The organism is Desulfatibacillum aliphaticivorans DSM 15576, assembly GCF_000429905.1.
Lineage (GTDB): Bacteria > Desulfobacterota > Desulfobacteria > Desulfobacterales > Desulfatibacillaceae > Desulfatibacillum > Desulfatibacillum aliphaticivorans.
The window spans coordinates 57,514-114,951 of the sequence record NZ_AUCT01000013.1; the positions used below are offsets into that span (position 1 = coordinate 57,514).

A 57,438-nucleotide genomic window follows, 5' to 3' on the forward strand; every position below is an offset into this window, starting at 1 on the left:
ACCACCACCCGTTTGACGCAGGAAAAAAACTCCTTGCGATTGCCGGCGCCTGAAAATACAGCGCCATTGTTATTGGCTTGGCCTTTCATAATAAACCTGAATTCTATAGGAAATGATAAAAAAAGCTGGCTGCTGACCTAATTAAAATAAATCAGGATGGTCGGCGGCCCGGTTCGCGGAGTTGGGCGAATATGGCTTCAATAAGTTCGTCCAGTCCCTCCCCCAATATAGCAGAAATCTGCAATACCTGCAGATTCCCACAAGATTGCTTAAAAAGGCAAGCGCCTTCTTCAGCTTCGGGAAGGTCCATTTTATTTAAAACCACTATTTGGGGCTTTTCGCCCAGAGCCTGATCATAGGAACTGAGTTCCTTATTGATGGCCTGGTACGATGCCAAAGGGTCTTCGGCAGTCACCTGCGAGGCGTCGATGAGATGGATAAGAAGGCGGTTGCGCTCTATATGACGCAAAAACCGGTGGCCAAGGCCTGCGCCTTGGGCGGCGCCTTCAATAAGGCCGGGGATATCGGCGATGACAACAGGCTCTCCGTAGGGATCCTGAAGCACTCCAAGACTGGGAGCAAGGGTGGTAAACGGATAGGCGCCGATTTTGGGTCTTGCTGCGGTAAGGGCTGTGATGAGGCTGGATTTGCCTGCGTTGGGCAAGCCCACCAAGCCGACGTCCGCCAGAAGTTTGAGTTCCAGCCTGAGGGTTTTCTCCTCGCCTTCCTCGCCTTCCTGTGCGAACCTGGGAGCTCGGTAGGTAGAGGAGGTAAAGTGCTTGTTGCCTTTACCTCCCCTACCGCCGTGACAAACTATACACCGTTCCTCTTCAACAGAAAGATCCGCTATGATTTCGGATGTTTCCGCATCGCGGACAATCGTACCCACGGGCACTTCAATGAGGAGATCCTCCCCATTTTTTCCGTGTCGGTTGGCTCCACTGCCGTATCCTCCACGTTGCGCCTGGAAACGATGTTTATAACGAAAATGATAGAGGGTGTGTTTGGCTCGCGTAGCGACAAGCACCACGTCTCCGCCCTTGCCTCCGTTGCCTCCATCCGGTCCGCCCCTAGGGATAAACCTTTCGCGCCGGAAGCTGACACACCCTCTTCCGCCATCGCCTGATTGTACAATCAAGGTGGCTTCGTCTACGAATTTCACACCGGGTATACGCTCACTTTTTTCTTGTCGCGGCCCTTGCGTTCGTAGGCGACTTTGCCATCGATGGTGGCGAACAAAGTGTAATCGCGGCCCATGCCCACGTTTTCGCCGGGATGAATTCTGGTGCCCACCTGGCGAACCAGGATATTGCCGGCCCGAACGATTTCTCCGCCGTAGCGTTTTACGCCCCGGCGTTGGCCGTTACTATCCCTGCCGTTTCTTGAGCTACCGCCAGCTTTCTTATGTGCCATGACTCAATACTCCTGATATCGTTTAGGCTCCGGCCTCAATTTTATTGATCTTGAGAGCCGTGAAAGGCTGCCGGTGACCTTGTTTTTTCCTATAGCCTTTGCGCCTTTTAAACCTGAAGACCAAGACTTTTTTGGCTTTGCCCTGTTCTACTATCTGGGCGTCTACAGCCACATTTTCCACAGTGGGCTGACCCACCTTCACGTTTTCGCCGTCGGAAAAAAGCAGGACCTGGTCCAGGCGCACGGTGTCTCCGACCTCGCCGGGGAGTTTTTCCACCCGGACGATTTCGCCTTCACCTACTTTGTATTGTTTTCCGCCGGTAGCTATTACGGCATACATTGTTATTTAAACCTCCTTGACATCATTTCAAAAAACCGGTCAAGCAAAACCGATCTTATAAAGACAAAAATCCGACCTGTCAACGGAAAAAGAATCAACCACCGGATATTGGGGCGGAGTCCATGAACTCCATAATCTCAAACCGTTCAATATGCAGGGCGGGATCCGCCTGAATTAAAATAGGCGTTTCGATCCGCTGCTCCAAAGAAAGGACGGTGATGTTTTCCTCTTCCAATAAGAATCGGGCTATTTCCGGATGCGCCTTTACGGATATCCGGGATCCCTGGATATCGTAGGATTGGCGCAGAATTTCCCTGTAAATATTGTGGCAGATGCTCTTTTTGGAAAGGACGATGCCCTCTCCTTCGCAATAAGCGCAAGGCTCTGACAACTGGCGATTGATATTTTCCCGGGTCCGTTTCCGGGTCATTTGAATCAATCCCATTTCCGACATGGGCAGAACGTTGGTGGTGCTCCGGTCCTTTTTCAGGGTTTCCACCAGAACCTGATACACTTTATCCCGGTCTTCCAGCTTCTCCATATCTATAAAATCAATGACGATGATTCCGCCGATATCCCTCAACCGCAACTGATAGGCGATTTCCTTCAGCGCCTCCAGGTTGGTTTTGAGAATGGTTTCGGAAAGATCCCCCTTGCCCACATAACGGCCGGTGTTTACGTCGATGGAAACCAGGGCTTCGGTCTCCTCAATCACTATGTAGCCGCCGGACTTGAGCCAAACCTTTTTTCGGCCCAAACGGGAGATATCCCCTTCCAGTTGATAGGCGTCGAAAATAGGCTCGCGGCGATCGTAATACTGTACGGCGTCGCGCAATCCGGGCATGTTGGGCTCCAGAAAATCCTGAATTTCCCTGTACCCTCTTTCTGAGTCAATCACCAGCCTGTCCACTTCCTTGGTGAACAGATCCCTGACCGACCTCAGACTGGCTGAAAGCTCCTGATGCAGCAAAGACGGGGCGGAGCACTGCCAATAGCGATGGACCACGCGTTTCCAGACCCTGGTGAGAAATTCCACCTCGTGGGTGAGTTTTTCAGGCCCTATTCCTTCGCACACGGTGCGGACGATGTAGCCAAAAGGCTCCACCCGGGCTTCCATCAATTGCTCTTTTAAGCGGTTGCGCTCTCCGGAATCTGTGATGCGGCGGGACACCCCAATATGATTGGTGGTGGGCATGAGCACCAAAAAGCGACCGGGAATGGTAATTCGGGAAGTGACTCTGGCGCCTTTTTTTCCAATGGGCGACTTAGCCACCTGCACCATGATCTCCTGGCCTTCCCGGATCATATCTTCTATGCTGGGCCGAATGCGGGGAGGCCTGATTATTCTGGCGGCTTCCTCAATTTCATCGTCATCGTCCTCGGCGTCCAGCAGAATGACTTCCTGATCCTCCTCCTCATCTTCATGAATGAGGGGGGAGCCGGTTTCATCGGAAGGAAAATCCATGACCACGTCGTCAACATATATAAAGGCGGCCTGATCCAGACCTATATCCACAAAAGCGGCCTGCATGCCGGGCAAAACCCGCATGACCCTGCCCTTATATATATTGCTGACGATATCGGACTCTCCGGTGCGTTCGATATATAACTCAGCAAGAGCGCCGTCCTCCACCAGAGCCACCCTGGTTTCAAATCCGGCGTCATTAATTATCAGTTTTTTTTCCATTGCATTTTTACCCCTTATTACTAAGGGTCAACTCCCTGCGTTGGATGCAGGCTGCTTAACCACGCGGCATCCCGCCAACGATTCGGGAGAGAGTCCCAATATATGACCGAGAATCTCCATGGGCCGGATGCTCTTTCCCGGAATATTTTTTACAGACAAGAAAAAGGCTCCATCCCCCATTGATTGTATTTCAACCAATTGGGCCAGATCAAGCTCCCATTGCTTTCCCTTATGATTCGTATGCGTTACAATATACTCTTTCGCCTCGCTAAAGGCCATTATTTTTTCATCATGCTCCGGCTCGAGCCTAACCTTGTAATATATAACGTCCGGCTCTCCCGCCCTGGCTCCTTTGGTAAAGGGTTCGCACCGGAACGCTTCCAAACCCTCGGGCAGCCGCCCTTCAAGGCGCTCCAACATGTACTCGGGCTGAAAGCGGCTGTCTACAGTTATGATAAAATTTTCTTCCAGGCTTTCCATTCCCACCGGCAAGGCCTGAGAAAACGAGACCTTGGGCATGGGGTGGAATCCCTTGGAATACATCATGGGTATGCGCGCTCTTCGCAAGGCTCTGTGCACCTGGCTGATCATTTCCAAATGGCCCAGGTGGCGGGCGTCGTCTGTTTTGGAATAATAAACCATCAGCTTCCTATAGTTTATATTCTCCGAGCCCTCCTCGGATTCCTGGTTTTCGACTTTTTCAGGACTTTTTGAAAATATAGGCTGTATATTGGAAAAATCGCACACCCCGCAACCGGAGCAGGTTTCCTTGCTGCAGCCCGGGGTTTTTTCCACGTCCAGGGCCTTTTGCAACTCCTTTTGGAGGAATTTCTTCGTGGCGCCCATGTCTATATGATCCCAGGGCAAAGGCTCTTCCGTCGGTTTGCCGCCTATATAGTCGTCCGGATTTATGCTGTCGGCCTCCATGAGTTCCCGCCACAGATGAAAATCAAAATGATCGGACCAGCCGTCAAACCGGGCGCCTTTATTCCAGGCGTCGACCAGCAAAGGGGCCAGTTTTCTGTTCCCACGGGAAAATACCCCTTCAATAACGCTGACCTGGGGATTTTGCCATTTTGTTTTAACGCCGGGCCGTTTAAGCCTGTCTTTGATGTAATCCAGGCGCTCCCACGCCTCCTCAATGGAAATCTGGCGAGCCCATTGAAACGGAGTGTGCGGCTTAGGCACGAACACCCCGATGCTGGCGGTGATGTCGGCTTTCTTTCCGGCCAAATCCTTTAATTTGTGCACCAGGTCCACGATGCCCTGGACGTCTTCCTGGGTTTCCGTGGGAAGGCCGATCATGAAATACAGCTTAATCAGCTTCCACCCCATATAGAAAGCGTCGGAAACGGTTTGAATGATTTCCTCTTCGCTGATGTTTTTATTGATGACGTCCCGCAAGCGCTGGGTTCCGGCTTCCGGCGCTATGGTAAATCCCGTCTTACGGACCTTTTTGATCTCTTCCATCAAAGGGCGGGTAAGGGTTCCCGCACGCATGGATGGTAAAGAAACCGCCACCTGCTGCTTGCTGAATTCCTTCATGATTCCGCTCATGAGCCAATCCAGACAGGAATAATCCCCCACGCTTAAGGACAGGAGGGATATGTCCTCATACCCGGTTTGAGTCAGGGATTTGCGGGCATACTCCATGAGGTTCTCCGGCGTTCTCTCCCGCACTGGCCTATAAATCATCCCGGCCTGGCAAAAACGGCATCCCCTGCCGCACCCGCGGGAAATTTCCAGGCGCAGCCGATCATGCACCGGATTGGAATAAGGAACGATGGGATCTATAGGGAAATACGTTGCATTTAAATCCGGAATAATCGTTCTTTTGACGGAGCTTTGCTTGCCGGGCTTAGGAGTGAGTTTTTCTGATACTGCGTCAAACTCAAAATGGGAAGGTACGTAGACTCCGCGGATTTCGGCCAGTTTGTCCAGAAGATCGCTTTTTACAGGATTTTCCTTATTTTTCCATTCCAGCCAAGCATCAGCCATTTCGAGGATGGCTTCTTCTCCGTCTCCAATCAATATAGCGTCAAAAAAATCGGCAATCGGCTCCGGATTGCAGGCGCACGGACCGCCTCCTATGATTAAAGGTTGATCATCGCCGCGATCTTTAGAGTAAAATGGAATTCCGGACAGATTCAACATAGTGAGCATATTGGTGTAATTAAGCTCATAAAGCAGGCTGATTCCTATCCAGTCAAAATCCTTTAAAGGACGATGGCTTTCCAAAGTGAAGAGATCAATTTTTTCTTCGCCCAGCAGTTTTTCAAGGTCGTCGTCAGGCGCGTAAACCCTTTCGGCCAGGATGTCTTCCCTGCCGTTTAAAATGCTGTAGAGAATCTGAATTCCGAAATGGGAGGTTCCAATTTCATAAAGATCGGGAAAAGCCAGTGCGACCTGCAGTTTAACCTCTTCGGGCGACTTATGGACGGAATTGATCTCTGTTCCCAGGTATCTTCCGGGCCTGCGGACCCGGGTCAATATTTTGTCTTTTTCCAGTTTATTCATAGCAGCTGACGCTAATACTACGTCCGATTTTCCCCCTCAAACAGGGATCTAAAAAATTACATTGGGGGAGACTCAATAAAAATGAGTTCTCCCCCAAAAAAAAATAATCAAGCGGAATTTCACCTGAAATCAAATATCCAGCTGGGTGACCTCCAAGGCGTTGCTCTGGATGAAATCCCTGCGGGGCTCCACCTCGTCGCCCATCAACAGGCGGAACATTTCGTCCGTCTCAATGGCGTCTTCCACCTTGACTTTGACCAGCCGTCTTTTTTCAGGATCCATGGTGGTTTCCCACAGTTGGTCCGGGTTCATTTCGCCCAAACCTTTGTACCGCTGCAGGCTGATGCCTTTTTTGGACTCTTCCATCAAGTGATGAAGCAGTTCTTCCTTATTGGGCAGCTCCACTGTTTTTTCTTCGTCTTTGCCCCTGGACCAAACAACAAAGGCGTCGCCGTTTGCATCCAAGGCTCTTTTGCTGAGCACAGCGCATTTTTGAAAATCGGATGAATAAATAAAACCGCGGCCGATTTTAATGGGCTCCAGCTTGTCATAGATGGATACTTCGCTGGTGTCGCCCTGCCCTTGGGCTTTGGGAAGCGGGGTGACCATCAACTCGTACACCCGCCGTTCGTCTGAATAATCCAACTCGCTGACTTCGTATCCCTTGGCAATGAGATTATTCCGAAGCTCAATCATCCTGGCTTCATCCCTGAGTCCGGTCTTGGATATGATGCCGGCCTTGATGACTTCTTCCGCCATGTCGGCTGGGATGCCGCGCCTGTCCAACCTCTGCAAAGTAGTGACGTACTCGGTAAGATCGCACAGGAACAAATACATCTGATGCTCGGCCATGGGTTTGTCTTCGGTGGTTCTCCTGATGCTTCTGGATTCGCAAATGCGCCTCAGGAGGTATTCACTCATTTCCTGATCGTCTTTCAGGTATTTGGCCGCCTTTCCTTTTCCCACGCGATACAAAGGAGGCTGGGCGATATACAAAAAGCCTTCGTCCAGAATTTCGGGCAATTGACGATAGAAAAAAGTCAGCAGCAAAGTGCGGATGTGAGAGCCGTCGACATCGGCGTCTGTCATGATGATGACTTTATGATACCGGATTTTCTTAATGTCGTATTCCTCGGCGCCCACGCCGGTGCCCAAGGCGGTGATCATATTTTTAATTTCGTCGCTTTGCAAAATTTTGTCGAACCGGGCTTTTTCCACATTCAGGATCTTGCCTTTAAGCGGCAAAATAGCCTGGAACTTACGATCCCTTCCTTGCTTGGCGGAGCCGCCGGCCGAGTCGCCCTCAACCAGAAACAGCTCTCTCAGCTTGGGCTCTGAAATCTGGCATTCGGCCAGCTTGCCCGGCAGGGTGGAGTCGTTTAACGCGCCTTTTTTACGAGCCAAATCCCGGGCCCTGCGAGCTGCTTCCCGGGCTCTGGCGGCTTCCACCGCGCGCATGACCATTTTTTTGGCGATGGAGGGATTTTCCTCAAAGAAGGCGCCCAATTTCTCATTGACCAAACTTTCCACGAGGCCTTTTACTTCGCTATTGCCCAATTTGGTTTTGGTCTGGCCTTCAAACTGAGGATCTGGAATGCGGATGCTCACAATAGCTGTCAGGCCTTCGCGAACATCGTCGCCTGAAATTTTTGTTTGGGCGTTTTTGGCGACATTATCGCTGGAAGCGTATTGATTGATGGTCCTGGTGAGGGCCGCTTTAAAGCCGATCAAGTGGCTTCCGCCTTCCGCCGTGTTGATGTTATTGGCGAAGGTCAGGATGCTTTCGGAGAACGCAGTGGTGTATTGCAGGGCCACCTCAATTTCAATATTGCTTTTGGCGCCAGCCATAAAAATGGGCTTGTGCAGGGTGGTCCGGCTTCTGTTGAGGTATTCCACAAAGGATATGATGCCGCCCTTATACAGGAATTCCTCTTTCTCCTCGTCGGAGCGTTCGTCTTCCAGGGTGATCTTGATGCCCGCGTTGAGGAACGCCAGTTCACGCAGCCTCTTGCTCAGGATGGCGTACTGGTAATCCTCATCGGTCATAATGGTGGTGTCGGGCGCGAAGTGGATTTTGGTGCCGCGCTTTTTGGTCTTGCCGATGACCTCAAGCTCGCTGGTTTTCCCTCCCTTGGAGTAGGTTTGATAATAAATCTCCCCTCCCTGGTAAATTTCCACTTCCAGAAAATCGGACAGGGCGTTCACCACGGAGACGCCGACGCCATGGAGGCCGCCGGAGACTTTGTACGTCGCGTTGTCGAATTTACCGCCGGCGTGGAGCTTGCACATAACCACTTCCACGGCGGGAATGCCTTCCGTCTTATGCATGCCCGTCGGGATGCCGCGGCCGTTATCCTCTACGGTGACGCTATTGTCTTCATGAATAGTCACCTGGATATGGTCGCAATACCCGGCCATGGCTTCGTCGATACTGTTGTCCACAACCTCGTAAACAAGGTGATGCAAACCCTCGGTACTGACGTTTCCAATATACATGGAAGGTCTTTTGCGAACGGCTTCCAGTCCTTGTAGGACCTTGATATTTTCAGCGGTGTATTCTTGTGTCATTATTTTACATTCTCATGGGCATGATGACGGACAGATATCTCGGATCTTCAGAGCCTTCCAGAATGCAGGGCTTGCTGGAGTCCAGGATATTAACCTTGATCATGTCGCTTTTCATAGGATTTAAAGCGTCCACAAAAAAACGGGGGTTAAAGGCCGCTTCAAATGCCCCGCCATTAAAAGCAATGGGCATTTCTTCATTGGAATCTCCCAATTCCGGGTTATTCACGCTTACTTCCAGGCGCTGGGGATCCACCTTGAATCGGACGGCCCTGTAACGCTCAGAACATAAGATAGACATTCTTTTCAAAATGGAAACAAAAGGCTGCTTTTCAATCTCGAAAAAAGTTTCCAGATCATTAGGGATGACCAGATTATAGTCGGGATATTCCCCTTCCACCAGTCTGCCGATGATGGTTTCGGCCTCCTTTTGAATGACGAAATAGTTCTTCTGCACCCCAAGGCTTATCTTTCCTCCGCCTTCCGACACCCGAAGGATTTCGGTCATCACCTTTTTCGGCAGGATGACTCCCTTGGCGCCGTCAAAAGCAGGCGGCTGCATGCCTTCGTCCGGTATATAGTCCACCCTGGCCAGGCGGTTGCCGTCTGTGGAAACCATACGCAGGCCGTTTTTCTCCTCCTGGACGATTTTTTCCAGGTACACGCCTATGAGATGGGGCCGTTTTTCCTCTGAACTCATGCCGCCGGACAGATTGGTTTTTTCGATCATGTCGGCGAACACCAGGGAATCCAGTTCAAAAAGCTCCATCCCTTCCACTTCAGGCAGTTTTGGAAAGTCATTGGGATCCATGCCGACGATCTTGTATTGGACCTTGTCCTTGAAGATCTGCACCCAGCCGTTTTCCAGGTCCCGAACATCCACGGTGCCGTGGGGAAACTCCCTGACTATCTCAAACAGCTTTTTTCCCGGAATGGTGATAGTGCCTTCTTCTTCCACTGTGGCTGGATAATGGCCTTTAAAACCGATTTCCAAATCAGTGGCCACCAAGGTGATGGTGGAGCCCTGGGCAGAGATAAGCACATTGGCTGTGATGGGGAAGGTGGTTTTTCTACCCGCGATTCCCTGCACTTTTGTTATGCCGTCCAGAAAGATTTCCTTGCTGATTGAAAACTGCATGGCGTTCTCCAGAGTGATATTATTTTAGTTTATTCTAAAAACTTCATAATAAAAATAAGGATATTTCATATCTTCAAAAAAAGCAATAGGTCTTTAAAATAATTGAAAATAAATTTTTGAAAATATGTTGACACCCTTGTGAATCAGGCGCTGAAAAACCGGGGCTTTTGAACAGGAATTTTTTCTTTGTTAATAAGTCCCGATTAATCGTCAATGTTGCCGTCCTGGATTTAAACAGTCCGCAGCCGCCAAATCCAGGACCTTTTACCATAGCATAAAATAAGAAAAAATCATACCTGATGAGACGGAAGAAGGAGGTCGTTTACGGTTTTAACCGGATTAAAGGAGGCTTTGGACACTTCCACGAAAACCGTGTTCCAGCCCGACATGGACCCGTTCCATAAACCCGGGCGTTCCAGGGCCCTTAAGGGCCGCCCCTCCAGGGATTTTTCCGAAATAAAAACCGCATCATTATCCACAAAGTCGGTCAGGTCAAACTTGTTTCCCTGATAATCCGTAACTCCGACAACCACGTCCACGGGGTTGAAGTGGGTGGACGACGAAAAAATATCCACGGATTTTTGGGATTCCTTATTGATCTGGGCGCTTTCCACGATTTGGATGGTCGTGGCGCCGTCGTTTCCGCGCACCCAAAAAGGGGCGCCCCCGGGATCGCCCTCGTTTTTAACCATGCCGCAAATCCTGACCGGCCGGTTAAGCAGCTTAAGGACAGTCTCTCTGGTTGCCTCGGGGGTCAGGCCGTGAAAATGGGATTTCAGGCCGAATAAGTCCGAGACAAAGTCCACGGCTTCGTTAAGCATGGTAAAATTGGCGTCCTCCCGGGAAAGCATTCGGATGTATTTGAAAGTCCGGTCCTGGAGGAAGACCATGAAACCGCCCAAGGCCTTTTTCCATCGGGATCTTTCGGCCTTCAAGCGGTCGGGAACGACGTTGTCAATATTGTTGATAAAGATGATATCGTAATCCAGGGTATTGAGATTTTTCAGCAAGGCGCCGTGTCCGCCCGGCCGGAACAGAATGTGGCCGTCATCCGTGCGGAAGGGAATATTATCAGGCGTCACGGCTATGGTGTCCGTGGACGGGGATTGGACGGAGAAATCCACCAGATATTCCACGCCGATAAAATTTTCATAGGCCCTTTTCAGGGCTTCGAATTTGTCTTTAAAGTTTTCCAGCTGGCTTTGGCTGACCGTATAGTGAATATGGCAAAAGTGCCCTTGGCTTCTGCCGTATTGGGCGGACTCCACCAGATGTTCCTCAAAGGGGCTGCGCATAAACTCGCCGTAGCGATGGAATTTAATAAGTCCTTTCGGAAATTGGGAATATCCAAGGCCGGAGACGTCCAGCACCGCGTTTATGATTTCCAGGCATTCTTCGTTGGAATGTCCCGAAGGAACTTTCTTTTTATTTACGGAAAACAATCTATGGATCAGCGGGTAAAAGGCGAATTTTCTCAGATTGGAGACAAACCGCAGAATAAAAAGCGCCGTGGGATCCTTTTCTTTGGCTGCGTCCTCCAAAGCCGGAGCGGTTCCCTTCATTTGCATTTCACGCCAGGCGAACAACTCCTTGAACATCCTGGTGGAAGCTCCTGATGCTGGGATAAACTTAGCTATGGAACGGTCCTGCAGGGCTTTATCATAGATTTGGACGAAATGTTCGACCTGGCCGGGCTCCAAAATCCTGATGCCGTCGCCGGCCGTGCAGGGCCTGACAATATCCAGATAATTAGGCCCTTTCTCAAAGATGGAAAGCTGTCTTTCCATTTCCTCCAAAGAAACTTTTCTATCCTGAAATTGTTGAAGATCCTCTTTGGTAAATTGACTCATCCCGGACATTCCAATCCTTTCCCTGAGTACAGGCTGCTTTTTCATGATTATACGTTATGTGTATACCATAAAGGTCTTTTTCAGCCAATAAAAACCGGCCTCAAAATTTGACACCCATAGTGTTGTTCATATATTATTGGGAATATGATACTTAAATATATATGTTTGAATTTCAGACCGTTAAAAAAGTATTAACAAAGGAGGCGCCTTATTTCCGGTTATACTCAGACGCATAAGAATGTCATGACCCTTGAAATCCTGGGGAAACAGGACCGCACCAAGCTAAAGGGGCAATTGCGCTACGCGGCCAGAACCAAGAAGCCGGTGTTGGTAATGCCCTGTTTGGCGACTGAGTACACCCTGCCTGAAAACCGGCCGGTATTTGAAAATATTCTTAAAAATTTACGGCAGGTTAAATATCTTCATAAAATGATTTTCGGCCTGGACGCGGCCAGCTTGGAAGACGCCATGCTGCTCCGGGACCTTATCAGGCAGTATGAAATCAAGGATGCGTTCATCCAATGGAATTCCGGGCCGGTTTTTTCCAAAATATATGACGAACTGAACGAGGCGGGATTCGGCTTGACCGAACCGGGCAAGGGAAAAAACATGTTTCTGAGCTTTGGGTTATCCCTTGCTTTGGGCGCCGGTTCCACGGCTTTGGTGGATGCAGATATTCGGAGTTTCAGCAGGGTGCAGTTGGATCGTCTGTTGTATCCTCTTGTGGTTCTGGATTTTGATTTTTCCAAAGCCTTTTACACAAGAATCTCCGAAAGAAAGCTCTTCGGCCGCGTAACCCGATTGATGCTCAAACCCCTGCTTACCGCCTTAAAACGCCGGTTTGTGGAATATAAAGAATATAAAATGCTGGGTTTGATTGATTTTTTGATGCAGTTTAAATACCAGCTTTCCGGGGAAGTGGCCTTTGAGCGGGATCTGCTGCGTAAAATGCGTTTTGCAACCAATTGGGGCGTGGAAATATTCACTTTGATCGAAGTATATAGAAAGGCGGCCGCGCCGGCCCAGGTGGAGTTTTCAGACGAAGCCTTTGACCACAAGCACCAGATCATCTCCCCCACGGATTCGGGCAAGGGCCTGAATAAGATGGCCATAGACATTGTGACCACTCTGATGAACGCCATTGTCAGGGAGGAAGGGCTCGAAATCACGGACACCTTCTTTCGCGACATAGCCACGACTTATCAGGCGGTGGCCGAAACCAGCATTAAAAACTATTCGTATCTCTCTCGTTTTAACAACCTGATATACGACAGGGACCATGAGGAGTTCCTGGTTAAAGAGGTTTTTAAGAATTCTATTCTCCAGGCGGGCGAAATCCTGACCGCCAGATCGCGGGTGGCTGAAAATTTTTTGAAGGTGGTGCACACTTTTCCGGAATTCAAGCCCTTTTTGGAATCCGGCCTGGCGGACGCCATTCTTTCCATAGAATCCAAGTTGGACAGAAGTATTTTCGAAATTCCCCAAACGGTTTCCTGGGAAAGAGTCGAGACAAAAATACCTGATATTTATAATAAATTAAGGATAGCCATAAAAGAAGAGAGAGCCTTCTTTGAGTTATAACGGAGAAATTTTTCCTGTAATTTTCACCGACCTGGACGGCACGCTGCTGGATCATCATACCTATGCCTGGGATAAGGCGGAGCCGGCTTTGGCCCGTTGCCGAGCGTCGAAAATCCCGGTTGTCATGGCGTCCAGCAAGACCAGGGCGGAAATGGAGCCCTTGCAGCGGGAACTGGGTTTGGAGGGTCCATTTATTACGGAAAACGGAGGCGGAGTGTTTTTTCCGGGCGGAGGGGCCTTGAAACCGCCTTCTGAATCCGAACCGGACGGACTTTTGCATAAATTAACTTTGGGCGTTTCCTATTCCACGTTATGCCGGGCTTTGGATGAAACGGCTTTATTATTGAATCTTAAAATGACCGGTTTTCACAATATGTCGATCACTGATATAATGGAATTAACCGGTTTATCCTCGCAAAATGCTGAAAAAGCAGCACAAAGGGATTTTGATGCGCCCTTTGTGCTGGATCCCTCCACTCCTTGCGAAGACAAAAAACTGAGGAAAATATTCCGGCGACAAGGCTTGGAGCTTTCCATAGGCGGACGGTTTTATCACGTTCATGGCAAGGCGGATAAGGCAACAGCACTTGACAAAGTTGCGGCTTGGTATAAAACGAACGGATTCCAGGTGATTTCCGTAGCCCTGGGAGACAGCCAGAACGACTTTTCCATGCTTAGGCGGGCTGATTACGCCTTTTATTTGGGCGAAGGCCCAGCTCCCGTGGAAGAGGTTCCAGGCGTCATTCAGGCTGCGGAGCCGGGGCCATCGGGTTGGAACCGGGCTATCCTGGATTTTTTAACTGAACTCCCCAATATGGGGGCAATCAACAACCCTAACCAAATGGAGTAAGGGGGATGAGATGACAAAAGGCTGTAACACCGCATTGGTGACGCCCTTCTCTGAAGGCGGCCTGGACATCACCGGTTTGGAAAAATTGGTGGAATTCCAGATCGCCGGGGGCGTCGATGGCATCCTGGCAGTGGGAACAACGGGGGAAAGCCCCACGCTGTCCTGGGAAGAGCATCTGCAAGTTATTCAAATCGTAGCTGATAAAACCAAGGGAAAGGTAAAATGCATCGCCGGGACCGGCAGCAACAATACTAAGGAGACCTTGGAGGCCACGAAGCATGCAGCCAAAGCGGGTGTAGACGCAGTCTTGTTGGTTGATCCCTATTACAACGGCCCGAGCAGCCTGGAAATCCGCAGGGAGTACCTGACACCCACGGCCAAGGCTTTTCCCGACCTTGAAATCATTCCTTACGTGATTCCGGGCAGGACCGGCGCTCAGCTTTTTCCCGAAGACCTGGCCATTCTCTATAAGGAATGCCCCAACGTCAAGACCGTGAAGGAAGCCACCGGCGACCTGGATAATATGCGGAAAACCCGCAAACTTTGCGGCCCGGATTATACGATCATGTCCGGGGATGACGACATGACCCTGCAGATGATGCTGGATCCCGACATCAAGGCGTCCGGGGTTATCTCCGTGCTTTCCAATGTTGCGCCCAAGGCGGTTTCTCAAATGACCGCTGCGGCCGCTGCGGGAGATGCGGATCTTGCAAGGAATATAGGGGCCGCCTTAAAGCCGTTGTTCGGTTTGGTTGTTGTCAAAACCACGGAGGAGTCTCCGGTGGGTCCGGTCATGTGCCGGGCCAGGAATCCTTTGGGCGTAAAAACCCTGATGGCTGCTTTGGGCATGCCCTGCGGACCTTGCCGTCCTCCCTTGGGAAAAATGTCCAAGCAAGGCCTGGACGTGGTGGTTAACGCCGCCAAGGCCGTCCTGAAGAACAATCCGGAGATTTTAGCGCCGGCGGCCGAGTTCTTTAACCTGGATTTTGAGCAAAGGCTGAATGATCCTGATGTGTTGAAGGACCTGGCTTACGATTCCTACTAATGGTTTAAAACCGTTTTCGGAGTCCTGATGTTTGATATAAAAATTTTGTTTTCAACTTTTATTATGGTGTTCCTGGCGGAGCTTGGGGATAAAACCCAACTGGCCACCATGGGTTTTGCCGCAGAATCAAAATCCATGGTTTCCGTATTTATCGGCTCCGCTTTGGCGCTTTGTTTATCCAGCGCCCTGGCCGTTTTGGTTGGGGCCTGGATCGCCAAGCATGTGTCCCCGAACACCGTCCGAATGGCGGCCGGAGGGTTATTTGTATTCCTGGGCTTATGGATGCTTGTTTTTTCGGGCAAGTGATTTTGCGGAGGAAAAACAAAAAAATCCGTTGACAATAAGTCAATCAGGGGGCATAAAAGGCGCTTGTTTGTTTTGTGGTGTCGGGATGTGGCTCAGCCTGGTAGAGCGCACGGTTCGGGACCGTGAGGTCGCTGGTTCAAATCCAGTCATCCCGACCACAAGCCCCTTTTGCCCTTCCAGGCCGATACTCCCCTTGCTCCAGCAGTATAAAATAAAGGATTCAATCCATGAGGATACTTATTACCGGCGGCGCCGGGTTCATTGGTTCGCACCTTGCCGAGGCCTATTTAAAGCAAGGGGATGAAGTGTATGTCATTGACGATTTGTCCACCGGATCTTTGGACAATCTGGCTCATCTCCAGGCCAATGAAGAATACGCCAAGCGTTTATTCGTGCATGTGGACACCATCCTGAACCATGATATCCTCCTGCAAATGATAGGGACTTGCGACGTGGTCTTTCACATGGCCGCAGCGGTCGGCGTCCAATATATTCTGGATAATCCGCTTCGTTCCATTCGGATTAACATCCGGGGCACTGAAATGGTCCTGGATCTGTGCGCCAAGTTCAAGAAAAAAGTGCTTATCGCCTCTTCTTCCGAAGTATACGGCAAGCATTTGCACGCTCCTTTGGTGGAGACCGACAACATCATTTACGGTCCGTCCTCCAAATTCCGCTGGAGCTACGCCGCCTCCAAGCTCATGGATGAATTCACCGCCCTGGCCCATCACCGCGAAAACGGGTTGGAAGCCATTGTGGTCCGCTTTTTCAATACCGTAGGCCCGCGTCAGACCGGAACTTACGGCATGGTCATCCCGCGCCTTGTAAGCCAGGCTTTGACGGGCAAGGATCTGACTGTTTACGGCGACGGCGAACAGTCCCGCACCTTCACCTATGTGGAAGACGTGGTTAAGGCGGTCATGCTTTTGGTAAAGCATCCGGAAGCCGCAGGCGAGGTGTTCAACATCGGCGGCGTTGAAGAAATCAGCATAAAAGACCTGGCTTATAAGATTGTGGAAAAATGCGGGTCTTCCTCTCAGATAAAGCTCATTCCTTACGAAGAGGCCTTTCCCGCTGACTTTGAAGACATGCAGCGCAGGCTTCCCAGCATCGAAAAATTGAAGAACCTGACCGGATACGCGCCCACGACCGATCTGAACGCGATTTTGGACAAAGTGATCGAATTTTTCAGGAATAAAAAATAGAGCAGCCCAGTTTAAAAGGCCAGGACATGAAGCCCTTGCTTGAGGTAATCGGTCAAAGGCTGTCCCATATATATGACCTTGCAGCCCAGCTCCTTCAGAGCTTCCGAAACCCCGTACCGGTCCGCACAAGCCTTGCAGGCCAGGATTTCCACGCCTTCTTTTTTCATGTCAGAAAGCTCCGCCTGCAGATTTTCATCCTCCGAAAGCAGCTTGGCGGAAGGCCCCCAGACCACCAGCTTCACGGACTCCCACCATCCGTGGATTTTGGAATTCCTGCAATACATAAAGACCATGTTCATGGCGACCTCAGGGTCTTTAGAGCTCCAGACCACAACCAATGCGTCTTTTGAATGGGCGTCATTCATGGTAAAATCCTTTCTTTATACAGCTGTATATGGCTTTGGGATTACCAAAAAAACAATTGCGCTCAGCAGTTTCGCCCGGTAATTCAGCGTTATTCCTTAATGACTGAGAACCATCTCGTTTCATGACACGCCGGGCACTTGCCGAGAGTTTTTTTCCTGGACCGTGTTGCTTTATATCTGATTCCTCCAGCATCCCAGACAGATATTTTCCAACCGCACGGGCATAGCAGGAACCAGGTTTTGGATTCCGCCTCCATGCGGGAAAAAAGGCCTTTAGGACACAGAAACTTAACTACTCTTTGCAGACGGCTCATATTCCTGTCATTACCTTTTCTAACGCAGCATGGTATGAAGTTGTTAAGGGTCAATCATCTTTTTGTATAGGAGGATTATCATGAGTGAACTTGCCAAGGATATCCTACACGCCGTCAGGGATCAAGCCTCCATTTTTTCTTCAATTCCCGAGGTTCGCATGGTCGCCATGTCCTTGGGATACACCTTTGTGGAGTTGGAAAACGACCGCATGGGCATATGCTTTACTCCGCGCGCATCCAGCCCCTCCTGCACGCACTACAGCCGGGCGGGAAGCCTTTCGAAAATGGGCTTGCTGGAATTGGCGGGTTTAATGATTTCGGACAACCCCCTGGAAAAAAGCGTGGGCATAGCCGCCGCTAACGTGCTTTCCCAGATAATCATGGATCGGGAGCCTGATAAATTTCAATTTTCTGATCAGGATCTTATGGACATAGCCCCCGTGGGGCCTCTCAAGGCGGGCATGGTGGGATATATTGCTCCGTTCGTCCCCATGCTGCTGAAACGCTATAGGTCTTTGACCATCGTGGACGATAATCCGGAATTCAATCCCGGAAAACAGGCGAACGGATGCCTGATCAGCCGGAATATCACCGATTTGTCCAATGTGGATGTATTGATTATAACAGGATCGGCTGCTGTTGTGGGGGATTTTGACAAAATCCTTAATGCCGCCAACTCAACGCGTTTTATAGGGATAGTAGGCCCTTCGGCGGGATGGCTGCCCGGCCCGGCTTTTGATAAAGGGGTTCACGCTGTGGGCGGAACAAAAATATTGAACATTGATGGCGCCCGCAGCGCCATTCTTGAGGGGGGCGGATTTCCCCATATCAAAAAATTCGGCCTGAAATACACCTTGGTCAATAAATAATCGGTCCGGAATTTCCGGGCCGGTTTCAATCAGTCTATGTTCGTCACGATATTGTTGATGGTGAAGGTTCTGTATTTCGTCCCCGGGGTGTATGTCCCGCCTTCGTACAAACCGTCCGTCGCCGTACCTGTTGACGAGCCCCCGAAGTAAAGATCGTAGGATGTTCCAGGACTCAAGGCCGGCATGGAGAAGCATACGGCTTCATATCTCTTGCTCGGGGCGAAGGTAAAGACTTCGTTTCCGGAGCTATTCTGCACGTGAATCAGGGTTCCGGCGGCCCTATCCTCAAAGCGGTTTCTATACAATACCGAGTACTGGGTGGTGTCTTGATAGGTCGGCGCCTGGGCCATGCCCGAGCTTCCGGCGGCGATGAGGTATCCGCCCGTAAGTACGAACTTGGTGTCATAGTCAAGCGCGCCGTTGCCGTTTTCTTCAGGTCCGTTCACCAGCAGGGTTCCGCCGCTCATATAAAAGGACCCGTTTACGTCAATGCCGTCTCCATCGGCGTCCACCACAATATAGCCGCCGTTGATATAGAGAAAATTGTTGCTTGTGTCAGGCCACATGCCTCCGCCCGAACTGTCCGCGCCCCCGGCCACGTTCACTCCGTCGTCGCTGGCTGTGATGTGAAAATTTCCGTCGTTGATGGTGATGACAGCGCCTTCCAAGCCTTCGTAGCACTTTGTAATGGCGAAAGTCCCTCCGTCAATGGTGATCGCAGAGTCCGAATGCACGCCGTCGTCGCCGGTTGCAATGGAGAAGTCGCCGCCCGTAATTACAATATCCTGGTCCGAATGAACCGCGTCGTCCGCCGTATTGATGGTAAAGTCGCCGGCGCCTATGTTGATTTCCACAACCGCCTTGATCCCCTTGGCGGAATCGTTATCGCCGATGGTTGCGTTGCTGCCGCCTCCGGCCGTCAGGTTAAAGGCTCCGCCGGTGATGTTCACGTCCGTCTCCGCCTGGATGCAGTCGTTTCCTGAGACGATGGTAAAACTTCCCCCGCTGATCGTGATGTAACCCAGGTTTGCGTCTTCGTCCTCCGTGGACTTGAGGCCGTCGCCGTCTGCGTTCACGGTAAAGGTTCCGCCCTGGATGCTCAGGTAATCCTTGCCCTGGATGCCGTCATCCACGGAATTGACCACAAATACGCCGTTTTCTATTATAAGGCCGTCCTTGCTTTTAATGGCGTCTTTGTAATTGGCGTCCACGTCAAGCAGGCCGGATCCCCGGATGGTCAGGTCGTCCTTGCTGAAAACCGGGGCGTCCGGCTCGTCTTCACCGTCTTCAAATACGTAGTTGTTTGTATCAACAAAGTAATTTTCTGTGTTTTCAGCCAGTTCAACGATCACTTCCTCGGCATTGGAGACGAAAAAGGGCGCAGAGGACGTGCAAGTAACGGAAACGCCGTTTAAAATGATAATAACCGGTTTAGTATCGCTGGAATCCACAATAATTTGGCCGTCGTTCAGGGTCCCGCTGATGCTGTACGTTCCTCCTGCGTTGATGGTGACGATGGCGCCGTCCGCCGTTGCGCCCTCGCCGTCCACGGTTATGGAGGCGTCGTTTAATGTTATGCGGGTTACTCCTTTGTTTTGGATGAAATTCAAGATAAAAAGCGCTTCCCGCAAACCGATGGCGCCGCCGCCGTCCACGTCGGACCCGGTGTAGATGACGGAGTCCGGCGCCATGCCCGCCATAATCTCCAAGGAGAGAATGGCGTCGTCCATTTCCACGTTTCCGTTGCCATCGATATCCCCTTCTGATGCGGCCAGTTCCGAATTTTCAGCGCCAAAGCTGGGAACGAGCTTGGCGAACTCTCCGTTTCCGTTGGGATGCCGCCCGGTGCTCACGTCCGTCTCCTGGGCGCCGAAAACAACCTGATCTATAACCGATCCATCAGAGGCGGATAGAATGATGGCTTCTCCTGACTTGGATAACTTAAAATTTGTGTGCACCCCTTCGTCGCCCTCATCGTTATCCGCCCAGATGCACAGGTATCCGCCCGCTGCAATGGTTGCGGCGGGGAAAGTCCATTGGGCGGGATCCTCCAAGTCGTCGGAAAGATGATATCCTTCCAGGGATATTGAAGAAGGGCTGCTATTATACAGTTCAATCCAGTCGTCGTAATCCCCTGTAGGATCAGCGGCTATGGAGTCGTTGTCGGCCATGAATTCGTTGATTACCAAGTTGCAAAGGCCTTGTTGAGCGCCAAAAGCCGCAAGCACGGCAAACAGGGTAAAGGCCATAATCAGACCATTTCCAATAGGCGAGCATGTTTTAAAACAGGAGTGCATGGTGAGTACTTTCCCCCTGGGTATGATGTACTTAACTGATTAAAAACGTTAAATAACGGAAATCTTATTTAATAGGCGGCAAATCCTTTGTTTGAGTTACATTAGGGAGAAAATTAATAAAAAAGCCCCCGCCCAAAGCGTGCTGGCGGGCGGGAGGCTGACTGGTTTGTTGCGTCCATAATCAAATATTATTTAAAAAATCGCCCCAACATACCCTACAAAGCTTTCGTTGGGAACCACGTCGCAGCTGGTGGAGTAAGCCAGAATCTGGGATTTTTCAGCTCCAAGGCTTTTGGCGGCGGCCATGGCTGTGGCGGCGGCGCCTCCGCAGCAGGCGTTGGAGTTTTCCATGGCTTGGTCAATCACCCCTTGGGGGTCCATGGCTTCTATTCTTTCCACGAGCTTTTTGTCGTTTTCGTTTTTAACCCATTGGATGGCTTTGGGCCCGGACCCCACGGGGGAGAAACCGTAATTGGCGCCGTAATGGGTCAGGTCGGTGGAGCCGATCACCTTGGCGGTATACCCAAAGTGCCTGGCTATATCCACAAAGGCTTCGCCAATAGCCAATGACCGGGAGACGGGCGGAACGCCAATGGGGACGATGCGCACGTCCGGAAAGAAATACTTGATAAAGGGCAATTGCAGTTCGATGGTGTTATCCTGCACATGCCTGTCCGGGGATTCGATTTCGAACCGAAACCCTTTGGCAAGCTGTCCGGCGACGTCCTCGGCGATGGCTAAAGGCCCGAAGGGCGTCTCCCACGCGCCGGAAGCCATGATAAAATTGGGATGCCGGGGCCCCAGATGCATGCCGAAAACCGCAATGACGTCAGGCGGGTTGTTTTTTTTTAGAGCGGCGATCACCTGGGCCGCGATCTTTCCGGAATAGACCCATCCGGCATGGGGGACGATGCCGCCGATTCTTTTGACTTCGGGCTTTACCTGGGGCAGGTCCGCAATGAAATCTTCTATTTTTTCCCGGCACTCATTTTCCGAGGCCGGATACCAACTGCCCATAAATTGCGCTCTGCGGATTTCCATGGTCTTCCCCTTTGCGATAAAATCATTATTATTATCTCAGTTTAACCATAAGAACCGGATATCGCAAATTATTTATAGGCTTTTCTTTGCAATTTGGTTTTGGCATGGAATATGATACAAGTATGGGCTGGTCTGAAAGGCCTAAAATACTACAAGATTTTGAGGGAATAATATGGCCCTGTTAGCTATTATGGGACGCCCCAACGTGGGCAAATCAACCTTGTTCAACCGCATCACCAAAAGCCGCAAGGCCATGGTGGACGACAGCCCCGGCGTCACCCGGGATCGCAACTACGCAGACGCCGAGCATGACGGCGTAAAGTTTTCCGTGGTGGACACGGGCGGCTTTTCCAAAAACGACCCGGACGCCTTTGTGGATCTGATCCACTTTCAGGTGAACCAGGCCATAGAAGAGGCGGACGCCATTGCCATGGTTTTTGACGGAAAAGACGGCCCCTCCCCTTTTGACCGGGACCTGCTATCCGTGCTGCGGCCCCTGGACAAGCCGATTTTTTACCTGGTGAACAAAATCGACTCTCTGGATATGGAATATCTTATGGCCGACTTCGCCGAACTGGGCGTGGACAAGCTGCATCCCGTCTCCGGAGAGCATGGCTATGGGGTTCCCACTTTTTTGGATATGGTCGTGAAGGTGTTGCCCAAAGCCTCTCCCAAGCTGGAAGAGGATATGATCAGCATCGGCGTGGTGGGCAGGCCCAACGCGGGAAAATCCTCTCTTATAAACAAAATTCTCGGCCAGGAAAGGCTTTTGGTCAGCGACACCCCCGGCACCACCCGGGACGCCGTGGACACGGTTTGCCAGGTGAACGGAAAGCCTTACCTTTTATTGGACACTGCGGGCATCCGGCGCAAAGGCAAGGTCAAGCACAAGCTGGAAAAATTTTCCATAGTGCGGGCTTTGAAAGGCCTGGAACGTTGCGACGTGGCCCTGGTCATGCTGGACGCCACCGAGGGAATTACGGATCAGGACGTGCACATTGCGGGATATGCGGAAGAAAGAAAGTGCGGGTGCATTTTCCTGGCCAACAAGTGGGACTTGGTTAAAGACAAGGACTGGGCGTTGAAGAAGATCAAGGACGAGGTCCGCATGAACGCCAAGTTCCTTAACTACGCCCCGTTCATGACTATATCCGCCTTGACCGGCCAGCGGGTGAATAGGATATTTGAACTGGTGGATAAGGTGTACGCCCAATACACCACCCGCATTTCCACCAGCAAGCTGAACCGCATGCTGGAAAATGCCATTACACGGCACGAGCCGCCCTATCATAAAGGCCGCAGGCTCAAGTTTTATTACGCCACCCAGGTGAGCACCAAGCCGCCCACTATTGTATGTTTTGTAAACCATCCCGATGCAGTGCATTTTTCCTATAAACGTTTTTTGATCAACCATATCCGCGAGGAAACCGGCCTGGATCAAACGCCGATCCGGCTTTTATTCAGGCAGCGGGACCGCAAGGACCTGAAGGTTCTTAAAAGCGGGGGTTAACTGCAACATCGTCGACGGCAAACTTTTCAATTATTTTTGTCGAGGCAATCATGGATTACACACAGGCCTTTGAGGCCGTGGAAGGCAATAAGGATTATCTGGTAAAAACGCTTCAGGAGCTTCTGGCTGTTGACACCACACTGCCTCCGGGAAGCAACTACCGCCAATTTCTGGAAGTGGTCGAGCCCCATTTTTTAAACCTGGGGTTCTCCGTCAAACGAGTGACCGTTCCTGACGAGCTGGTAAAGCAAATCCCTCTGAGTCTTTCCGGCCCGCGGGAAAATCTCGTGGCCTCCCTGGACTTGCAAAAGCCCAAAGTCACGGCATACGCCCATATGGACGTGGTTCCGGCGGACGACTCCTGGACCTGCGATCCTTTCAACGGAAAGGTGGAGGACGGTAAAATCTACGGCCGTGGCGCCGTGGATATGAAAGGCTCCATCGCCTGCTTTTTGGGCGCCATGAAGGTCTTGAAGGATTTGGGAATCGAGCCGAAATTCTCCGTGGACTGCCTGTTGTGTACGGACGAGGAGATCGGGGTGTATCCCGGCGCCAGATACCTGGCTGAACAGGGATATTTTTCCAATCACATTCTTTGGCTGGAATTGGGGTATTTAAAGCCCGGCGTAATCATGGAAACCCTGGGCACGGCAGGCAACCTGCAATGCCGCATCACCGCTGTGGGCAAAAGCTGCCATTCGGGCATGAATTACCTGGGCGTCAACGCCATTGAGGAAATGATCCCCATACTCAACGAACTGGTTGAGTTGAAGAAAGAGGTTCAGGCTCGCTTGTCTCATCTGCCCGCCTTTCCCGATCCAAGAAATCCTTACGACATGTTGACCCCCATGTTCAACCTGGCCATTATAAAAGGCGGCATCAAGGAAAACATCGTGCCAGGAGTTTGCGAGTTAGCCATTAATCGCCGGTACACCGTGGACGAAAACCTGGACGAGGTCATGGAGGAAATCCGCCGGGCCGTGGCAAAGGGCCGGGAAAAATCCAGGCTGTTGGACGTGAAAACCGAGTTTATTCCAATGTATCCGCCCATGGAAATCAACCCGGAGAACCCGGCCGCGGTCAAAGCCCGGGAAGCCCGCAAGGCCGTGCACGGGGATCTGCCCATCGTGGCTGGAGGCATATCCGCCTCGTCAGACTTGGGGTTTGTGGCCCAGAACATCCCGCCTGAGGATTTGCAGGTGGCTATTCTGGGATTATTCCGGGCCGACAATATGCTGGCCCATTGCGCGGATGAATTCACTTATGTGGACGACCTTGTCGCCATGACCAAAGAAATTGTTTATTACTTGGGATTTTAGGGATTTGTATGTCGCTTTTTGACCGGAAAAACGCCGAACCCCTGGCCGAAAAAATGCGGCCCCGCACCCTGGACGAGTTCATAGGCCAGGAAGCCGTGGTGGGGGAAGGCGGCATCGTCCGCCGGGCCGTGGAATCGGACCATCTGTTTTCCATGATTTTCTGGGGGCCTCCGGGCTGCGGCAAGACCACCCTGGCTCGCATTATGGCCAACGCCTCCCAAAGCTATTTCATGCAGATTTCCGCGGTAGGCTCCGGCGTCAAGCAAATCCGTGAAGTGGTGGAGGAAGCCAAGGACCGCCGCAACTTCCATGCTCAAAAAAGCATCCTGTTCGTGGACGAAATCCACCGTTTTAATAAAGCCCAGCAGGACGGCTTTCTGCCCCATGTGGAAAGCGGGATTATCACGCTCATCGGGGCCACCACGGAAAATCCCAGCTTTGAGGTGATCTCGCCCTTGCTTTCCCGATGCCGGGTGGTGGTGCTAAAGCCCCTTTCCGCTGACGACATGAAAACCGTGATCCAAAACGCGGTACAGGACGAGGAAAAGGGCCTGGGCATGTACGACGTCACCCTGGAGGAGGAGGCCCTGGAAAACCTGGCCCAGGGAGCGGACGGAGACGCCCGGAAGGCATTGAACACCTTGGAGCTCGCCGTGTTTCTGGCAAGGCCGGACGAAGAAGGCAAACGCGTCGTCACCGCCGAACACGTGGCTCAGGCTTGGCAGAAAAAGCAGCTCAACTACGACAAAGGCGGAGATCAGCATTTTGACATTATCTCCGCGCTGCATAAAAGCCTGCGCGGCAGCGACCCGGACGCGGCGGTATACTGGCTCATGCGCATGCTGTCCGCCGGGGAGGATCCCCTGTACGTGGCGCGGCGCATGGTGCGGTTTGCGTCCGAAGACGTGGGCAACGCCGATCCCCACGCCCTGGTCATCTGCATGGCCGCAGTTCAGTCCTATCAGTTTTTGGGATCGCCGGAAGGAGAGCTGGCGCTGGTGCAGGCCTGCCTTTATCTGGCCACGGCCCCAAAAAGCAACGCCGCGTACATGGCTTTAAAAGCGGCGAAGAAAAAAATCTCCCAGACCGGCGCCAAGCCCGTGCCCATGCATATCCGCAACGCCCCCACCGGGCTTATGAAAGAGCTGGGCTACGGCGCGGAATACAAATATCCCCACGATTACGAGGGCGCCTACGTCCCCGAAGAATACATGCCCGAAGGCCTGGAAGGGACCAGCTTTTACAGGCCCACCCCCCGAGGCTACGAAAGCGTCATCAAAAAACGCATGGACCACTGGTCGGGCATAAAAAAGAACAAGAAAAATTCGGATTAGCACGTAGTTGTGCGGTTCCCGCGCTGAAGGAAAAAAACCGGCGGAGCCGGGCTGCATTAACAGCCCTGCCCCGCCGGCATTGTTTTTTTACGCTGGGAATAGTCCCGTTTTGGAAATTACTCGCCCTTAAACTCGGCTTTGCGTTTGTTGATGAAAGCATCCATGCCTTCGGCGCGGTCCTTGGTGGGGAAAACCATGGACATGGATTCGCGCTCAAAAGCCAGCCCGGCTTCCAGGGTGGTGTCGCCGGCCATTTTGATGGCCGTCTTGGAGCGGGCCACGGCGATGGGCGCCTTGGAGGCGATGGTCTTGGCGATCTTCATGACCGAGTCCATGAGTTCGTCCGCAGGATACACGTGATTGACCAGGCCCACCCGCAGGGCTTCGGCTGCATCGATCATTTCGCCGGTGAAGGTCATTTCGCTGGCGTAGCCGCGTCCGATAAAACGAGGAGCGCGCTGGGTGCCGCCGAATCCGGGGAACAGGCCCAGGTTGACTTCGGGAAAGCCGAACTTGGCTTTTTCGGAAGCCACGCGGAAATCGCAGGCCAGGGCAAGTTCGCAGCCGCCGCCCAGGGCGAAGCCGTTGATGGCCGCGATGACCGGCTTTTCGCACAGGTCAATGGCGTACATGGCTTTTTGGCCGTTGGCGATAAATGCTCGGAAATCCTGCAATTCCAAGGAGTTCATCTGCTTGATGTCCGCGCCCGCCACAAAGGCCTTGCCGGCGCCGGTGATGACGATCACGCGCACGTCGTCATTTGCGCCCAGTTCGGTGACCGCGGCTTCCAGTTCGGCGATCACGTTGGAGTTCAAGGCGTTCATGGCCTGGGGCCGGTTCATGGTGATGGTTGCTATATAATCCGCTACGGTTACTTCCAAGTCCTGGTATTCTGCCATGTTGCGTCCTCCTGAGATGAATGTTGAATAACCCGCCCGGACGTCCCGGGATTTTTTTCAAGTGCAATCAATTACCGGTACACCGCAGACGCCCGAGAGTCAAGAGGCGGGATGGTCTTCAAAACCCGGAAAGAGAATCAGGTAGGTCACATATCCTGCAGGTTTCTTATATAGCGGCCGGGGGATATTCCGGTGACGCGCTTAAACGCCCGGGTGAAGTGGCTTTGGTCCGCAAATCCAACATCCAAAGCCGCGTCAGCGAGGCTTGATCCCTGCTCCAGCATTTTTCTGGCCTTTTTGATTCGGTATTGAATGAGGAAATCGTGGGGGGAAATCCCGGCGTTTTCCAGGAACAGGCGCTGAAAATAAAACGGGCTCAGGCAGGCGACTCCGGCCAATTCCTTGAGCGTCAGGTTTTCGGCGTAATGCGTTTTGATGTACTCGCGAGTCCGGTTCACGGCCTGAACATGCGGGCTGATCCGGCGGAGTTCAGGCGGGTCGTTCCCGTAGCGTAAAATGGCCGTGGAAAGTATGGAAATCAGGCTGGCTTCCTTTTCCATGGTTGAACCGGATTTTTGGACCAGCGTCATGAACTCGCGAATCAGGGAGTTCAGCTCCCCGTCCTTGGCGGCCAGGCATGAAAAATAGGGCGTTTCCTGGGCCTTTTCCGAAATCTGCGAGGCAAAGGATTTCAGGGCTTCCGGTTCCACGCAGATGGTGAAATACGTGTGTTTGCCGTCCTCGGATTTGCATGCATGGGGTTCGCCCGGGTTGATCAAAAAGACGTCTTTGGGTCCGATGACCACGGATGCGCCTTTTTGGTCGATCACGCGCTTTCCCTCCAGGACAATCCCGATGGAAAAGCCGTCATGGACGTGACGCGAAAACTCGTTGGTCACGTGGAGTCCATGAACGGCCTGAATATGGGGGATGTCCTGTAAGTTGAAAAACCGGACGTTTTCCTGATTGGATCTTCTCATGCCTTAGCCGTCTCCGCCGCGCAATTTTCTATAGCAGGGCCGGGAAAAACTTGGCCAGCAAAACCAGCCCGCTTTTTCCGGCCGCGACTTTATGCTCCACGCCCTGGGGGATTACTCCCAGGCGTCCGGGATGATAGGGTGTTTCCTTGTTTTGCAGAAAAAAAACACCCTCGCCTTCGATGACTTCATGAAGCTCCCACTGGCCTTCGTGAACATGCTCCTCCAGGACGGCTTCCGGGTCGAGTTTCACTATGTGGCAGCTTAGTTTGCCTTGGGTGTCCGCTCCTTTGACAAGATGCTTTAAGTACACTCCCTGAAATATTGGGTGTTGGTTCCAAGGGATGTCTCCGGCCGCCTCTTCCTTATCTATGTAGGTTATGGCGCCGTTCGTCAAGCTGTCGGTAATTTCTTGCGTTTCCATGGGTTCTCCTTTCCTGGTTAAGCGTTATAATCCGTGCTTTCGAAAGGAGTATGGACCATGGCATGGATTCCGTATTGTAGAATCTTGCTATTTTTGCAGGATGTATAAGGAGGTGGAGAGTTAATCCTTATCCGTGAAAGGGCTCCATTGCCGTAAAGCGACCCGACAATTATTTGCTTCGTCGAAGCCGCCTTTGTTGAAAAAGCAAAGGTGGTATTTCGGCCTCAGTCAACTGTAAAGGTATTTGGTAAGCACCTGAATTCTTGGGATTTAAATATGCATTCCCACGCAAAGCATGGGAACGAGAAAAAAATGGGCGGGGAAACCCCGCCTCTACTTGGGCGCAGCAAGCGGCGCCCCTACCAATGTACAGCGAGGAATGCATGGAAGCCATGGGAATATTTCATTCCGTGTTTTCCGTGCCTTCCGTGGTTAAAAACAAACGTGGGCGCTGGTTAAAATAAAAAAGGGAGCCGCTGAATTAACTCAGGGCTCCCTTTAGAAAAGTCTAACAGCCGGCTTATTTCCTTGCGCTGGCGTAGGCCTCGGCAATGCGGGCGGCGATGTAATCCGCCTTGGCCGGGTCGGGGTCGTCGGCGTCAAAGCAATAGCCGTCCTGGCCCAAGAGGCCTTCGGGAATGAGGTCGCCCTCTTCGTCGGGATCCGTGATCATGTCTCCGTAAAAGCAGACGGAGAGCCAGCGATCCGTTGGATCGTCGTCCACCACGTCAACCATCACGTACAAAGGCCGGTCGGTCTGGGCCGGATGTTTGGCGCGGAGCGAATAAGACACTCCGGGGCGGGCGTTAAACTCCAGTTCGGCGCTGTCCTGGCTTTCCAGAAGTTCCTTGAACTTGAGAAAGGCGCCTTTCATGCCGTTCGTGTCTTCCCATTCCTCGATGAATTTTTTCAGTTCCTGCATTATCATCTCCTTGGAAATTGGATTATTTAATAAGTTCCTTTAATCGGGATTCAATAAATTCCGCACATTCTTCGGCTTTGGTTTCCGGCATGGTCTTGATGCTGGAAATCAGTTCTTCAATTTTATCTTCTTCCAGGCCGGTGGTCTTTTGGACCAGAAAATCCTCCACCTCGCCGTCTTCGAACAAGGCGCCGCAACCGCCGATGGTGCCCAGAAACTCATCCCCGGAGAAAATAGGCACGGAAATCTTCACCATGCCGGCGTCGCATTCGCTAACCACGGACTGATGGGTTTGCTTTGCCTGGGCCGTAAAGCTTTGGGCCGCCGTGGCGCAGATGCTGCCTAAAGCCTCGGGACATTTTTTTATTTCAGGACAAAGGTCGTTGCACCATTTGCCGGCGTGGGTTACGTGCCCGCCATCAGGATCCGACACGGAGCAGTCCAATCCATATTTATCCTGAATCTCCCTTACAAGGGCTTCCCATTCTTCCACGCTCACAACATCCGTCAAGGTCATTTTTTCTTCCTTTCGTATATGTCAGATTGCCGGCCAGACAGCATCCTCAAATTTTTATTCGCCTTCGAAGGGCAATAGAATTATATGCAACAGGGGCGCAAACAATGCGCCTTTGCCGCTGAAATAACAAAAAGGCGCCAATGGGCTGCATCAGGCGGGCCCGCGCTCCTTGTTTGTAAAGGTCATGCCACTTTTAAAGGAAAAAGTGAACGCCCTTTCAAGGATTAAATTTGCGTTAGGAACTTAAGTGCATGTTATTGCGGGCAATATTTTTTTAGGATTTTCATGGAGCAGCTGTTTTCGCGCCGATTCCCAGGCCTTTCGGCCCTTGCAGCCGCCGGGCGGTTCGCCGGGGCCGAGGGCGCGCGTGGATTTTCCGGGGCGGCTTAAAGGGCGATTGCCAAAACGGCCTTGTTTATGGTACCCGCTTCTTTTGAAATGACCACTGGTCATATGGGGCGGCGCCAAAATGCGGCCCCCATGGATAATGTTATGATAACCTCTTTATTTTAAATGGTTATTTGATCTTGCTTCATTTAAATGATATATTCGGCCTGCAATTTTTCCAAGATCAGAGCCGTTCATTTGAACGAAGTGCTTGTTATATTTAGATGAAAGGATTTAAGATGGAAAAGATAGGCATCATTCGTTGCGAAAAGAATGAAACAACGTGTCCGCTGGTCGGCTGCATCAAGCCCATGGCCGGCAAGGCCCAGGCGTACAAGGATTATGAAGATCCGCAACTGATGGGCGTTTTCACCTGCCGTTGTCCGGGGGATAACGTGGTTGAACTCGCCGGGATTATGAAGAAGAAGGGGATAGAGTTCATACACTTTCCCACGTGTTTGTTTTCCACAAAAACTGAAGACGGATGGGCGTCCGAGCCCGGCGGTTTTTGCGGCAAGCTGCCTGAATTGATGAAGGCGGTGCACGAAGCCACAGGGCTTCCGGTGGTCGCGGGCACGGGGCATCTGCCAAAGGGTCATATTGTAGAGGTTGTAAAATAGGATTATGGAAAAAATCACCGTCACGATTGTTTATGACAACACCACGACCCGGGAGGATCTGGAAGCTCATTGGGGTTTTGCAGCGGTAATTCAGGCGCATGGCCATACCTTGTTGTTCGACACGGGCCACAAGTGGGAGATCTTGTCCGCAAACATGAAAGTCCTGGGGTTTTCTCCGGACGAGATCGAGGCGGTGGTTATTTCTCACAATCATTTTGATCATGCAGGCGGCCTGGAGGGTTTTTTAGCCCAAAAGGCCGTTCCTGTTTACGTCCCCAAGTCCTGTCCAACTCTATTTGAAGCGGCGAAGCAGGTTAATATCGGCGGGCCTCGGGAGATATTCCCGGGGATTCATTCCACTGGAGAGTTGGGGGATTTTGAGCAATCCCTGGTTGTGGAAGCCGGGGGCGGTCTATTAGTGATCGCCGGGTGCTCTCACCCGGGCGTGGACGTCATCCTGAAGGCGGCTTCGTCTTTTGGAGAGGTTACGTCTTTGGTTGGCGGGCTTCATGGCTTTACCCAAATGGAGGTATTGCGGAACCTGGAGCTGATTTGTCCCACCCACTGCACGCAGCACATTTTGATGATCAAAAATTTGTATCCCATGGCGTATCGGGAAGGAGGCGCGGGAGTGGTTTTGGAGTGGGACCCTCCGCAGGCGCCCGCCTGATTGGGAGGAAGTAATTTTCGCATGTGTGAAAAATAGCTTGCAAAAAAGCGCATAGTAGCATTCAATTCCGGTCAGACATCCTGGGCGCCTGATCATGCAGCATCAAGCGCGGCGGGATGATTTTTTTTTGATCGGAGTGTGTTGTGAAGCGTATAGTCCCCCTATTAGCCTTTCTTACGGCTTTTCCCGCCCTGTCCACGGACATGTATCTGCCGGCCATCCCCATGCTGGTGGAGCAGTGGAACCAGCCTTTGGTGGTGGTCAATCTGACCCTTATCGCATTCTTTGCATCCTTTTGCACATTTATCGCCGTATACGGCCCCTTGTCGGACCGGTACGGAAGGCGGCCGCTGCTGCTGGCCGGAATTACCATATATATAGGCGCCAGCATAGGCTGCGCCCTGTCGCCGTCGGTGTATACGCTCATTGCAGCCCGAATCGGGCAGGGGGCGGGCGCCGCCTCGGCCCAGACCCTGGCCCTGGCGATTATTCGCGACAAATTCGACGGCCTGGAGCGGGGGCGGATTCTGGCACATATGGTGGGCATCATGGCTGTGGCGCCCATGCTGGGGCCGGTCTTCGGCGGATGGATGCTTAAATGGTGCCATTGGCCCTGGCTGTTCGTTTCTCAAGCCTGTCTCGGGGTGATCGGAATTATTGGCGTGTATTTTATGGAGGAGTCGTTAAAGGATCCGATCAAGGTTTCCGCACTCCAGGTTTTCGCCCGATACGGCGTGGTTTTTAAAAACGGCCGCTTTATGAAGCTGAACGTGGTCATGTCTTTGTTCGGGCTGCCTTTTTTCGGGTTTATCGCCTCTTCCTCCTATTTATACATCAAGGTTTTCGGCCTGACGGAGCAGCAATTCGGCTATTTTTTCGCCTTTACCTCCGGCGGGTTCATGTTGGGGCCTATGGTGCTTAACCGTTTGGCCAATCACATGTCCTACAATAAAATCATCGGCATCGGGCTTAGCGGGGTCACCCTGGGCGGTCTGGCGCTTGCGTTTAACTCCCACGCCACCCCCTGGCATTTGGCTTTGCCTATCTTTTTGTTTGTCTTTAGTTTTGGCGTGTTCCGGCCCGCAGCCACCAATATGGCTTTGGAGCAGGTGACCACGGACGTGGGAAGCGCGTCTTCCATGCTGGTGTTTTTATATTCCATGGTGGGCGCCGTGGGCATGTGGATGATTTCCTTGGAATGGCCGGATAAAATGACGGTGCTGGGATCGCTGGCCGCGGGCATTGGAATATTGTCGTTGATATTTTGGTTTTTAAGCTCCGGAAATTACGAGATCGGCGGAGAGCTTCCCCTGGAGGCCCCGGCGGAAGATTGAACCCAAACCTGATTTTTCAGAAAAAATGAATCCTATCCTGTGGAATTTCCACCCACACCTGGGCGCCGGCGTCCAGGCCCATGGATAACAAGGCGCTTTTAGCGGCCGCAGCCACCAGGGTCTGGTCCTGATAGTCCAATAAAACCTCGCAAAAAATGCCGTAATCCACCATGCCGCGAATTTCCGCGGGAAAGAGCCCGAACTTATTATCCTGAACAGGTTTTTGCTCCAGCAGCAACAGGTGCTCGGGCCGGACGGCCGCGTATTTGGGTTTGGGGCATCCGTTGGAGGGCATGGACAGGTTCAGGCAGTCCACGCGCACCTGGCCGTTTTCGCCGCAGGCGGGAAACACGTTTTTCATGCCCACAAAATGGGCCACAAACGGCGAGGCGGGGCGGTTGAATATGTCTTTCACCCCCCCGCATTGCTCCACGCCGCCTTTGTTCAGAACAGCAGCCCTTTGGCTGAGAAACAGGGCTTCGGAAAAATCATGCGTGACCATGAGGCATGTGAGGGATAATTGGGAATGAAGCTCTTTAAGCAGATTGCGCAGGTCCTCCCGAAAAGCCGGATCCAGGGCGGATAAGGGTTCGTCAAGCAGCAAAACCCTGGGCTTGACCGATAGGGCCCGGGCCAGGGCCACGCGCTGCTTTTCTCCACCGGACAGGTTTTCCACGGATCTGCCGGCCAGGGGTGCAATGCCCAAACGCTCCATGAGCCACTTAACCCAATCCAGGCGCTTTTTCCCGGGTCTCTTTTGATAGCGAAGGCCGTAAGCGACATTTTTTTCCACGCTTAAATGGGGAAACAATCCTGCGTCCTGATACACAATGCCCACGCCCCGCCGCTCGGGCGGCAGCCTGGTGATTTCCACGCCGTCCAGAAATATCCGGCCTGAATGGACGGGGCCCACGCCGGCCACGGACTCCAGGATCAGGGTTTTCCCCGCTCCCGTGGGGCCCAGCAGGGCGAAAAACTCCCCTTCCCGCACATGGATATCCACATTGTTGAGGGAGAAATCCGCTAAATCCATGGAAAGCTGTTCAATGCGAATCATGCCGTCACCCCGTTTTGGCCTTGGAAGCGGATGGGAGAGTTAAAAACCGAAGTCCCAGGAATAAGGCCAGGGAAACCAATATCAGCCACACGGCCACTGGCTGAGAATATTTCAGGCCGTACGCGGTGAAGCGTTCGTATATCAGGACCGGCGCCACCATGGGGTGGTAGGCCACAATCACAATGGCCCCGAACTCGCTGATGGCCCGGGCGCAGCACATGATCAGCCCGGCCAGCATGCTTCTCCAGGCCAGGGGAAAAACCACCCGGAAAAAGGTCTGGGTTTGGGAGGCGCCCAGGCTGCGGGACACCTTTTCCAAACGCTCGGGGATGCTTTCCAGCCCGGCCTTGACCGTATTGATGTAAAAAGGCAGGCCCACAAAGGTGAGCACGGTCACGATGCCCGTGGTGGTGCCCATGATTTCCACGCCGATGGACTGTATGGCCCGGCCGAACCAATGGTTGCGCCCTGCTATGCTGAGTATGGCGATGCCTATGATGGGATGGGGTATCATGATGGGCAGATCCACCACGCTCTCCACCAGACGCTTGCCCGGAAACTCCTTCCTGGCCAACAGATAAGCCGTGGGCGTGCCCACAACCAGGCTGATGACGGCAGCCAGCCCGGACGTGCTGATGCTCAGCCAGATGGCTTTGCGTACGTCCTTATCGTTAAAGGTTTCCCAAAGGGACTCCATGGAGGGCGCGGCAATGACGTGGAAAAGAGGCAGCAGGATAAACGCCAGGATTATCCCGGCGGAAGACAGGGTGAGCCAGAAAAAGGGTTCTTTTTTAACGGGCATGAAACACTCCCGGGCCGTGCAAAAAAGAATGCGCCGGCCCATTAAAGGACCGGCGCACAGGTTGATCTATTTTTTGATTTCCACCAGCTCTTTCAGGCCGGCGGGCAGCTTGTCATACATTTCCTGCGTGGGAACGCGGCAAGGGACGAAAGGAGGCTGACCCATATCCTGGAGAATTTTCAGGCCGCCTTCGGGGTCCATGAGGTATTCCATAAAAGCGGTTGCAGCCTCAGGGTTCTGGGAATCCTTAATCAGGCAGATGCCGTAGGTGCAGGATTTTCCGGTGCGGGTGATGGTGGTTCCCGGCTTTTTACCGGAGACCTCCACCCTGGCGTTTTGGTAATTGCTGTCGTAGTTGTAATTGCCCAGGTTGATTTCGTCGGGCAAAACCACGTATTTCAGGTCGTGCTGCACGGCCACGGAAAGATATTCCCAAGCGTAATCCATGTTGCCGGTTTTCAGCAGGCTGATCAATTCCACGGATTTGGGGCGGACATTTTTCTGGGGACGGTTGGCAATGGCCTTGTTGTAGAAGTCCGGAATGTTGTAATAGGACTCGGCCAATTGGAGCACCATCAAGGAACGGTATCCGCAGGGGTCCAGGTTGGGATCGGAATGGCCCCAGACCACGCCTTCGGTCATGAGGATTTCAGGCCAGTTTTTATCGTTGATTTTGTCGGCCAGGCGGCTTTGGTCCGTATAGCACAGCACAAGCTGGTTGGTGGCGAAACGGATGTTCATGTCGGTGAACTTGCCCAGCAGGTTTTTGTCGATGACGGTATAGTCGGCCGAAGCCATGATGTCTGCGGGCTTGCCCACTTCGGAGATCAAGCGGGCCATTTTTGTGCTGCCGCCGGATTCCCTCTGAATGTCCACTTTGGGATATTTTTGTTCGAAATTTTTTTCAATTTCTGCAAAAGGTACGGAAAGGCTTCCGGCGTGAAAGATGGCAACCTTGCCGGCCGGCTCGGCCATGGCTTGGGAACTGAAGACGAGCAGGGAAAATACTGCCAGGATGCAAAGGGAAAAACGTAGTTTCATGAGTAATTACCTCCTGAAGAAAAAATTTGAGAAACGTGAAAAACCTGATTATTCGTATCGAATATCCACCTATTCGATAAATCCGTTATGTTCCAAGGGTACAAACGCCTTTTACGAAATTTTTGCTTATAGGTCAATGAAAGTACGAATTTTTCCATGATAATCGTTTTGTTCTTGCGAGGCATCCTGCAGGGATTTAAAAGTGTAAAGAGAGACTTAAAGTAACAAAGGAAAGTTTGGCGGTTATGAAGAAAAACAGCTTGGCCCTCACCTATTTGAAACTATTATTGATGGCCCTATTCTGGGGCGGCACCTTTGTGGCGGGCCGGTCCCTGGCGGGCAAGGTTGGGCCGTTATCCGCAGCATTTTTGCGCTTTGCCATGGCGTCGGTTTTTTTAACTGTAATCGCCTGGAGGAGGGGGGAAAGGCTGTCTTTTCCCAAGGGCCGGCAGTTGGTTGCCATCCTGTTATTGGGTTTGACCGGAATAAGTTTTTACAACTTTTTCTTTTTTAGCGGGCTGCATCATATTGAAGCCGGCCGGGCGGCCGTTATTATTGCTAATAATCCCATTATACTGGCCTTGCTGTCAGCCTTGGTTTTCAAGGAGAAGCTGACCCCTCAGAAATCCATGGGTATATTGCTTTCCGTGTCCGGCGCCGTGGTGGTCATAACCAAAGGGCATCCTTTGTCCTTATTTAATGAAGGCGTTGGGCCCGGCGAAATGCTGATCGCCGGCGCGGTGTTCAGTTGGGTGGCTTATTCCATGATCGGCAAGGTGGTGATGGCCAATTTATCGCCTTTGCTTTCCGTGACTTACTCCGTAATAGCAGGCACGGTGATGCTGGCGATTCCCGCCGGGATGGAGGGGGTTTTCAGCAGCATGTTCTCGTACGGACCATGGCAGTGGTTCTCGTTGTTTTATCTGGCTTTTTTCGGAACCGCGCTGGGCTTTGTCTTTTATTATGAAGGCATTAAGACAATAGGCCCCACCCGGGCGGCCTTGTTCATCAATTTTGTGCCTGTGAGCGCGGTGCTGTCCGGATTTGTTATTTTAGGGGAGGCGCTTACGCTTTCTCTCCTGGCGGGGCTGGCCTTAGTCAGTTCGGGAGTTTATTTGACAAACGTCCAAAACCTGTTTCGCCGTCATGATAAAAGGTCGGAAAATAATTCTTCGTAGGTGCAATCCGCAATCAACTCCACTTTTTCCTGCATGGCTTCAAAACGCTCCATAAGCTCCAGGGCGAAGGGCGTCAGCTTGGATCCGCCGCCGGAATGGCCTCCGATTTTACTTTCAAGCAAGGGGTGGCCCAGGCGCTCTTCTGCATTTTTTATTCTTTTCCATGCGCCGCGATAGCTCATGTTCAGACTTTGGGCCGCGGCGTTGATGGATCCATGCTTTTGAATGGCTTTTAAAATTTTAATGCGTCCATGCCCGAATATCACATCCCCATCCCTGTTTTGCAGCCAAATCTTTGAGCGAACGCACGTATTTTTTTCTTTTGACGGCATAATCTCCTCATAAAGTTTCTAAGAATGGATTTCTTTATCACTTACACCAAGTTGACTAAAAAGAAAAGTAAATCCCGAAAATCTGAAAAAATGCATCCCGTTTTTACAGCTTGAAAAAGAATGCGACACCCAAGACGGGCGGGAAAATTTCGGCCGATCCTATCAATTTTGCAAAGTATTGATATAATGTATAAAGCTCTAATTTTTTCGGATGATTGTTTTTAAATCTTCCTGGCACGGCAGTTGCCTATATATCTGGCAGGCCAGGGCGTTTGGTTACTCCGTTAACCCTGCAGAGCAAAGGAGATGGATATGGAAAAAAAATACCAGCCAGGATATTACAAGTCCGATAGGCCGGATATAAAGAGCTTGGTGGACCACTTTTTTGAGGCCTGGGAAAAAGAAGCGGCTCTTTCGGCGCAGAAGGAGATCGTGCTGCCGCCCAATATTTGCTTCTCCCGCAAAATTGGCGTGGGCGCTTTGGAAATCGCCGACCTGGTGTCCAAAGACACGGGCTTTCCGGTCATGGACAGGGAGATTATCGAGTACATCTCCCTTGCTTCGGACCTTTCCACACGCACAGTCAAGATATTCGACGAGCGCTACCCCGGAACCGGGACGAATTTTTTCAGCATGATCCTTGGGGAAGGCTCCTTTATCCTTAGCGACTTCAGCAGGCAGCTCGCCCAGGCCGTCGCGGCATTGGCGGGCTTAGGCCCTCTGGTTTTCGTGGGGAGAGGCGCTCACCTGATTTTACCCAGAGACAGGGTGCTGGCCGTGCGTTTAGTGGCTTCCAAGGAGTACCGGATCAAACGCGTGGCCAAGATCATGGAGCAAGACGAAAAGCTGATTAAAAAGGAAATCGACCGTGTGGACGCTGAGCAGGCCGGTTTCTTTAAAAAGGTTTTCGGAAGAAGCGACGCGCCCAACGAGGAGTTCGACCTGGTGATTGTCCGGGACAATTTTCCCGACGCCCAGCATGCAGCCAAGCTGATTCAGGAAGCCTATAAAATGAAGTTCAGCTAGGCGGGATGCCAGCGATAATGCGTTCAAAGGGAGCGGGCGGGTTCCCGCCTGCTCCCGGGTTTTTTTAACCTTCTTTGCATTGAAAGGAGGCGGCCATGCAGCTTGTACCATGGAGAACCTTGGGAGAGGTAAGCGCCCGGGCCAATGAGTTGGAGGATCTTTGGAACCGGTATTTTGACCTGGCAAGGCCTTTCAGGACCATGTCGGCGCCCTGGACCCCCACCACGGACGTAAAAGAGACTGAAGAGACAATTGTTGTGACGGCAGAGCTACCGGGCGCGGAGCCGGAGCAGATCCACGTGGATTTTTCCGATGGCGTTCTGACCATCAAAGGGGAGAAAAAGGGCGAAACCGAGGAAAAAGGCGCTCATCACTATTATAAGGAAAGGTACTCGGGCAATTTCTTGCGGTCGTTTCAGCTGCCGTGCCGGGTGTTGGCAGATGGCGCCCAGGCGAATTTTGAAAAAGGGGTGCTGACCGTCACCCTGCCCAAAGCCCTGGAGGACCAAAAAACCAAGATAGATGTTCAATACAAGAAGTAATTTGGTGTATACTTGGGTTTATGCACGGATAATCGAACCCAGCGCTCAGGGGGATTTTTAGCGTGATCCATAAACCCGATACAAAGGCCTCCTCGGTTGCGGCGTCCATGCCTACCGCGCCGCAGTTCGAGGAGGCCATGACAAATCCCGCCTTTTATCCTTTTCCGGCGGACAAGGTGGAGGTGCATCGCACCCATATCAGCCTGGTTTTTTTGGCCGGAGATTTTGCTTTTAAGGTCAAAAAGCCTCTGGACCTGGGATTTCTCGATTTTTCCACCCTGGAAAAAAGGAAAAAAGCCTGTGAGGACGAACTGATCCTTAACAGAAGGCTTGCGCCTGAAATCTATTTGGCGGTCGTCCCCATCTTTATGGACGGACAAGGCGCTCTCACGCTTTCTCCATCAGGCAGACCCGTGGAATACGCCGTAAAAATGAAACGCCTGAACCAGTGCGGCATGTTCGACGTTTTACTGGAGCAAGGCAAGCTGGATGAAAAAGCCATGGAGGAGTTGGGCGGCATCATGGCGAATTTTCATGCACGGGCCGACGCCCGCCCCAGCGTGAACGCCTATGCTTTTCCCGAAGCGATCCTAAATATGTGGGCGGAAGACCTGGCCCAGGTGAGGGAGCATATCCCCAGGGTGATCCCGCCCGAACCCATGGACCTGGTGGAGGCTTTTTCCAAATCGTTTGTGCAAAACAACGCAGCCTTGCTTCTGGAGCGCATTCGTGAAAACCGGATTCGGGACTGCCACGGCGACCTTCACCTGCAGAATATCTGCCTGAATAAAGGCAAGGTTGTGGTCTTTGACTGCATTGAGTTCAATGAAAAATTCCGATGCATGGACGTGGCTTCGGAGATCGCCTTTTTAGCCATGGATCTGGAGTGCCGGGGCGCAACGGCTTTGGCCCGGGCGTTTACCGCCTCCTACATCGAGCACGCTCAAGACCCGAACCTGAAAAAGCTTCTGCCTTTTTACAAATGCTACCGGGCCTTGGTCCGGGCTAAAATCATGTGCATCCGCGCCAATGGGGAGCCTCTGGGCGACATGGCGAACCAATACGCCATGTTGGCCGCAAGGTACGCCGCGCCCTTTCCCCGCCCTACCCTGATTTGCATGGCTGGAATAACCGGCTCCGGAAAAAGCGGCGTAGCTCAGGAGATGGCAAACCTGACGGGCGCCGCGGTTTTTGCGAGCGACGTAATCCGCAAGACCATGTTTGGATTTGAGCCCACGGAAAAAATCCCGGAGCCCGCCGTCAAGGAAGTTTACGGGCAAGGGGCGTCCCAAAAGGTCTACCAAAGCATGCTGGATCGGGCCCGGGAGAATCTCGGGGAGGGAAAAAGCGTGATCCTGGACGCCACGTTCACCTTATCCCAGGGGAGAAAAGCCGCTTACGACTTAACGCGGGAATACGGCGCAAATTTTTTTCTGGTTGTTTGCAGCCTGCCGGAAGATATCGCCAAAGAACGCATTTCGGGCAGGGCCAAGGACGCCCAATCCGTCTCGGACGGAACCCTGGCCGTTTACAAGGCCCAAAAAAAGGAATGGCAGCCCATAGAGGGAATTCCCGAGTCCGGGATTATTGAAGTGGAAACACTCCGTCCGCCATGCTTGCTCGCCTGCAGGGTTCTTGCGGAGGCAATTAGTTTGAAAGCAGGTTGATTTTAGCTTTTCATACAGCCGTTTTTATTGTATATTATTATCAGTTAGATCTTTTCAATCGTAGAAACCGAACTGGAATATCCCATGAAATTTTTTGAAAATATGGACCCGATTGAACGGGAAATCATGATTCTCAAAGCAGTTTTAGGAAGCGTTTCTTTGGAGGGGATGAAGCGAGCCGCTGAGGAGTGTGAAAGCGAAATTGCCAAGCTAGAAGCCAAGAGGCATTTTAAGTCTACCTTGAAACCAAAGGGTCAAACAGGCTGATGAGCTTGGAATAATCTACCGCCCTCCAAACCTCCTGAATTGCTTCATGATACCTTTTTAAAAAAACCGTATTGTAAAATTCTGATACAGCCATCGGAAGATAATTAGCCTGCATTAGCAGCAAGTCGCAAAGTAATCTGGTAAAGCGGCCATTTCCATCTCTGAACGGATGAATAATGATCAGTTCTCCATGAATTTTTCCCAGCCTGCCTAATATTTGCTCCTTATTTAAATCTTCAGTAAACGGAGTCAATGCTTCCAGTTCAATGGAGAAGTCCTTCATGTGATTATTTATATAGGCGGCGTGGCAGAACCTAATATTTTCGGAAGATAAGTCCACAGTCCTGTACTCTCCCGCCCATTCATACAAGTCCCCCAAAAAGAGCTTATGAATATCGCAAACATCTTTCTCTGAAAAAGCATGGTTTTCGGAGTATTTTTCGGCGGCCTTTTTGTACGCATTGACAAGGCAGTCCTTTTCTCTGGACTGAAGTTCTTCAGGGTCCTTGATCCCGAGTTTGTTTATCAACACCCCATGCTTATGATCAAAAGAACTGTCATTAACGTCATACTTAACCATGGCCGCTCCATTGAATTACAAGGGGGGTTTACACACCGCATTTTCCACTTGTTCGTACATGGGCTCGAACTTGCTTCTGGGGAGCTTCCTGCTTTTGTATTGGACCCGGTCCTGGGTGTACACCAGTATTTGGCGGGTCGCTTGTTTGGGATGGGACAACAACTCCATGTAATTCAAATTGTTGCAGGGGACGTGAACCTTGCGGGAGGGCCAGGAGTATTCCAGGACGATTTCCGACTCCCAGGCTTGAAGGCCGGTGAACCTGTGGGAGCAGGACCAATAAGAGCCGATTATGAAGGCAAGCAAAATGGCGCCCCATAAAAAAAGGCCAAGCCCTCTGTATGACTCAGTATTTTTCAACTCCCGCCTGCGAAGTTTGGGATAGGCCAACGCCGCGTAAACGGTGGCCCCTACAAAAAAGCCCGACAGAACGACAAGGAAAAAATCCCTGATAAGATCCGAAGAATTGCCGAAAATAAACGTGGTCATGCCGGGCTCCTCACCTGAAAAAAGCCGCTTTTCCCGCTCATGCCTGATGGTTCGACAAAATCAGGATGCTTTCAGGCCGGAGCACAAGACCTCCGTCATTTCCTCGCCGGCTTCCAATAGGCTGAACTGGCTGGACGGCAGGCACCAGTTGTATATTAGGCCGCGGATATTATGCATAACCACCTGGGTCAGATCCGTGGAGGACGAGTTTTCCCGAAATTCCCGGCGGGCCTGGCCCTCTTGTATCAATTCCTCCACAATGCGGTACAACTCCCTTTTTTCCGTCATTTGGCCGGACAGCTTGGCGTTATGACCGATCTGAATCAGATAGGCCGTCCTTATAACGTTTTTTCCCAATATTTCCATATGCTCAAAAACCAGATGGCAGAATAACTTCAGCTTGTCCGAAACCGAATTCATGGCCGCAAGGCGCGGGAATATCTCCTCCCGATAATGGGAGTCCGCCGCCAGAATCCTTTCCACCACCAATTGGTCTTTGGACTTGTAATGGGCGTAAAAAGCCCCTTTGGTCAAACCCATTTTACCGCAAATATCGTCAATGGAAACATTGTCATACCCTTTTTTCATAAACATGGGTATGGCGGTTTCAAAGATCTTTTGTTTGGTATTGCCGGACCGGCCCCTTGGGCGACCAATTTTTCCCCCGGACATGAATCCCCTCTCCAATTGCAGGTTAAGAAGCAAACAGGTTGCGGATCAAGGGGTTGCAGATTCCCTGATCCCTCAAGTTTGTATTGGCTCGGAGGGCAAGGTACAAAAATTACTGTTAATCGTCAAGAAAGATTGACAAAATCGTCTCAGTGCCGTACCCTAAAATCATACCGGGGTATGTTTTGTCGCGCGCCCCGGGGTCTTGCCGTAAATCATATCACTTTTATTCATCATTTATTGTGCATCAGAGGGAGGGGCTGTATGAATGACTTCCAGACCACGACGGTTCAGGCGCTGGCTATCAATTCCGCAAAAAAGAACTGGGACCTGCTGTTCACCAACCTGGAGGACCGGGCGGTTTTGTACAAGGAGTTTGACAAGAAATCCAATAGGATAGCCAATGGAATAAAGGCCTTGGGGCTTGGCGCCAACGACCGTATTTCCGTGATTCTACCCAACGGCCTGGAATACGCGCTGGCGGATTTCGGGATTTACAAATCCGGAGCCGCTCTGGTTCCGTCCAATATGATGGTGGCTGCCGGGGATATAGCCCACATATTGCAGGACGCTTCCGTAAAGATGGCCTTTGTGCATGAAAGCATGGCTGAGAAGGTCCTGGCCATGCAAAAAAACCTGCCTTTGTTAAAGCAAATCGTGGTGGTGGGCGGAGCCAGCCGGGACGGCCTGACGGGATGGGAGGATTTTCTGGCTCAAAATTCCGAGGAGCCTTTGAGCCCCACGGCGTCCGAAGCGGACGACGCCCTGATCGTCTACACGGGCGGCACCACGGGCAAGCCCAAGGGGGTGTTGCACAGCCAGCGGGGCCTGTTTTTTGACGTCATCGCCCATGTGGTGGGGCTGCCCCTGACTCATAAGGACAAAATCCTGCTCATGACGCCCATGTCCCATGCCACGGGCTGGCTGCTTTTTGCAGGATGCGTCAAGGGGACCAGCTTTTGCTTTGAAATGGTTTTCGACCCCTTCAAGGTCCTTGAAGTGATTGAGAAGGAAAAGGTCACCATGACCATGATGGTGCCCACCATTATATATGTGTTCCTGGACATCCTCAAAGGCATGGAAGTGGACACCAGCTCGCTGCGTATCATCGGATACGGCGCCGCGCCCATCGCCGCCTCCCGCCTGGAGGAAGCCATGGAGCGTTTCGGCCGCATCTTCTACCAGAAATACGGCCTGGTGGAATGCCCCAACATGATCACCACCCTGACCGTGGAGGATCACGTGCGGGCCTTGGAGAAGCCTTCCATCCTCCAGAGCTGCGGCAAGCCGGACCACATGGTCTCCTTGAAGATTCTGGACGATGACGGCAATGAACTGCCCATGGGCCAGGTGGGGGAGATTGTGGTCAAGGCGCCGTACGTCATGAGTGGATACCTGAACCTGGAGGACGCCACCAAGGAAACCCTCAAGGACGGCTGGCTTTACACCGGCGACATGGGCAAGGTGGACGACGAAGGCTACGTCTACATTGTGGATCGGAAAAAGGACCTTGTCATCACCGGCGGCATGAATGTATTCCCTGCGGACGTGGAAGCTTGTCTGATCAATCATCCCCAGGTCAAGGACGTGTCTGTGATAGGCATTCCGGACGATCATTGGGGCGAGGCTGTGACGGCCTGCGTGGTCGCAGAGGAAGGCGCCGTGGAAGAGGAACTGATCCAGTTCTGTAAAGGCAAGGTTTCCAAATACGCCGTGCCGAAAAAGGTGATCTTCATGGATGAACTGCCCAAGACCATCATCGGCAAGATCGATAAAAAAGCCCTGCGCGCGCCTTTCTGGGAGGAAAAACTGAGGCAGGTGAACTAAGCGGGAAAAATAGCCCCTTGACACCCGGTAAAATTGGGGAGTAAAGCCCAATATAAGAGCGGTTGAAACCGCTGATGCGCCTTGCAAAGGCCGCAAGTTGATAAGACGCCGTTTCTCTGAAAAACGGACGCGTTAAACAGTTGAAATAAAATGAACCTCCCCGCAGCAAGCTACGGGCTATTTCAAGGTATCAGCTCGGCAAGCTGCGGGGTATATACCCACTATAAAATAAAAAAGGGCCACGAAGGTCCGGCTTCCCGAACAAAGGGAGACGGCTTTTGCGGCCCTTTTTTTAGGCGCCGGGTTTTGCCCGATTTGTTGCCCTTGATATGCTTCGGCCATTTTTTTGTTGGAAAGGAGAAAGTCATATGTCGTCTGAAATGAACATGACCTTAAAACCCATAGGCAAGGTGCGGAGCTCCGTTGCTACGCCGATTTTGAACGCGAACGACGCGGATATTGAGCTGGCCGGTAAAATGGAGGCGATTCGTGAGTTCCACAAGGGCCTCCAGGACGCCGTCAGCGAATTGGTCGTCTTCCCGGAATGGGAGGAGCTTTTGGACGGCATTGAGGATTTTTCCCATGTGATGGTGTTGTACTGGCCCCACCTGATTGACCCTGAGCGCAGGAACCTGAAAAAAGTCCACCCCATGGGGCGCAAGGACATGCCTTTGAAAGGCATTTTCGCCACCAGAAGCCCGGCCAGGCCCAATCCCGTATTGGTCACCGTGGTTCCATTGGTGGAGCGGAGCGGCAACGTGCTCAAGGTCAAGGGAATGGATGCGGTGGACGGAAGCCTGTTGCTGGACATCAAGCCCCATCTGCGGTCTTTCCACGGCGAAGACAACCCGGTCATGGCCCCTTGGATGGAACAGCTTTTCCGGGAGTTGGACGAGCCTTAGCCTTCCGCGCCTTCTTCCGGCGGGGATGGCGCCGGCATATAACTTAATCAGGCTTGCTAAATTGCAGGGGGGCCGTCGCGCCTCCCTGCCTTACCCTTCCGGTTGCAGCAATGCTCTTTCCCGTTGACACCCCAGCCTTTTACAGCCCATAATTCCAATAAAAAAGCGTGTTCATTCATTTTTTCGGAACCGACCGGAAAGTCTGGTTATGTACAAGTTCAAGAAAATAAATTCCCGGATTACGGCCTATTTGCTGGTTCCCGTGGCTCTGCTGCTATTGATCATGGGATGGGGGGGCTACCTCCTGGCCAGCGATCACTTGCAAAACCTCTGGGCCGAGGCCGCGACCTTGCAGCTTCAGCGCGCGGCCCATCAGGTGGACATGCGCTTTGACGAGCCCAAAGCCCTTATCAACCTATTCGCCGAGGCCTCGGGAAAACCGGGCGCCTGGCTTACGCACAAGATCATTTTGGATCAGCTGCGAAGCCAGGACGGCGTGGTCCGGGCGGATGTCAGCCTATCCGAGGGCTATCTGCAAGAGGCGGGCGCCGCTTCGGAAATGCGGGGAAGGATGGGCCGGGCCTCCGTCCCGGGCAGCCGCATGGAGCGCCTTAGTGAAATGGCCATCCGCCGCAGGGGCGGCATCCAGGTGGCTTCGCCTGTTTTCGACACGGATGAGTCGCGGAAGACCGTTTCATTGACCAGCGAGTTTCTGGATGAGAACGACGAGCCGGTGGGCGCCCTGGAAGTGGTTATGGAATGGAGCCATCTGATTCAGGCCGTGCAGGCTGAGGGGGTCTGGAAAGCGGGCAGGGCCATCCTTGCGGACAATCAGGGCCGAATTTTGGCCCGCAATCCGTCCGCGAGCATGGAATCCCTTAACGAAACCGCCGATCCTTTGGAATTGAAAACTCTTGAGGCGTTGAAAGCCAAGGAGTCCGGCACGCTGATTTACAGCGAGGATCCTTTGCAATTCAGCGGGTTTTACAAACTTCGGGAGGCGCCCTGGACCCTGGTGCTGATCGCTCCGGGCGAAGAGGTTCTGGCGCCGATCCTGAAGTCCCGCAACTATTACATTGCCGGAGCAACCCTGGAGTTTTTCATCATCCTGCTATTAATCCGGATAGTCACTACAAAAACAGTAGCATCCATCAAGGAGGTTTCGGACGCTGCGAAAAAGGTTTCCCAGGGGGATTACTCGCCCCATCTTGAGACCAAATACAGGGACGAAATGGGAACCCTGGTCCGTGACTTCAACACCATGGTTGTGCAACTGGAGGAGCGGGCGCGCTTGAAAACCTCCATCAACCTGGCCATGGAGGTGCAGCAGAACCTTTTGCCCCAGGACTCCGTTAAATTCCAGGGGCTCGACATCGCCGGGACGAGCGTATACTGCGACGAGACGGGCGGGGATTATTACGATTTCATCCATTTTGACTCCATGGGCGAACAGTGCATGGCTGTCGCCCTGGGCGATGTCTCCGACCATGGCATCCCCTCGGCCCTGTTCATGACGACCGCGCGGGCCTTGATCCGGTGCCGGGCCTCTCTTGGAGGCGGTCCGGCCGCCATCGTGGAGGACGTGAACAGGCTGTTATGCCGCGACACCCAGCAGTCCGGCGCTTTCATGACCTTGTTTTACCTGGAACTGGATGCCGGGAAAAACAAGCTCACCTGGGTGAGAGCCGGGCACGATCCCGCCTTGTTGTACGATCCGGCCTCCGGCGCCTTTGAAGAGTTGGGCGGCAAGGGCTTGGCCGTGGGAGTGCGCTGCCAATGGGGGTATGAGGAAAATCATTCCACGGCTTGGGGGCCGGGTAAGATAATCCTTCTGGCTACGGACGGCATCTGGGAGGCCCGCAATCCCCGGAGAGAGCAGTTCGGCAAGGAGCGTTTTAGGGAGTCCATCCGGCGGAGCGCTCATTTAGGACCGGAGGGAATCATTCAAGCGGTTTTGGACGACTTGACCGCCTTCCGTCAAGACGCGGCTATTGAAGACGACATCACCCTGGTGGTGATTAAGGACGAATCCTGAAAGACAGCATGGGCGTCTTTAGGATATAATGCCTGTACACGTTCAAAAAAAAGGCGGCGCCTGGCCGGCGCCGGAACCCGGGCATGATGGATAATCATTAGGGAGAGACCATGGACGAGGACAAGGCGAAAATCCTTATCGTTGATGACGAAAAGATCCATATCAGCGTTCTGACGAAATTTTTGTCCGGTGATTATGACGTTAGAATCGCCTTGAACGGCGCCGAGGCCTTGATGCGGGCCAAGGCCGATCCTCCCCCGGATTTGATTTTACTGGACGTGATGATGCCCGAAATGGATGGGTTTGAAGTCTGCCGGCGGCTGAAAAGCGACAAGTCCCTGAAAAGCATCCCGGTCATCTTTCTCACCACCAAGGACGACGAAGAAAACACGGCCAGGGGCTTTGAACTGGGCGCGGTGGATTTTATCCGCAAACCTTTCAGGCCGGCCGTGCTGTCCGCCCGGATTCGAACCCATCTGGCCATGTCCAATCAAAAGCAGCTTTTGGAGCAGCAGGTCAAGGAACGCACGGCCGAGTTGGTGAAATCCCAGAAAAAGCTGCGCGACGCCATGGGCAACCTGTTGACCATCCAGGTGGCGCCCGGGGTGTTGTGGCTGCAGGTTCCCGAGGCGGACTTGCGCATTCTTTGCGGCTGTCCGGGCGAGGTGGTCAAGCTTCTGATGCTGAAAGGGCTGAACGCCCCGGCCTTTAAGGACGGAGTGAACTTCGAGACCGGCCCCAACGTGATATTGCTGTCCGACTTGCTGGTCCAAAACGGCCAGTTCGCCAATTTGTCCGAGTTTCCGGTTTTGCAAATGCTTTACCGCCAGGGCATGATGATTCCCGGCCACCCTAACAACACGGGCGTCAAGCCCATGCTTATCGGCTCCGCGGAACAGGTTCGCGCCCAAATGGAGTATATCCACCATGGCAATTACGGGCTTTTAAGCAAAGAGGAAATCATGGCCGCGGGGATAGATGAGGACCTTGCGGAATCCATGATGCGCGTGAAGCTGAAGTTTGCATTCGGCAAGATCAAGAAGCCCTACGAGTTTCTGGACACCCTGGAGATCGACGATACTCTTCAGGAAATCCGCAACGGCGTTTTTGTGCGGCGAATCGGGTTTAACCAGTTTCGGTTCCATTACCGTGAACGATTTGCCGACATTGACCTGAATCTGCCCAAAGACGTCCACTATCCCTCGCCCTACCCCTTGGGGCGCCATCGCCTCCAGCGGCATTATTTTTCCGTGCTGCACACCGGCGAAGGCGACGGCTGGAACACCAAAAAGCCCAGTATGAGCAGCGTGCTCATGTTTCAGGGCCGCATATATCTGGTGGACGCCCCGCCCAGCGTCATGAACGGCCTCTCTGCCCTGGGCATTGACATCAGCGAGGTGGAGGGCATTTTTCACACCCATTCCCACGACGATCACTTTGCCGGCCTGCCCGACCTTGTGCACACGGACCGGCGCTTGAAGTATTTCGCCACGCCCCTGGTGCGCACCGCCGTGGCCAAAAAATTTGCCGCCCTGACCTCATTGCCCGAGGAAAAGTTTGAACAGTTTTTTGACATTCACGATTTGGAATTTGATACATGGAATAAAATCGGCGGTTTGGAGGTAAAGCCTTTATACTCCCCCCATCCGGTGGAGAACAACTTGTTTTTATTCCGGGCGCTGGACTGGAACGGACACCGCACCTACGCCCATTGGGCCGACCTGACCTCCTTCGAGGTCCTGGATAAAATGACCGGTGAAGGGCCGGAAGACGTTTCGCCTGATTTTGCGGAAGCCGTCAAGAAGAGTTACATGATTCCCGCGGCAATTAAAAAGCTCGACATAGGGGGCGGCATGATCCACGGCGTGGCCTCTGATTTCATGGATGACGACTCGGAACGCCTGATACTCGCCCATCTGGAACGGGACCTGACCCCGGAGGAAATGGAAATCGGGTCCGAGGCTTCGTTCGGGGCGGTGGACGTTTTGATTGCCGGGGAACAGGGGCATTTGCAGCAAAAGATTTTCGATTATTTAAGGGAGATGTTTCCCGAGTCTTCCGAGGACGAAATCCGCATGTTGATGAACGGGCCCATTGTGGACCACAACGCAGGCGCCATTCTCACCAAAAAAGGCCAGGACGCCGATGTTGTCCGCATGCTGTTGGCGGGCGCCGTATTGTTTGTGGACTCCGAGCTTGGCATAAGCAATCAACTGGGGTTCGGCTCGTTTATTGGACTGAAGCAGGTTTTTGAAAAAGACGCCAGAACCGCAGGAACCTACCGGGCTGCCTCCCATGGGTCTTCGCTGCATATCCACAGGCGGCTTTTCAGGACTTTTTTAAAGAATAACGGAATTATGGAGGATTTCGCCGAGCGCTTGAAGAAAATCCAGTTTCTCCGCCGCACCTGGCTGTTCGGGGAAAACACATCGTTTTCCTTTCTCGACCGTCTTTCCAAGCAGGTTGAAACCACCTATCTTCTGGATGGGGCGCAAATCGATTTATGTTCGGATGCGGGCCTCTGCCTGATTGAACAAGGAGGGGTAACCGTAACCAACGGCGCCGGAGGCGTCAAAGGCGAACTCAAGGCGGGGGATTTTTTCGGCGAACATTTTCATACGAAAGAGAATTTTGAAAACCCGGTTTTTTCAGCCAAAGGCGATTGCGCTTTAATCAACATTCCCAGGGATGAGATTTTCAACGCCCCCATCGTGCATTGGAAAATCCTGGAAACAAGACGCAAAAGAGTCCGGGTGCTGTATTGAAGGACGGCGCTGCCGAAATTTTGGTCCTGAAATCAGGCGCTTTGCGATCCAGAATGGATAAGCTGGGGGGGCGGCTATAAAAAGAAAGCCGCCCTCCCCTTGATTGCTTTTTTTAAGAAGGTTGAACCATATCCAGGGCGCCCATGGTGTGACGGGTAAACAGGGACGCCACTTTGGGATTTTGGCCCAGGCCCTGGGCATGCAACTCCACCTGGAGTCCCTGCTCTTCAAAGGCTGACTTCCACGAATCCTCCTCGCCCGCCAGGTCCTCCTCAAAATGCACTCCGGAAACGAGCATGAAGGGCGCCAGCAGCACACGTTTGAAACCCTTGTCCCTGACTTCCTGAACCACGTCCTCCTGCTCGGGAATGCCTTCCTCCACAACGCCCACAAAGGCTTTTTCGCCGTAGGTCTTTTTTAAGACGCTGGCCATGGCCGTGTACATGCTCCAGGCCGGATGGTCCGTGCCGTGGCCCACCAGGACCACGGCCTGATCTTCCGGGCCTTGAAAAAGAGGCTCAAGAATTTCAGAGACTTCCATGCAATCCTCGGGCGAGGACAGCAGCGGCAGGCCCATGGAAACCCGGATAGGGCCGGTTCTTGCGTCGTCCACCAGCCGATAGAACTCGTGGCCGCAAGTGAGGTGCAACGATTGCAGCACCGCCCATTCATGACCGGCCTGGTGCAACAGGTCGAAAACCTGGTAGGGATGCAAAACCTCCCGGCCCGCCTTTTTACGCACCTTGGAAGCCACCATCCGGGAGGTGAAGGCCCAGTGGATGTCGTGGCCGGGGAAGGTTTTTTTGTAATAAGCGTCAATATCGTCGTACGCGGCCATGGCGCGCGTGGATGTTCCGAATGCCGCCAATATGATTGGAGTGTTCATTATTATTCTTCCTGATGGTTATGTTTTTTCAATAAAATAGAGTAATTGATTCGTTCCTGAAATCGCTTGGTCCGCAAGCTGGCTGTATCCAAAACTATGGAGGCGGCCCCGGTTTTATCCTGGGGAGCGACCGTCCAGGGGCCGTGGCCTTCCGGCGGGAGGATAACCCCGGATTGGTCATTGGAGCTGCAAACCAGCGCCAGGCGGTCCAACGTCCTGCCGCCCATAAGCATGTGATCGTCAGGAGTAAAGCACTCCTCGGAAACCACAACCAGGTCGCAGCCCTGCTTGGCCAGGGAAACCGAAACCTCGGGGTGTCTTAGAGCCTCCTTTTCCAAAAAGGCTATCCTGAGCGGGCCGAAATCCACGGTTTGCAAGGGTTCATTAGGATTTTGCGCTGCGCCGGAAAATGGGGCTATTCGGGTTATTTTTCCCGGTTCGGCCAGGACCGCCATGGCCGGCCCTCCGTTTTCCTGCAACAGGGCGGCCGCGGCGATGTTATGTGTATTGGCCAGGCTTTCCAGAACTCCAACCGGGTTGCCGGCCGTGAAGTTTTTCGGCAAAACAGCCAGTCGGGGCGCATCGTCGCCGTCCTTTAATACGGATTTCATAAGGCCTGGAATGTCGCCGCCAATGAGGGCGAAAATTTTGATTTCTCCGGACTTGGGCAGGCCTAACCAGTCGGTCTGGTCCGGGATCATCCTGAGATCCAGGTAGATTTCTCCGTAATATTCCGGCTTTCGTTGATCCATGATTTTACGTCTGCGGCTGGAAGGCAGTTTGCCGTTCTCCAGCAAGGGGAGATCCGCGATAAATACGGCGGAATCCTGGCTGGACTCCACTAAAAGCGCCTTGCCGTTATGGTCAATGAGGCAGGATTGGGCGTCCGCGCAATCCATGAGCCGATCCTGGCCGGTGCGATTGCAGACCGCCATGGCGAATCCGTTTTCCAGAGCCCGAAGCCGCCAGAGGTCCACCGGGTCCATGCCGGAAGGAGGCCAGTTAGCCGGGACGACAACCAGGTCCGCGCCTTGCAAGGCCAAAGTGCGGGGCATGAGGCCGTAATAGGTGTCCGAGCAAATCAAAACGCCCACCTTGCCCCAGGGCGTTTTAAAAACCGGGTTTTGGCTTCCGGACCCAGGGCAGGCCCAACGGGCCTCGCCGTTTACCTTGCGATAAGTGCAAACCACTTGTCCTTCCGGCCCGATCACCACGGCGCTGTTGTACATAATGCCTGTGCTTTCGTCCTTTTCAGGCATGCCGACCACAATATAGGCCTGGTTTTCCCGTGCGATGGGGGCCAATGCTGAAACACTAGGGCCTGACAGGGGCTCGGCCAAGGGAAAGACGTCCTGCCGGCCGGTGAATGAGTACCCGGACACCCCCATCTCCGTATTCACGATGATTTTAGCGCCATGGTCCGCCGCCTTGCGGTTCAGTTCAACCAAAGCGGCCCGGTTTTGTTCCGGCTCTTTATATTGTACATTCAGGTGAATCAGCCCGATTCTTAAAGCGTGAGTCATGATTGTCCTTTCCCTGCATTCATGGTTGCAGCCGCTCTACTTTTCCGCCGGCAAGGGCCGGACATAAGGCAGCAGTTCCAATGGGTTATCGCAGCTTACCCCCAAAGCGCCCAGCGAGACGGCATGGTCGAAGCGCTTTTTCAAGTCGTGCGCTCCCCACAAGTATACAATAACCGGCGCCCCGTGTTTGTTTAATTCATCAAAGCCTGTTCAAAGGTCGAGACTGTCCATTCCGTGATTTTACCTTGGGCGCTTTTTAAATGTAAGGCCTGGATTTCAGCATTCAAACCTCCGGAATTAAATATAATGCCTGCAAATCATGTAAATATTGCGCAGGGAGGAGTTGTAGTACAGGCCTCCCAGATACAGCCAGTAGAACGTCTTCATGCACAGGATGCACGCCACCGCCCAGAATCCCAGCCAACTGAACAAACGCGCCCCAAAAGGCATGGGTGGGATGTACCGGCGGCTTTGGTTGTTGGCCGGGGAAAAGGCCCGGGACTGCAACGAAAGGGCCAGGATGACCGAGCGCCGGTATCCGTTGACGATCACCGGCCTCACGAACATGATCCAGTTGGAGGCCAGCGTAAACGGATTAGGGGAGAACACGCGCATTCCCCGCACCTGCCAGGCCCGCCGGACCGTAGACGCCTCCTGCATGATCCCCGGAAGAAACCGAAGCGCAGTGACGGACATAAAAGCCAGAACATAAGGCGTTCCGACTCCTAAAAGCCCCTGCATCAGGCTTCGGGCGTCCGTGCTCCAGCACAGGGCCAGGCCCAGCATCATCATAGAGGTAAAGCGCAGGGACTGAATCGCCCCGTGGCGAAATCCCTCCCGGTACACGTTCATTTCCCCGGTCAGCCAGCCAAGCAGGAGATTGTCCGGCTCCACCAGGTTAAGCAGCACGGTGCGCGGCTCCCCGTAATAGAATATTGCCTGGGAGAACATGGTTCCCCAGGTGACCAGGGCCGCACCGAAAACCAGCCATGCCAGTTGTCTGGCCGACAGCCCCGAGCACAGGGCGGCCAGCAGACACAAGGCGCCCATGGCGCACAGGGAAAACAAGGAATCCAGCAGCACGGAAAGCACGCTGGAGTAAAGCAGGAGCAAAATCCTGGCTCGCGGGTCAATGCGGGTTAAAACGCCGGGCTTTCCCTGTGCTTTGTTTGTTGATGTTGAACCGTTCATTCCTGCACCATCTTAAGGGTGTTGGAAAAGCGTTTGCCGAAATACACCCCAATGCCCGTGTATACGAATCCGTTGAACAAAATGGATAAAAAAATGTACCACCGGGCGAAATACAATCGGTAGAAAATCACGTGCAAATACACGCTGGAAGCGTTGAGCAAGGCGTCCGCGGCGCCCAACAGCAACGCGGCTGCCAGGGTGTTGAACCAGGTCCATTCAAATTGATCGCCCTTGCGGGTGATTCCCGAGGCGTACAAGGCGCTTTCCTTCAGCACCAGGGCGGTTCCCATGTACAGGAAGTCCAGGACATGGAAGCCGCCAAGCATCATGCCCGCCAGCAAATACCGGACCAGGTAGGTCAGGGTGGCCACCCCGGGCCTGGGTATCAATCGCAACAGGGCGATGAGCATGGAGAAGTAAACGAGGTCGTTGAAAAAGCCCAGCACAAGAACCGCAAAGGGGCCGAATAAAGCCGTGATGACCGAATTGAAAATCCGCAAAGGAACGTTGACGCCCGCAAAGGTCACGGCCCCGAAAAAGGAAATCACCACCAGGTCCTGCTCCGAAGCGCTTGCAATCAGTTTTTTAAAGTTCAGGACGAAAAATATCAGTCCGCCCAGGCTCAGAATCAGAGAGCCGCACACCACGCACGCAGCAATCAGGTTGGTTCCCGTCACGTACAAAGGCCTGACAATCTCGTGGACGGGCAGGCTGGCGCCCATGGGATATATGCTGATTTTCCGGTCGTAGATCCCCGGATTAGGGGTTCCGTTTATAAAAATCGGGATGATTACGGTCGTGGATTGTTGGGGCGGCAGGGTCGCAGAAACAGCCGCGCTTTGGTCCTTTAACTTGCCGGTGAAGCGGTCGGGAGGATAAAAGGCTTCGGGCGTCCTGTCCGTTTGGTGGGCGACAATCCGGGACGTAACCAGCACGGACAATTCTTCCTTTCCGGAGTTAAAAAGAGAAACAGCCTGGTGCGTGTACGGGGCGAAATTGTTTTGGGGCGGGGGAGTCGTTCCCAGAATTCGGCCCAGCTGCCGGAAGATTTTTGTTCCAAAAAACAAGGTATCGGGCTGGTTTTTAGCGTCAAACAGGCCCTTGGCCGAGACAGGCGCCTGGGCGTTGGCCGCCTGCACCCGGCGGCGGAATTCCTTCATGGGGATGGGCGATAGAACCACAACCCGGGTGTACACGGACTCGCCGGCGCCATCCTTCCTGACCACTCTGGCCCGGCATGTGACGGGGGCGTTTCCCTCGGCCATGACCCGGAACACAAAATAGGCAAGTTGGCTGTACGCCTCCATGCGCGCATGCAAGTGAAGCGTGCGGCCGTCTTCTTCCTCAACAACCTTGGCGTTTTGGGGGAGTTCAAGCAGGGCCAGTTCGCCGGGAAGGCTTATGGTCATGGCGTAGTCGGCCGGAACATGGCCGTAATGGCGCAAGATCAAGCCGCCAGTTACGGCGGCGCCTTGCACGGCGGAGCTGGCTTTTTCCCCGGACTCCTCCAGGCCTTTCAGGGAAAAAGGCGTTTCGCGCCCGGAATAGGGAACGGCGAAATGCACGGCGGCGCCCTGCAACAGCTCCCGGGGCGCCCGGACACTGGTTTTGACCGCGCCCTCTTTCAAGCCTGTTTGCACGGTGTACAGAGCCTGGGGCTCCCAGGACATGGGCAGGCTCAGGGATTTTTTCGGCCTGCCTTGAAAGCGCTGACGCAGCACAACGCCTCCCTGGGAGTCCAGAACCTCCACCATGGAGACCGGGACCGGGTTTTCAAATTGCAGGGTCAGGCCCTGCCGGGTGAACTCCACGTCCGGCGCTGCGTCCGGCCCGCCATTATTGCGGGCCTTGCACGCCGGAAGCGCCAGCAGGCACAATGCCGCGGCAAGAATCAATTTAAGGCTATGCGGCATGGCTCCTCAGTGCACAATATGAACCCGGTACTCCCCGATCAAGGTTTTGCCTTCGTCCGGGGAATAGGGATATTCCGTAATGGCTGTATAACGGCCCGACCGGGAGGCGTCGCCCATAAAAAAGACGCATCCCTCGGTAAAGTATCGATAGACCATGGGATTTTGGTTGTGAACGGCCCGGCTGGCGTCAAACAGCGCCATGCCGAATTCATCAGGGTTGGCCGCAGCCCTGTCATCCGTAATGCCTACCGCGACCCACCTTCCGTCGTCGGAGGGGAAAACTCCCTGGACGGACGCGCTGCATTGCCATTCCCACAAAGGCTCTCCCGCCAGGGTGAAGGCGCAGACTGAATGGCTGCGGGGGTGGGGCGCGGGCTTGCTTTTACTGCTTCCTGAAGCCGTGTTGGGCGGGATGGTGGTTCCCGGCAGGCCGAACAATATGGCTTCTCCCGCAATTTCCGCATAGGCGATGGAAGAAGCCACGGGAATATTTCCGTTCATGACCGGAGTTCCTATGTTTTTCACCCACAACGGGGTCACGGGCCGGTTTTCATCCTGTTGCGTTTTAAACAGCATGCCCCTGCCGTCGTTCAAACCCAATCCCACATATTGTCCGTCCCGGGAGACAGCTATGCCTTGCCAGGCGGAAACCATGTTGTAGTAGGGCTCCAGGGGCGGGGGGGAGTAATCCCACTGCACGGCGCCGGTATCTCCCTTCAGGCAGTATAGGGCGCTGTTTTTATAGGGGGAGGGCCGGGTTTTGGCGGCCGCCCAGGTGTCCGTCATCAGGGCCAGGGTTTTTCCGTTTTCCGAGGCGCCGGCCCAGGTGATTCCATAGGGCAGGTTTTGACCTTCGGGCCATGCCCAATTGGGCTTTCCCGTATCTCCGTCCAGAAGGTAGACCCTGGAATCGTATATGAAATCCTCGCCTTTGTACCGGCCGTGAAGTCCGATTACGAGAAGGTCTCCGTCAGGCAGGATTTTCATGAAATAGGGCCCGGGAAAATTGTATATGCGGAAACTGTATTCACCGCTGTCCGGGCTGGAGGAGCCAAGGTCATCGGCCAGCCGGCATTTCCATTGGACATCGCCGGTCATGGCGTCCATGGCGTAGATAAAGCTGTCCGGGCTCTGCTCGCCCACGTATAAAGTCCAGCCGTTCAGCTTTTTTCTCCAGCAAATCCTTTTAACCATGCCTTCGGCCACCCGTTTTTCCAGGATCACATTTCCCGTTTGCACCTCGACAACCCGCAGGCGCCCGAAGAAGCAGCCTATGGCCAGATACTTTTCGTCAGGCGAAAACTTGAGGCAGGTGTCCGGGTTGGCGCCCTGGCCTTGAAAATCCTTCATTTTCTCCAATGGGATTTCCGCAACCAAAAGAGGCGCCGGAAGTTGGGGCGCGCCCAGATCCAAGGAAAACTCTCCCAGGGGCGTCTTTCCTTTTATCCGGTACAATGCTCCCGGCTTCCACTCAAAAGGCAGAACAATATTTCCCCCGGCTGTGCGAAACCCCTTCGAAAAGGGGGAAGTAAACTCCAGCCCCCCATTTGGACCGGTGACGGATAGCCTTTCCAGGTCAGGAGAGGAAACGGCCAAGCCCTCCCTTACAAACAAGACGTCGGGCTGGGGGGCGGGCTCCCTGCTGCACCCTGTGCAAAGAATCAAAACGAGGCAACATACGGATAACAATCGTATAACTATTTTATTATTTGGAAAATTCAATTTTGCGCTTCCTTACCTGATTGGAATCGATCCATCCATTCCCCGGCCGTAACCAGGGGCGGCGCCGTTTTGGTCGCAAAGGACAGCTCCAAGGCGAAATGGGGGACGACGCCCGCCCGGTCCAGCAGATCCCGGGCGCCGAGCACCTCTTTTACCGGCCCGCGGGCAATCACCCTTCCTTGGTCCAGAAGGACCAGTTTTGCGGCGTAAGCGCACACAGCGCTCAGGTCGTGCGAGCAAAAAATAATGGATCGCAAGGTCTTTGATTTTTGAAGCAATCCCGCCATGTTGAAGATATTTCGTTTGTTCTGGCCGGTGGTGGGCTCGTCCAGCAACAGCACACGCGGTCCCGGGGATAGGGCTGCCGCCAGGCTCACTTGCAGCCGTTGCCCGCGGGAGCAGGACCAGGGCGGCATGGAAGCCAGTTTTTCCAGGCCGAAAACCCTTAGGAATTCCATGGCCTCCCGCCAGGCCTGTTTTTTGGGGACGCCTTTTTGCAAGAGGCCCTGGGCGATTTCTTCCGTGACGCTGTCCTGGATTAGAAGCAGGTCCGGATTTTGAAAAACCATGCCGATCTCCCTGCCCAGGAGGGCTTTGCGGCCGCGCTTTTTCCCCAAAGGCCGGCCGTTCATCAGGACTTCGCCGGAATCGGGCTTAAGAAGGCCCGCCAGGACGCTTAGCAAGGTGGACTTGCCGGACCCGTTTCTTCCCATAACGGCTAAAGCCTC

General features: G+C 53.0%; 51 protein-coding genes and 1 tRNA gene (2 of these 52 cut by a window edge). 22 read left to right on the forward strand and 30 right to left on the reverse strand.

Annotated features, from left to right (window positions below; genetic code table 11):
- From proB to G491_RS0114110, 9 genes are all read right to left on the reverse strand, one after another.
- Positions 1 to 89, reverse strand: the start of a protein-coding gene (gene proB, locus G491_RS0114070) for a glutamate 5-kinase (protein ID WP_028315043.1). The gene continues 1,102 nt to the left of window position 1, outside the view; only the first 89 of its 1,191 coding nucleotides appear in the window; the start codon lies at positions 87 to 89; its stop codon lies beyond the left edge, outside the window.
- A 62-nt stretch (positions 90 to 151) separates the two neighbouring features.
- Entirely contained in the window at positions 152 to 1,162 is a 1,011-nt protein-coding gene (gene obgE, locus G491_RS0114075; RefSeq protein ID WP_028315044.1) for a GTPase ObgE, read from the reverse strand.
- Positions 1,159 to 1,413, reverse strand: coding sequence for a 50S ribosomal protein L27 (gene rpmA / locus G491_RS0114080; protein ID WP_015948848.1), 255 nt, complete (start codon positions 1,411 to 1,413; stop codon positions 1,159 to 1,161). The genes obgE and rpmA overlap by 4 nt, the downstream gene beginning before the upstream one ends.
- 22 nt (positions 1,414 to 1,435) lie before the next feature.
- On the reverse strand, positions 1,436 to 1,753 hold the full coding sequence (gene rplU, locus G491_RS0114085) for a 50S ribosomal protein L21 (RefSeq protein ID WP_015948847.1): 318 nt from the start codon (positions 1,751 to 1,753) through the stop codon (positions 1,436 to 1,438).
- A 94-nt stretch (positions 1,754 to 1,847) separates the two neighbouring features.
- A complete protein-coding gene (locus G491_RS0114090) occupies positions 1,848 to 3,440 on the reverse strand; it encodes an Rne/Rng family ribonuclease (RefSeq protein WP_028315045.1) in 1,593 nt (530 codons plus the stop codon).
- 27 nt (positions 3,441 to 3,467) lie between these two features.
- Positions 3,468 to 5,957: a TIGR03960 family B12-binding radical SAM protein gene (locus tag G491_RS0114095; RefSeq protein WP_028315046.1), complete on the reverse strand. Its 2,490-nt coding sequence runs from the start codon at positions 5,955 to 5,957 to the stop codon at positions 3,468 to 3,470.
- A 129-nt stretch (positions 5,958 to 6,086) separates the two neighbouring features.
- Entirely contained in the window at positions 6,087 to 8,525 is a 2,439-nt protein-coding gene (gene gyrB, locus G491_RS0114100; protein ID WP_028315047.1) for a DNA topoisomerase (ATP-hydrolyzing) subunit B, read from the reverse strand.
- A 4-nt stretch (positions 8,526 to 8,529) separates the two neighbouring features.
- Positions 8,530 to 9,660 carry a DNA polymerase III subunit beta gene (gene dnaN, locus G491_RS0114105; protein WP_028315048.1) on the reverse strand — a complete coding sequence of 377 codons (1,131 nt, stop codon included), beginning with the start codon at positions 9,658 to 9,660 and terminating at the stop codon, positions 8,530 to 8,532.
- A 290-nt stretch (positions 9,661 to 9,950) separates the two neighbouring features.
- Entirely contained in the window at positions 9,951 to 11,510 is a 1,560-nt protein-coding gene (locus G491_RS0114110; RefSeq protein WP_035218993.1) for a DUF4301 family protein, read from the reverse strand.
- Positions 11,511 to 11,753: 243 nt separating this feature from the next.
- On the opposite strand from G491_RS0114110, the gene G491_RS0114115 reads away from it, so the two are divergent.
- The 6 genes from G491_RS0114115 (at position 11,754) to G491_RS0114140 (ending at position 16,497) form a co-directional block, all read left to right on the forward strand.
- Positions 11,754 to 13,091, forward strand: coding sequence for a glycosyltransferase family protein (locus G491_RS0114115; protein WP_028315050.1), 1,338 nt, complete (start codon positions 11,754 to 11,756; stop codon positions 13,089 to 13,091).
- Positions 13,081 to 13,941, forward strand: coding sequence for an HAD-IIB family hydrolase (locus tag G491_RS0114120; protein WP_015948840.1), 861 nt, complete (start codon positions 13,081 to 13,083; stop codon positions 13,939 to 13,941). Before G491_RS0114115 ends, G491_RS0114120 begins: the two co-directional genes overlap by 11 nt.
- A gap of 10 nt (positions 13,942 to 13,951) precedes the next feature.
- Complete coding sequence (gene dapA / locus G491_RS0114125; protein ID WP_028315051.1) at positions 13,952 to 14,986, forward strand: 4-hydroxy-tetrahydrodipicolinate synthase; 1,035 nt, start codon at positions 13,952 to 13,954, stop codon at positions 14,984 to 14,986.
- 27 nt (positions 14,987 to 15,013) lie between these two features.
- Positions 15,014 to 15,292, forward strand: a complete 279-nt coding sequence (locus G491_RS0114130) for a TMEM165/GDT1 family protein (protein ID WP_028315052.1) — start codon at positions 15,014 to 15,016, stop codon at positions 15,290 to 15,292.
- Positions 15,293 to 15,373: 81 nt separating this feature from the next.
- A tRNA-Pro gene (locus G491_RS0114135) sits at positions 15,374 to 15,450 on the forward strand.
- 69 nt (positions 15,451 to 15,519) lie between these two features.
- On the forward strand, positions 15,520 to 16,497 hold the full coding sequence (locus tag G491_RS0114140; RefSeq protein WP_028315053.1) for an NAD-dependent epimerase/dehydratase family protein: 978 nt from the start codon (positions 15,520 to 15,522) through the stop codon (positions 16,495 to 16,497).
- Between the two features lie 11 nt (positions 16,498 to 16,508).
- Here the strand turns inward: G491_RS0114140 and G491_RS0114145 are convergent, their stop codons facing one another.
- Positions 16,509 to 16,862, reverse strand: a complete 354-nt coding sequence (locus G491_RS0114145) for a DsrE family protein (RefSeq protein WP_028315054.1) — start codon at positions 16,860 to 16,862, stop codon at positions 16,509 to 16,511.
- A 394-nt stretch (positions 16,863 to 17,256) separates the two neighbouring features.
- Between G491_RS0114145 and G491_RS0114150 the strand changes: the two genes are divergently transcribed.
- Positions 17,257 to 18,045, forward strand: coding sequence for a Rossmann-like domain-containing protein (locus G491_RS0114150; RefSeq protein WP_028315055.1), 789 nt, complete (start codon positions 17,257 to 17,259; stop codon positions 18,043 to 18,045).
- A gap of 29 nt (positions 18,046 to 18,074) precedes the next feature.
- On the opposite strand, the gene G491_RS30870 is transcribed toward G491_RS0114150, so the two are convergent.
- Both G491_RS30870 and amrB read right to left on the reverse strand, forming a co-directional pair.
- Entirely contained in the window at positions 18,075 to 20,294 is a 2,220-nt protein-coding gene (locus tag G491_RS30870) for a carbohydrate-binding domain-containing protein (protein ID WP_051327268.1), read from the reverse strand.
- Positions 20,295 to 20,534: 240 nt separating this feature from the next.
- Complete coding sequence (gene amrB, locus G491_RS0114160) at positions 20,535 to 21,383, reverse strand: AmmeMemoRadiSam system protein B (RefSeq protein ID WP_028315056.1); 849 nt, start codon at positions 21,381 to 21,383, stop codon at positions 20,535 to 20,537.
- Positions 21,384 to 21,555: 172 nt separating this feature from the next.
- Between amrB and der the strand changes: the two genes are divergently transcribed.
- Genes der through G491_RS0114175 form a run of 3 tightly spaced genes read left to right on the forward strand, consistent with a single transcriptional unit; the run spans position 21,556 to position 25,546 of the window.
- Positions 21,556 to 22,893 carry a ribosome biogenesis GTPase Der gene (gene der / locus G491_RS0114165; protein ID WP_015948832.1) on the forward strand — a complete coding sequence of 446 codons (1,338 nt, stop codon included), beginning with the start codon at positions 21,556 to 21,558 and terminating at the stop codon, positions 22,891 to 22,893.
- A 50-nt stretch (positions 22,894 to 22,943) separates the two neighbouring features.
- A complete protein-coding gene (locus tag G491_RS0114170; protein ID WP_028315057.1) occupies positions 22,944 to 24,212 on the forward strand; it encodes a M20 family metallopeptidase in 1,269 nt (422 codons plus the stop codon).
- An 8-nt stretch (positions 24,213 to 24,220) separates the two neighbouring features.
- Positions 24,221 to 25,546, forward strand: coding sequence for a replication-associated recombination protein A (locus tag G491_RS0114175; RefSeq protein WP_028315058.1), 1,326 nt, complete (start codon positions 24,221 to 24,223; stop codon positions 25,544 to 25,546).
- Between the two features lie 116 nt (positions 25,547 to 25,662).
- Here the strand turns inward: G491_RS0114175 and G491_RS0114180 are convergent, their stop codons facing one another.
- From G491_RS0114180 to G491_RS0114205, 5 genes are all read right to left on the reverse strand, one after another.
- Positions 25,663 to 26,445: an enoyl-CoA hydratase/isomerase family protein gene (locus tag G491_RS0114180; protein WP_035218954.1), complete on the reverse strand. Its 783-nt coding sequence runs from the start codon at positions 26,443 to 26,445 to the stop codon at positions 25,663 to 25,665.
- Between the two features lie 146 nt (positions 26,446 to 26,591).
- Positions 26,592 to 27,425 carry an AraC family transcriptional regulator gene (locus G491_RS0114185; protein WP_028315060.1) on the reverse strand — a complete coding sequence of 278 codons (834 nt, stop codon included), beginning with the start codon at positions 27,423 to 27,425 and terminating at the stop codon, positions 26,592 to 26,594.
- A gap of 28 nt (positions 27,426 to 27,453) precedes the next feature.
- Positions 27,454 to 27,846, reverse strand: coding sequence for a cupin domain-containing protein (locus G491_RS0114190; protein ID WP_028315061.1), 393 nt, complete (start codon positions 27,844 to 27,846; stop codon positions 27,454 to 27,456).
- A 520-nt stretch (positions 27,847 to 28,366) separates the two neighbouring features.
- Complete coding sequence (locus tag G491_RS0114200; RefSeq protein WP_028315062.1) at positions 28,367 to 28,768, reverse strand: hypothetical protein; 402 nt, start codon at positions 28,766 to 28,768, stop codon at positions 28,367 to 28,369.
- A gap of 22 nt (positions 28,769 to 28,790) precedes the next feature.
- Positions 28,791 to 29,285: a PocR ligand-binding domain-containing protein gene (locus G491_RS0114205; RefSeq protein WP_015948824.1), complete on the reverse strand. Its 495-nt coding sequence runs from the start codon at positions 29,283 to 29,285 to the stop codon at positions 28,791 to 28,793.
- A 626-nt stretch (positions 29,286 to 29,911) separates the two neighbouring features.
- Here G491_RS0114205 and G491_RS0114215 point away from each other — a divergent pair.
- The 3 genes from G491_RS0114215 (at position 29,912) to G491_RS30875 (ending at position 32,296) form a co-directional block, all read left to right on the forward strand.
- Complete coding sequence (locus G491_RS0114215; protein ID WP_028315064.1) at positions 29,912 to 30,292, forward strand: CGGC domain-containing protein; 381 nt, start codon at positions 29,912 to 29,914, stop codon at positions 30,290 to 30,292.
- A gap of 4 nt (positions 30,293 to 30,296) precedes the next feature.
- Complete coding sequence (locus G491_RS0114220; RefSeq protein WP_015948822.1) at positions 30,297 to 30,962, forward strand: MBL fold metallo-hydrolase; 666 nt, start codon at positions 30,297 to 30,299, stop codon at positions 30,960 to 30,962.
- A gap of 143 nt (positions 30,963 to 31,105) precedes the next feature.
- Positions 31,106 to 32,296 (forward strand): multidrug effflux MFS transporter, encoded by a 1,191-nt coding sequence (locus tag G491_RS30875; protein WP_051327269.1) that lies wholly within the window; start codon positions 31,106 to 31,108, stop codon positions 32,294 to 32,296.
- Between the two features lie 16 nt (positions 32,297 to 32,312).
- Here G491_RS30875 and G491_RS0114230 read toward each other — a convergent pair whose 3' ends face one another.
- The 3 genes from G491_RS0114230 to wtpA form a co-directional block, all read right to left on the reverse strand.
- Complete coding sequence (locus G491_RS0114230) at positions 32,313 to 33,353, reverse strand: ABC transporter ATP-binding protein (protein WP_028315066.1); 1,041 nt, start codon at positions 33,351 to 33,353, stop codon at positions 32,313 to 32,315.
- Between the two features lie 4 nt (positions 33,354 to 33,357).
- Complete coding sequence (locus tag G491_RS0114235; RefSeq protein WP_028315067.1) at positions 33,358 to 34,155, reverse strand: ABC transporter permease; 798 nt, start codon at positions 34,153 to 34,155, stop codon at positions 33,358 to 33,360.
- A gap of 66 nt (positions 34,156 to 34,221) precedes the next feature.
- On the reverse strand, positions 34,222 to 35,196 hold the full coding sequence (gene wtpA / locus G491_RS0114240; protein ID WP_028315068.1) for a tungstate ABC transporter substrate-binding protein WtpA: 975 nt from the start codon (positions 35,194 to 35,196) through the stop codon (positions 34,222 to 34,224).
- A 245-nt stretch (positions 35,197 to 35,441) separates the two neighbouring features.
- On the opposite strand from wtpA, the gene G491_RS30880 reads away from it, so the two are divergent.
- Positions 35,442 to 36,374: a DMT family transporter gene (locus G491_RS30880; RefSeq protein WP_035218959.1), complete on the forward strand. Its 933-nt coding sequence runs from the start codon at positions 35,442 to 35,444 to the stop codon at positions 36,372 to 36,374.
- Here the strand turns inward: G491_RS30880 and G491_RS0114250 are convergent.
- On the reverse strand, positions 36,341 to 36,706 hold the full coding sequence (locus tag G491_RS0114250; protein ID WP_028315069.1) for a winged helix-turn-helix domain-containing protein: 366 nt from the start codon (positions 36,704 to 36,706) through the stop codon (positions 36,341 to 36,343). The two genes, G491_RS30880 and G491_RS0114250, sit on opposite strands and share 34 nt — an antisense overlap.
- Positions 36,707 to 37,018: 312 nt before the next feature.
- Here G491_RS0114250 and G491_RS30885 point away from each other — a divergent pair, with 312 nt between their 5' ends.
- The 4 genes from G491_RS30885 to G491_RS34940 all read left to right on the forward strand — a co-directional run bounded on the left by G491_RS30885 (position 37,019) and on the right by G491_RS34940 (position 40,208).
- On the forward strand, positions 37,019 to 37,732 hold the full coding sequence (locus G491_RS30885; RefSeq protein WP_015948815.1) for a cytidylate kinase-like family protein: 714 nt from the start codon (positions 37,019 to 37,021) through the stop codon (positions 37,730 to 37,732).
- Positions 37,733 to 37,827: 95 nt separating this feature from the next.
- Complete coding sequence (locus G491_RS0114260) at positions 37,828 to 38,274, forward strand: Hsp20/alpha crystallin family protein (RefSeq protein ID WP_015948814.1); 447 nt, start codon at positions 37,828 to 37,830, stop codon at positions 38,272 to 38,274.
- A gap of 62 nt (positions 38,275 to 38,336) precedes the next feature.
- On the forward strand, positions 38,337 to 39,941 hold the full coding sequence (locus G491_RS0114265; protein WP_028315070.1) for a bifunctional aminoglycoside phosphotransferase/ATP-binding protein: 1,605 nt from the start codon (positions 38,337 to 38,339) through the stop codon (positions 39,939 to 39,941).
- Between the two features lie 84 nt (positions 39,942 to 40,025).
- Positions 40,026 to 40,208 carry a hypothetical protein gene (locus G491_RS34940; protein WP_015948812.1) on the forward strand — a complete coding sequence of 61 codons (183 nt, stop codon included), beginning with the start codon at positions 40,026 to 40,028 and terminating at the stop codon, positions 40,206 to 40,208.
- Here G491_RS34940 and G491_RS0114270 read toward each other — a convergent pair.
- The 3 genes from G491_RS0114270 to G491_RS0114280 are packed head-to-tail and all read right to left on the reverse strand — an operon-like array spanning position 40,177 to position 41,949.
- Positions 40,177 to 40,788: a Fic/DOC family protein gene (locus tag G491_RS0114270; protein WP_028315071.1), complete on the reverse strand. Its 612-nt coding sequence runs from the start codon at positions 40,786 to 40,788 to the stop codon at positions 40,177 to 40,179. The genes G491_RS34940 and G491_RS0114270 overlap by 32 nt on opposite strands.
- Before the next feature lie 15 nt (positions 40,789 to 40,803).
- Positions 40,804 to 41,277, reverse strand: coding sequence for a hypothetical protein (locus tag G491_RS0114275; RefSeq protein ID WP_015948810.1), 474 nt, complete (start codon positions 41,275 to 41,277; stop codon positions 40,804 to 40,806).
- A 60-nt stretch (positions 41,278 to 41,337) separates the two neighbouring features.
- Complete coding sequence (locus G491_RS0114280; RefSeq protein ID WP_015948809.1) at positions 41,338 to 41,949, reverse strand: TetR/AcrR family transcriptional regulator; 612 nt, start codon at positions 41,947 to 41,949, stop codon at positions 41,338 to 41,340.
- A 261-nt stretch (positions 41,950 to 42,210) separates the two neighbouring features.
- Here G491_RS0114280 and G491_RS0114285 point away from each other — a divergent pair, with 261 nt between their 5' ends.
- From G491_RS0114285 to G491_RS0114305, 4 genes are all read left to right on the forward strand, one after another.
- Positions 42,211 to 43,773: an AMP-binding protein gene (locus G491_RS0114285; RefSeq protein ID WP_028315072.1), complete on the forward strand. Its 1,563-nt coding sequence runs from the start codon at positions 42,211 to 42,213 to the stop codon at positions 43,771 to 43,773.
- A 368-nt stretch (positions 43,774 to 44,141) separates the two neighbouring features.
- Positions 44,142 to 44,675 (forward strand): tRNA (N6-threonylcarbamoyladenosine(37)-N6)-methyltransferase TrmO, encoded by a 534-nt coding sequence (gene tsaA, locus G491_RS0114295; RefSeq protein WP_028315073.1) that lies wholly within the window; start codon positions 44,142 to 44,144, stop codon positions 44,673 to 44,675.
- Positions 44,676 to 44,883: 208 nt separating this feature from the next.
- Entirely contained in the window at positions 44,884 to 46,710 is a 1,827-nt protein-coding gene (locus G491_RS33970; RefSeq protein ID WP_051327270.1) for a SpoIIE family protein phosphatase, read from the forward strand.
- 110 nt (positions 46,711 to 46,820) lie between these two features.
- Positions 46,821 to 49,475: a response regulator gene (locus G491_RS0114305; RefSeq protein ID WP_084511524.1), complete on the forward strand. Its 2,655-nt coding sequence runs from the start codon at positions 46,821 to 46,823 to the stop codon at positions 49,473 to 49,475.
- A gap of 112 nt (positions 49,476 to 49,587) precedes the next feature.
- Here the strand turns inward: G491_RS0114305 and G491_RS0114310 are convergent, their stop codons facing one another.
- The 6 genes from G491_RS0114310 to G491_RS0114340 all read right to left on the reverse strand — a co-directional run.
- A complete protein-coding gene (locus G491_RS0114310) occupies positions 49,588 to 50,361 on the reverse strand; it encodes a sirohydrochlorin cobaltochelatase (protein WP_028315075.1) in 774 nt (257 codons plus the stop codon).
- Positions 50,362 to 50,363: 2 nt separating this feature from the next.
- Positions 50,364 to 51,884, reverse strand: coding sequence for a carbon-nitrogen hydrolase family protein (locus tag G491_RS33975; RefSeq protein ID WP_051327271.1), 1,521 nt, complete (start codon positions 51,882 to 51,884; stop codon positions 50,364 to 50,366).
- A 297-nt stretch (positions 51,885 to 52,181) separates the two neighbouring features.
- Entirely contained in the window at positions 52,182 to 53,075 is an 894-nt protein-coding gene (locus G491_RS0114325; RefSeq protein ID WP_028315076.1) for an energy-coupling factor transporter transmembrane component T family protein, read from the reverse strand.
- Positions 53,072 to 54,988 (reverse strand): hypothetical protein, encoded by a 1,917-nt coding sequence (locus G491_RS0114330; protein ID WP_028315077.1) that lies wholly within the window; start codon positions 54,986 to 54,988, stop codon positions 53,072 to 53,074. Before G491_RS0114330 ends, G491_RS0114325 begins: the two co-directional genes overlap by 4 nt.
- 6 nt (positions 54,989 to 54,994) lie before the next feature.
- Positions 54,995 to 56,443, reverse strand: a complete 1,449-nt coding sequence (locus tag G491_RS0114335; RefSeq protein ID WP_157468295.1) for a WD40 repeat domain-containing protein — start codon at positions 56,441 to 56,443, stop codon at positions 54,995 to 54,997.
- A gap of 263 nt (positions 56,444 to 56,706) precedes the next feature.
- Positions 56,707 to 57,438, reverse strand: partial view of an ABC transporter ATP-binding protein gene (locus G491_RS0114340; RefSeq protein ID WP_028315079.1) — the 3' portion only. It continues 984 nt past the right edge of the window; only the last 732 of its 1,716 coding nucleotides appear in the window; its start codon lies off the right edge, out of view — the gene reads right to left on this strand; its stop codon occupies positions 56,707 to 56,709.

Excerpts from the sequence above, each read along its gene's own strand:
- rpmA (WP_015948848.1), bottom strand. The coding sequence starts at position 1,413 with ATGGCACATAAGAAAGCTGGCGGTAGCTCAAGAAACGGCAGGGATAGT.
- rplU (WP_015948847.1), bottom strand. The coding sequence starts at position 1,753 with ATGTATGCCGTAATAGCTACCGGCGGAAAACAATACAAAGTAGGTGAA.
- G491_RS0114090 (WP_028315045.1), bottom strand. The coding sequence starts at position 3,440 with ATGGAAAAAAAACTGATAATTAATGACGCCGGATTTGAAACCAGGGTG.
- G491_RS0114095 (WP_028315046.1), bottom strand. The coding sequence starts at position 5,957 with ATGAATAAACTGGAAAAAGACAAAATATTGACCCGGGTCCGCAGGCCC.
- gyrB (WP_028315047.1), bottom strand. The coding sequence starts at position 8,525 with ATGACACAAGAATACACCGCTGAAAATATCAAGGTCCTACAAGGACTG.
- dnaN (WP_028315048.1), bottom strand. The coding sequence starts at position 9,660 with ATGCAGTTTTCAATCAGCAAGGAAATCTTTCTGGACGGCATAACAAAA.
- G491_RS0114110 (WP_035218993.1), bottom strand. The coding sequence starts at position 11,510 with ATGAGTCAATTTACCAAAGAGGATCTTCAACAATTTCAGGATAGAAAA.
- G491_RS0114115 (WP_028315050.1), top strand. The coding sequence starts at position 11,754 with ATGACCCTTGAAATCCTGGGGAAACAGGACCGCACCAAGCTAAAGGGG.
- dapA (WP_028315051.1), top strand. The coding sequence starts at position 13,952 with ATGACAAAAGGCTGTAACACCGCATTGGTGACGCCCTTCTCTGAAGGC.
- G491_RS0114130 (WP_028315052.1), top strand. The coding sequence starts at position 15,014 with ATGTTTGATATAAAAATTTTGTTTTCAACTTTTATTATGGTGTTCCTG.
- G491_RS0114140 (WP_028315053.1), top strand. The coding sequence starts at position 15,520 with ATGAGGATACTTATTACCGGCGGCGCCGGGTTCATTGGTTCGCACCTT.
- G491_RS0114145 (WP_028315054.1), bottom strand. The coding sequence starts at position 16,862 with ATGAATGACGCCCATTCAAAAGACGCATTGGTTGTGGTCTGGAGCTCT.
- G491_RS0114150 (WP_028315055.1), top strand. The coding sequence starts at position 17,257 with ATGAGTGAACTTGCCAAGGATATCCTACACGCCGTCAGGGATCAAGCC.
- G491_RS30870 (WP_051327268.1), bottom strand. The coding sequence starts at position 20,294 with ATGGCCTTTACCCTGTTTGCCGTGCTTGCGGCTTTTGGCGCTCAACAA.
- amrB (WP_028315056.1), bottom strand. The coding sequence starts at position 21,383 with ATGGAAATCCGCAGAGCGCAATTTATGGGCAGTTGGTATCCGGCCTCG.
- der (WP_015948832.1), top strand. The coding sequence starts at position 21,556 with ATGGCCCTGTTAGCTATTATGGGACGCCCCAACGTGGGCAAATCAACC.
- G491_RS0114170 (WP_028315057.1), top strand. The coding sequence starts at position 22,944 with ATGGATTACACACAGGCCTTTGAGGCCGTGGAAGGCAATAAGGATTAT.
- G491_RS0114175 (WP_028315058.1), top strand. The coding sequence starts at position 24,221 with ATGTCGCTTTTTGACCGGAAAAACGCCGAACCCCTGGCCGAAAAAATG.
- G491_RS0114180 (WP_035218954.1), bottom strand. The coding sequence starts at position 26,445 with ATGGCAGAATACCAGGACTTGGAAGTAACCGTAGCGGATTATATAGCA.
- G491_RS0114185 (WP_028315060.1), bottom strand. The coding sequence starts at position 27,425 with ATGAGAAGATCCAATCAGGAAAACGTCCGGTTTTTCAACTTACAGGAC.
- G491_RS0114190 (WP_028315061.1), bottom strand. The coding sequence starts at position 27,846 with ATGGAAACGCAAGAAATTACCGACAGCTTGACGAACGGCGCCATAACC.
- G491_RS0114200 (WP_028315062.1), bottom strand. The coding sequence starts at position 28,768 with ATGCAGGAACTGAAAAAATTCATCGAGGAATGGGAAGACACGAACGGC.
- G491_RS0114205 (WP_015948824.1), bottom strand. The coding sequence starts at position 29,285 with ATGACCTTGACGGATGTTGTGAGCGTGGAAGAATGGGAAGCCCTTGTA.
- G491_RS0114215 (WP_028315064.1), top strand. The coding sequence starts at position 29,912 with ATGGAAAAGATAGGCATCATTCGTTGCGAAAAGAATGAAACAACGTGT.
- G491_RS0114220 (WP_015948822.1), top strand. The coding sequence starts at position 30,297 with ATGGAAAAAATCACCGTCACGATTGTTTATGACAACACCACGACCCGG.
- G491_RS0114230 (WP_028315066.1), bottom strand. The coding sequence starts at position 33,353 with ATGATTCGCATTGAACAGCTTTCCATGGATTTAGCGGATTTCTCCCTC.
- G491_RS0114235 (WP_028315067.1), bottom strand. The coding sequence starts at position 34,155 with ATGCCCGTTAAAAAAGAACCCTTTTTCTGGCTCACCCTGTCTTCCGCC.
- wtpA (WP_028315068.1), bottom strand. The coding sequence starts at position 35,196 with ATGAAACTACGTTTTTCCCTTTGCATCCTGGCAGTATTTTCCCTGCTC.
- G491_RS30880 (WP_035218959.1), top strand. The coding sequence starts at position 35,442 with ATGAAGAAAAACAGCTTGGCCCTCACCTATTTGAAACTATTATTGATG.
- G491_RS0114250 (WP_028315069.1), bottom strand. The coding sequence starts at position 36,706 with ATGCCGTCAAAAGAAAAAAATACGTGCGTTCGCTCAAAGATTTGGCTG.
- G491_RS30885 (WP_015948815.1), top strand. The coding sequence starts at position 37,019 with ATGGAAAAAAAATACCAGCCAGGATATTACAAGTCCGATAGGCCGGAT.
- G491_RS0114260 (WP_015948814.1), top strand. The coding sequence starts at position 37,828 with ATGCAGCTTGTACCATGGAGAACCTTGGGAGAGGTAAGCGCCCGGGCC.
- G491_RS34940 (WP_015948812.1), top strand. The coding sequence starts at position 40,026 with ATGAAATTTTTTGAAAATATGGACCCGATTGAACGGGAAATCATGATT.
- G491_RS0114270 (WP_028315071.1), bottom strand. The coding sequence starts at position 40,788 with ATGGTTAAGTATGACGTTAATGACAGTTCTTTTGATCATAAGCATGGG.
- G491_RS0114275 (WP_015948810.1), bottom strand. The coding sequence starts at position 41,277 with ATGACCACGTTTATTTTCGGCAATTCTTCGGATCTTATCAGGGATTTT.
- G491_RS0114280 (WP_015948809.1), bottom strand. The coding sequence starts at position 41,949 with ATGTCCGGGGGAAAAATTGGTCGCCCAAGGGGCCGGTCCGGCAATACC.
- G491_RS0114285 (WP_028315072.1), top strand. The coding sequence starts at position 42,211 with ATGAATGACTTCCAGACCACGACGGTTCAGGCGCTGGCTATCAATTCC.
- tsaA (WP_028315073.1), top strand. The coding sequence starts at position 44,142 with ATGTCGTCTGAAATGAACATGACCTTAAAACCCATAGGCAAGGTGCGG.
- G491_RS33970 (WP_051327270.1), top strand. The coding sequence starts at position 44,884 with ATGTACAAGTTCAAGAAAATAAATTCCCGGATTACGGCCTATTTGCTG.
- G491_RS0114305 (WP_084511524.1), top strand. The coding sequence starts at position 46,821 with ATGGACGAGGACAAGGCGAAAATCCTTATCGTTGATGACGAAAAGATC.
- G491_RS0114310 (WP_028315075.1), bottom strand. The coding sequence starts at position 50,361 with ATGAACACTCCAATCATATTGGCGGCATTCGGAACATCCACGCGCGCC.
- G491_RS33975 (WP_051327271.1), bottom strand. The coding sequence starts at position 51,884 with ATGACTCACGCTTTAAGAATCGGGCTGATTCACCTGAATGTACAATAT.
- G491_RS0114325 (WP_028315076.1), bottom strand. The coding sequence starts at position 53,075 with ATGAACGGTTCAACATCAACAAACAAAGCACAGGGAAAGCCCGGCGTT.
- G491_RS0114330 (WP_028315077.1), bottom strand. The coding sequence starts at position 54,988 with ATGCCGCATAGCCTTAAATTGATTCTTGCCGCGGCATTGTGCCTGCTG.